Raw genomic sequence first — 57196 nt, forward strand, 5'->3', positions numbered from 1 at the left:
GTTCACCCAGTAGGAGGCGCTCCAGCCGCCGTTGGTGACGTCGGCCTCCCAGCCGCTGCAACTGGTGTGCTGCGGCGAGGTGCGCTCGCCCCAGTGCAGGAAGACTCCGGCGATCGAGTTGCGCAGGAACGCCTGCCGTGGGTGCTGCAGGTCGGCCTGGGCGGGCAGAGCGGTGGGCAGGGTCGTGAGCAGGCCGAGCAGGAGGGCGAGTACGGCGAGCACCGCCGTACGCGACACACGCGGCTTCATACCAGGACCTCCAGGTAGTCGAGGTTGGGGCAGCCGTTCGCGGTGGCGCCGGTGACCCTGACCGTGTTCGCGCCCGCGACCAGGGTGGCGTTGACGCTCTTGCTCGCCCACGTGGTCCAGGCGCCGGTGCCGCCGAAGCTCAGCCCCGAGGCGACGACGACGCCGTTGACCGTGACGTCCATGGGGCGGTCGACAGTGGTGCCGTTGGCGTACCGGATGGTGAGGGTCGCGGGGCCGGCTGCGGAGGCGGTGTGCGTCCACTGGACGTAACACCCGGCGGCGTTGTCGGTGTTGACGAAGCCGGTGCCGGAGAAGCCCGCGTGGTTGGACTCGACCACGCCCTGCGAGATCGTCGCGTTCTCCGCCTCCAGGCGGGTCGCGACGGCCGCCACCTGCTTGTACGCCCGCATGTTGGTGAGCAGCATGTAGCAGTTCTGCAGCGAGCCCGAGGTATCGCCGAGCGAGCGGTAGATGCCCCACTTGGGACGGACCCGGTCGCCGAGGAACGTGTCGCCGGTCTTGGTCGCGTCGACCAGCGTGGTGGCCCCGTCGCGCAGCACCCAGCGGACCGAGCCCGCGCTGCCGTCGCCGATCTTGATCTCGTACTCGGCGTCGATCCACTTGTCCTGCAGCGGCTCCAGGTTGGTCCGCCCGACCAGGATGTCCGACTGGAAGATCTTGTGTTCGATGGTCTGCACCCCGTCCACCCGGCGCAGCGACGTGACGGTGATCGGGTTGGTGCCCGTGCCCGGCATCTTGGTCTGGCTGATGTGGGTGAAGGTCGTGGTGGCCTTCAGCGAGCTCGGGATGAACATCGAGTACGTGACCCGCCACGTCTCGCCCTTCAGCCACTGCAGGTAGCCGCTCGGGTTACGGGTGCCGGTCACCTCCTGTCGCTGCCGGTCGGTCATCGAGTCGCGGTCGACCGTGTGCATGTTGAAGCGGAAGTTGTTGCCTTCGGCGAAGATGTGCGGCTGACCGGCGGGGTGCGAGTCGGCGCGGTCGTCCTCGATGGTCTCGAACGCGCCGAGCCCTACGGACGACGCTTCGGGGGCCCACATGAGCTGCCAGGCGGTCGCCGCCGAAGCCGGGCGGGCAGGCAGGTACGGGGTGAGAAGCGCGGCGCCCACGAGGGTCCCGAGCTGGCGTCGGGTGAGTTCCATGGCTTCCTATCCAATAGTGATCTTGTCGAGGTTGGGGCCCCCGTTGGCCGTCGTGGCGGTCGTCCTGATCGTGTTGGCCCCCGCGGTGAGCTGGACGGTGAGCGAGGCGGTCTGCCAGGTGTCCCAGTTCCCGGTGCCGGTGAAGTCGCGGGTCACGCTGGTGCCGTTGACCGCGATGGTCATCGGCCGGTTGACCGTGGTGCCGTTGGCGTAGCGGAGCGTCAGCGTGGCGCTGCCCGCCTGCGCGGCGGTCACGGCGAACTCCACGTACGAACCGGCGACGTTGTCGAAGTTGACGAAGCCGGTGCCGGTGAAGCCGGTGTGGTTCGACTCCACGACGCCCTGCGAGATCGTGGCGTCCTCGGCCTGGTAGTCGGTGCCGCCCCCCGAGGCGGTCGCCACGTCGATGTAGTCGATGTTCGGGTTGCCGCCCGCGGTCGTGGAGGTGGCCCGGAGCGTGTTGGACCCGGCGTTGACCGGGACCGTGAAGGTGTCCGTGGCCCAGGTGTCCCACGTGCCGGTGCTCGCGTAGTCCCGGGCGGCGAACACCGTCGTGCCGTTCACCGCGATCGCCGACGGCCGGTTGGTCGTGGTGCCGTTGGCGTACCGCAGCTTGATCGTGGCCGTCCCCGCCGTCGTGATCGGGAAAGCCCACTCCACGTACGAACCGGACACGTTGTCGCCGTTGACGTAGCCCGTGCCGCTGTAGCCGGTGTGGGAGTTCTCTAAGATGCCCTGCGAGATCGTCGCGTCCTCCGCCTCGTAGCGGCCCGGCGGCGGCGGTGGCGTGTCCGCGCCCGGCAGGCCCCAGGCGGCGCCCGGCTTGGCGATCGGCACCGGCGCGATGACCAGGTCGGGGACCGCGCCCGCGTAGACGAGCACCTCGCGGTCCTTGGGCAGGGTGATGCCCAGCACGCCGCCGCCCAGGTCCTGGACCGAGGCGGGAGCGCCGTCGTCGAGCACGGCGGTGACCGTGCCGGTCAGCCCGTGGTCGAGCTTGAGCGGCTCACCGGCCAGGCTCCTGACCCGGATGAAGCGGGTCGCGCCCGCCTGCCGTACCGCGGAGACGAGGAACGCGCCCTGCGTACGGAAGTCGTGCAGCGTGACGTCCGGCCACGCCCCCGGGACGGCGGGGAAGACGCGGACGACGCCGCCCCAGCTCTGGCAGAGCAGGTCGTGGATCGACTGCGAGGCCGACAGCGGCGTCTCGATGACCGGCCCGGCCTCGGTGTAGTGGGTGTTGGCCCGGCACGGGTACGAGGTCGAGGGATCGAAGAACTTCAGCAGGTAGGACAGCGCCGTGTCGCCGCGCCGCATCATGGCGTACATGGAGGCGGCGCCGGTGTAGCTGTAACCGCGGTGGGCCCCGGTCAGGGCGTGCCACCGGACGATCGACTTCTCGATCAGCGCGCGGTTCCCCGTCTGATCCCAGTTGACCAGGTAGAGGGGATAAATCATCAAAAGGTGGGAGTAGTGGCGGTGGGACTGCGCGTACGGCGTGCTGCCGCCGATCATGTAGCCGTTCGTGTCCGTCGGATACGCCACCAGCGTGCTGAGCACCTGCTGCCACCTGGTCTTCAGCGGGTCGTCGATACCGAGACGGGTCGCCGAGTCGAGCAGCGTCTGACAGCCCCACCTGATGAGGGCCAGGTCGTAGTTGGTGTCCTGCGGCGGGACCACGGGGTACTCGGGCGACAGCGTGCTCGGCAGGTGCAGCTTGCCGTCACTGCCACTGGCCAGGAAGCGCAGGTAGTAGTTGATCGCCCGGCGCAGCAGCGGGAACAGCGTGTCCCTGAGCAGCGCGTCGTCCATCGTGTGCCGGTAGGACAGCCACACGTTGTGCAGCGCCCACGTCAGGTCGCCGACCTCGGCGCCGCTGCCCGGCGTGCCGACGCTCCGGTTGGCGAACATGTCGGAGCTGCGGCCCACACCCGAGGAGTCGCTCCGGTACGCGCTGGCCACGTTGGCGGTGAGCTGCGCCCGGTTCTGGTCGAGCGTGCTGGTGACCGAGTCGAGCTCCAAATGGTTGGAGCCGTGGATGAGCCAGTACTCCAGTTGCACGTTGAGGTTCCACCACACGCCGGGCCACGGGGTGGGCTCCAGCCACGGCCCGGTCGTCGCCATCACCGGCGCGCCCGCGCGGGTGGCGGAGGCCACCTTGTAGAGCTGGATCCAGTGGAAGCTCTGCAGCCGCTGGTCCGGGATGGACACGAAGCTCTTGCGATAGAAGGCGTGCCACCAGGTCCGGTGCGCCGCCCGCAGCGTGTCGTACGTGCCCGCGTTCTGGATCTTGCCGAGCGAGGTCGTCTCCGCCGCCGTGCTGGACGGGAAGCTGTGGGCGACCGACAGCAGCAGGAGGTTGCCGCTCTGCCGGTAGGCGGTGGCGGTCTGCCCTCCCCCGGTCAGGCCCTGGAGCACCTGCTTGACGTCGCCGGTGGTCTTGGTCGTCGAGGCCGGGTTGTGCGTGTAGCCGGACGGCGGGTCCTCCGACGCCTGCCTGGGGCTGTCGGCCACCTCCGGATGGAACGTCCATCGGACCTGCTCGCTGCCCGTGGCCGAGGCGCTGGCCACGAACAGCTCGTCGTGGATGAACGCGGTGAACGTGATCTTCCCCGAGGAGGTGGTGACGGTGCCGGTCAGCTCGGCGTCCCACAGGCTCAGCCGCCAGTCGACGGCGGTGATCGTACCGACGGGGTCGAGCGTGAGATGGCCGACCGGCAGCCTGCACGTGCCGAACCCGCTGCCGAACTCCGGCCGGTGGTCCTGGACCCGGCCGTGCTGGGTGGTGAAGCGGATCTTGTTGGCGTCCGGCTCCTTGTAGATCATGCTGCCGAGCAGGCCGTCGCCCAGGAACGGGCCCTCGTGCCAGACCGCGGGCAGCTTGGCCCACCGCAGGTCCTGCTCCCGCAGGAACGCGGCCCACTGGGCGTCCGAGGACATCCGGACGTCGAGCGTCCAGGGCGCCTCGGCATGAGCGGGGGCGGCGAGTGGGCCGGTCAGCGCCGCCACGGCCAGGGTGCCGAACGCGCCGCCCAGCACCGCCCGGCGCGTCGGCCCGCTCTCACCGCCGTCAGGTTCCATCACGCGAAATCTCCAGGTGGCTCGGGGGTGACAGGCGGCCGCGCCGAAGCGCGGCCGCCTGGTGAGGGGGCGTGCGTCACTGGATGTTGGAGCGCCTGATCACGTCGGCGCTGCCGTCGCCGTTGTTGTCGGAGTTGGTGGAGCCGAACCAGATGGCGCTGGCGTTCGGCACCTTCTCCACCGCGCGGAGCCGGCCGTACGTCCCGTTGAAGTAGGAGTTGACCGTCGAGACGTTCTCGCCGTTGAGCACGATCCGCCACAGCCGCTGGCCGCGCAGCGCCGCCATGAACACGGTGTTGTTCACGATGGCGATGCCGCTCGGCGACGCCTCCGAGACGCTCCACGTGTACTTGGGATTGGTCATGCCGGAGGTGCTGCAGGTGCCCTCACAGGTGGGCCAGCCGTAGTTCTTGCCCGGCTGGATCAGGTTGAGCTCGTCCCTGGAGGAGTTGCCCAGCTCCGACTCCCACAGCCGCCCGGCCGAGTCCCACGCGATGCCCTGCGGGTTGCGGTGGCCGTAGCTGTAGACGCGGGTGCCGAACGGGTTGCCCGGCGCGGCCGCGCCCGTCTTGGTGATGCGCAGGATCTTGCCGTTGAGCGAGCCGAGGTCCTGCGCGTTGCCGCTCGCCTGCGCGTCTCCCGCGGTGACGTACAGGTAGCCGTCAGGACCGAACCTGATGCGGCCGCCGTTGTGGTAGCGGTTCTTGTCGATCATGCCCTGCAGGATCGCGCTGTAGCCGCTGAGCGTGGTGCCGTTGAAGTTCATCTTCGCGACGCGGTTGCCCTCGGAGGCGGTGTGCATGAAGAACACCTCCTGGTCGGTCGTGCCGTTCCAGGTGGGCGAGAAGTCGAGGCCCATCAGGCCGCCCTCGCCGTCGGTGGTCACGACGTTGGGCACGGTGCCGACCTGCGTCTTGGTGCCCGACGGGGTGATCTTGAACACCTTGAACGTGTCCCGCTCGGTGACCAGCGCGTACGAGCCGTCGGGCGCCCAGGAGATGTCCCAGGGGATGTCCCAGCCGCCGGCGATCGTGGTCGGCGTCTGCGGCACGGTGCCACAGCTACCGGTCGTGAACGACGCGGAGGCCGTGCTCGGGGTGGAGAGCTGGTTGGCCGTGTCACGCGCGACGACGTCGAGCTGGTAGGTGTGCGCGCACTCCAGCGGCACGCTGGTGCTGGTCGCGGGCGGCGTGCCGGTGACCGTCTGCAGCACGGTGCCGGTGGCGTGGTCGCGGACCAGGTAGGCGCGTACGCCGTTGTCGTCGGTGGAGGCGGTCCAGGTCGCGGTCGCCGAGGTGGGCTGCACGCCGGTCACCGTGGGCTGGCCGGGCTGCGACGGCGGGTCGTCCGCGGGCGCGGGCAGCGTGCGGCAGTTCGCCTCAGGGCTGCTCAGCGACACGTTCCCGGACGCGTCCCGGGCGAAGACCGAGATCTGGTACGGGAAGTCGGAGTTCAGCCCCGTCACCGTGTACGGCGGAGCGGGCGCGGTGGCGATCTGCGTGCCCTGATGGAAGATGTCGTACGCCACGACGCCGACGTTGTCGGTCGACGTCGGCCAGTCCAGCCGGATGCTGTTGTAGGTGATGTCACTGCAGACCGGCTGCCCCGGGGCGGTGGGCTTCTCGGTGTCACCGGGGCCGCTGACGCGCAGCCGGTCGAGGTTCGGCCCGCCGTTCGCGGTGGTCCCGGTGGCTCTGATCGTGTTGCCGCCGGCGTTCAGCGTGGCGTTGACGCTGATCTCCTGCCAGGTGGTCCACGCCCCGGTGCCCGGGAAGGACTGGCTGGCCACGACGGCCGTGCCGTTGACCGCGATGCTCATCGGCCGGTCGGTGGTCGTACCGTTGGCGAAGCGGAACGTCAGGGTCTGCGGCCCGGCGCCGGCGGCGCTCACCGCGAACTCGACGTAGGAACCGGCCACGTTGTCGTAGTTCACGAAGCCGGAGCCGGTGAACCCGGCGTGGTTGGACTCCACGACGCCCTGCGAGATCGTCGCGCTCTCCGCCTGGTAGTCGGTGAAGTTCGTGGCGGTGACCTCGGCCTCCAGGTAGTCCCAGTTCGGGTTCCCGCCCGCGCCGGCGGCGGTGGCCTTGATCGTGTTGGTGCCCGCGACGACCGGCGCGGTCAGCGTGACCGTCGCCCAGGTGTCCCAGTTCGTGGTGGCGTTGAACGCCCGGGCCGCGGCGACGACGGTGCCGTTGACCGCGATGTCGCTCGGCCGGTTGGCGCTGGTGCCGTTGGCATAACGGAAGGCCAGCGTGGCGGTGCCCGCGCTGGGCGCGTTGATCGTCCATTCGACCGAGGACCCGGCGACGTTGTCGCCGTTGACGAAACCGGTGCCGGAGTAGCCGGTGTGGTTCGACTCCACGACACCTTGCGAGATCGTGGCGTTCTCCGCCTCGTATCGGGTGGGCGCCGCGGCGGCCGGAGGGGCCACGACCGTCAGCGCCCCGGCGAAGAGCGCGAGGACACCGGCGAGGACGCGGTACCTGCGTAAGTTCATCGATTCACTCCTGCGGGGGGTGGTATCTCGGGGCGAGAGATTGGAGCTTTTCATCGTGTTCCCACAAATAGTCACAACCGTCAACAGATTTTTGATCTTGGAACGATCCAATCTTTAGGAAAGTTTCCTAACGCTGCTCTCTTGTCGATCGGGCAAAGATCGGATGTCATACACCTGGACAGGCGGATATTCCGGATGTTTGGCTATAGATCAGGCGAAAGGTTGGATCTGTCGCTCGAGCCATTCGGCGGTGCTCCCCGCATGAGGAGTGGTCGAGCGATATCACAGGTCAGAAGCCCAACGAGTGAGACATGGGATGTCTTACCCGTGGCGCTCACCAGCGTCAGGAGAGTCGCGTGCCCCTCAGAAACCGACATCGAGTCATCGCCATAGTCGCCCTCGGTGCCTTGCTGGTCCAGCCCGTGCCCGCGGCCGTCGCCGCGGCCACCCTCCACGAAGCCGAGAACGCCACCATCTCGCAGGGCGTCGTGGAGTCCAACCATGCCGGGTTCACCGGCACCGGTTTCGTCAACTATGACAACGTGGCCGGCTCGTCGGTCGAATGGACGACCGACTCCCCCCAGGCCCGCCAGGTGCGGCTGGTCCTGCGGTACGCCAACGGCACCACCGCCGACCGGCCGATGAGCATCACGCTCAACGGCACGACCATCGCGGCGAGCCTGTCCTTCCCCGGCACCGGGGCGTGGACCACCTGGCGGACGGTGACCCTGCAAACCTCGCTGGTCGCCGGCCCGAACACCGTCAAGGCCACCGCCACGACCGCCAACGGCGGCCCGAACGTCGACTCGCTCACCGTCGACGACGGCACCTCGAGCGGGACCGACTGGTCCAAGGCCGTCATCGACTCCACGATGGCCCGCTTCACCCCCAGCTCACTGGGCGGCTGGGGCTACACGCAAGGGTTGTACCTGTGGGGGCAGTATCTGGTCTGGCAGCGCACCGGCGACGCCCGCTACCTCCAGTACATCAAGGACTGGGCCGACCGGTTCGTCGACAGCTCCGGCAACATCTCCAACAGCTTCGGCAACCTCGACAGCATGCAGTCGGGCAACGTCCTGCTCGCCCTGTACAAGGAGACGGGCCAGACCCGTTACCGTACGGCCGCCACCAAGATCAGGACCCGGCTGAACACCTACCCGCGCACCTCCGACGGCGGCTGGTGGCACTCCACCTCCGACTCCCGGCAGGGCCAGCTCTGGGGCGACGGCGTCTACATGGTGGATCCGTTCCTGGCCCGCTACGGCGCCTGGGTCGCGGCTGACACCTTCACCCGCACCGAGCCCGCCAAGCAGATCGAGGTCTACCACAGCCACCTGCGCCGCCCGTCGGGCACGGCCGCCGGGCTGCTGTACCACGCCTACGACGAGCCCGGCGGCCTGACCGCCTCCTGGGTGAAGCCGTCGCTGGGCAACACGAACGGGATCTCGTGGTGCCGGGCGATGGGCTGGTTCGGCATGGCCACCATCGACATCCTGGACCTGCTCCCGGCCGACCACCCGCGCCGGGCCGCGCTGATCGACATCCTGCGCGATCTGGTGCCCGCCTACGCCCGCTGGCAGGACCCGGCGACCGGCCGATGGTTCCAGGTGGTCACCGAAACGTCGAACTCCGCCAACTGGACCGAGACGTCATGCTCGGCCATGTACACGTACACGATCTCGCGCGCCGTCGAACTCGGCTACGTCGACGCCTCGTACCGCGTCAACGCCGACCGGGGCTACCAGGGCGTACTGGACAAGGTGTCCCTCGGCCAGGACGGGCGGACGAACATCGTGGACATCAGCGAGGGCACGAACGCGAGCGACTCGCTGAGCTACTACTTCAACCGGGGGCGGCCGGTGAACGACTTCCACGGCCTGGGCGCCTTCTTGATCATGAACGAGCAGCTGATGCGAGTCGGCCCCGGCAACTGACCCGCACGGCTCCCCTGGGACCGGCGCGCACCCGCGTCGGCCCCAGGGACCGGTCAGGCCGTGCTGGATCTCCTGTGCCTTGCGCTCGCTGAAGGCTCGGCCGAGCTCCTCCAGGCGCCCGCGCGGCACCGCCTTCTTCAGCGCCGGGAGGATCTCGCTCTCCTCCTCCTGTACGTGGCGATCTCCGGGTAGATCAGCTCCTCCTCCCCTCTGGAATGGGCGACGAATTTGGCGGCCAGTTCGGTCAGCAGCGCGGGACGATCCTCGGTGTCCTTCTTGAGCCGGGCGAAAAGCCGCTCCACGTCGCGGTGGTCTGCGGTGATCATGCTGATGACATCCAATGTCATGGTTACCCCTCTCTGGCTGGCCCCGGTACCCGGCGAGGACGGCCGTACGTGAGGTTGAAGGACAACAGAACAGCTGTTTGCGTTTCTTGGATACTCGCGGCGCCTGATAGATCCAGGCTTGTCGGGGTAGCGGGATGACTGCCGGAGCAGTAGACGGGAGTCGCACATGAGCACAATGGTGGGAAACTGGAAGATGGCGATCACCGACGGGTGCACGCCCGGCGACCAGCTCTACCTGTTCAACATCAGTCCTGGCAACGCCCACGTCGAGCTCACGTTCTGCGCGGAGGGCGGGCAGCCACTGGGCCCGTTCCGCGTGGCCATCCCCGCACACCGTACGCAGGCCCTGGCCCTGGAGGACCTGGTCGATCCTGACGCCCTGCCCCCGAACCAGGTGTACTCCGTCGTGGTGGTCTCGGACCGGCCGGTACTCGTTCAGCCTGACCCAGCGCGCCCGACCGTGCCGAAGCCTCGGCGAACAGCGGCCTGACCGATTCGCGGTAGATCTGGCCAGCCGGGTCAGAAGTTCTTGCGGGTGATCCTGGCGATACGGTTGAGCATCATGAGATCGGTCAACGTCATGATCGCCGCATCCCTCGTAGCCGTCCTCACAGGATGCGCCGGTGAGGCGGACGGATCGGCGACACCGGAGCGGCCCGCCCAGACCACCGCCCCGAGTGCCGCCGAGACACCCTCCCCGCAGGCCGGGGCCGTGGGGGTGCCCGCGCCTGATGTCCGCATTCCCACCGACCCCGTCAAGCTGGCCGGTGCTCTGAAGGAGACGTCCACCGCGCTGAACAAGGCGATCGACGGCTGGACCAAGGGCTCACAGGAGCGTCCGCCGCAGGACGTCGTGCTGCTCTCTCTTCATCAGCAGCGCATCTACCGGGCGATGGCCCGGAACACGGCGCTGACCCAGGGCGTCGTGAGGCGGTTGCCCAAGGGACTGGCCGCTGAGGCGCGCGACAACACCACGGCCATCGCGAAGCTGCTGTCGATGGCCCATCCGATCAGCGCGGCGCAGCGCAAGCGGATGCGCCTGGCGGAGCCGTCGCCCGCCAAGGCCTTGCATGGCTACATGACGCGGGCCGAGAAGCGGTTCGGCGTCGAGTGGGAGGTCCTCGCGGCGATCATGCTCGTCGAGACGAAGTTCGGACGGGTCAGATCGGCGAGCTCCACCGGGGCACAAGGGCCCATGCAGTTCATGCCGGGCACGTGGCGGCAGTACGGGCTGGGCGGGGACGTCCACAACGCGCGCGACGCGGTGCTCGCCGCGGCCAACTACCTCAAGGCGTCGGGGGCGCCGCGCGACTACCGGCGTGCGGTGTTCGCCTACAACCACGACGCCCGGTACGTGGACGCCGTCCTCGCGCACGCCCGCCAGATCAAGCGCGACTCGCGCAGCTTCTACGCGTACTACAACTGGCAGGTCTTCGTCCTGTCCACACAGGGCGACGTCCGCCTCACCGGCCCCCGCTGACCTTTTCGGCGTTGACCGCCGTTGGCGATACCTTCGAGCAATGAGCGAAGGGGAATCGAGCCGGAACGCCGTCATCATTCCCGGCGGAATGTACGGACCGCAGGCAGGACTGCTCGCCTACGCCGGCGAAGCGGTTGCCCGCCGTGGCGCCCACCTCGAACTGATCTCGTGGACACCGCCGAAGGGCCAGCCCCTGCTGGAGGGGCAATCCTGGGTCTACCAGCAAGTGACGCCCGTCGTGGAGAAGCTGGGGACACCGCTGCTGATCGGCAAGTCGCTCGGCTCGTACGGCGCCGCCGTGGCCGCAGATCGCGGCCTGCCGGGGATCTGGCTGACGCCGTTGCTCACCATGCCCGCATGCGTGGAGGCGTTGCGTCGGGCCACCCAGCCATTCCTGCTCGTCGGCGGCACCGCGGACGACTTGTGGGATGGTGTGCTGGCACGCGAGCTGACGCCGCACGTCCTCGAGGTCAACGGCGCCGATCATGGCATGAAAGTGCCGGGGCCGCTGCACAGATCCACCGAGGTGCTCGGTCAGGTGACGACAGCCATCGAAGTCTTCCTCGACACCATCGTCTGGCGCTAGCGGAAGCCCCGGCTCAGAGTCCTTGATCAAGCTCGTGCCGCCTGTGTTCGACGACTCGGAGGAGGCGTGAACACCCGGCCACAAGAGCATCGTCCCCGTCCTCGATAGAACGGCGGGCGGTCACAGGATGTGATCCATTACTTGAGCAGCACGCGGTGCGCGGGCCGGGCCGGCGCCCGCCGGGGGTCGCCGTCGAAGAATGGCGGCTCGAACGACTCCCTCCCGCGAGTCGAGTTCTCCAGGGCGCTCGTCGCGCTCTGTGCCTATACGTTTCCGGAATGGAGTTGTTCACCCCGACCCTCGACTGGGGCTCTGAGGTCTGGGCATCGCTGGTGTGGATCGCCCAAGCCTGGGCGATCGCCGCGGTCTGCACGTTGGCGGTCCTCGTGCTGATAGGCCTCTGCACGACGTGGGGCAGGCAATTCTGGCGCATCACCGGCGCGTACTTCACCGGTCCGGGGAGCGTCAAGGTCTGGCTCTGGCTCAGCGCCTTGCTGTTGTCGGTGGTGGCCGGCGTCCGGTTGAACGTGCTGCTCAGCTACCAGGGCAACGACATGCTGTCCAGCCTCCAGGTCGCGGTCCAGGGCATCGCCGTCAACAACACTCCGGTGAAAAGCTCCGGCGAACACGGCTTCTGGATGTCCCTGTGGGTCTTCTGCATCCTGGCGGCGATCCACATCGCCCGGCTGCTGCTGGATCTGTTCCTGCTCCAGCGGTTCGTGTTGGCCTGGCGCGCCTGGCTCACCGACAGGCTGACCGGAGACTGGCTCGATGGTAAGGCCTACTACCGGTCGCGATTCATCGACGACACCATCGACAACCCGGACCAGCGTATTCAGTCCGACATCGACCTGGTCACCGCCGGATTCGGACCTCTGCCCAACCTGCCGAGCAACGGGGGGACGTCCAGCACGCTGTTGTTCGGCGCCATCTCCGCGGTCACCTCGATCGTGTCGTTCACGGCGATCCTGTGGAAACTCTCGGGTACGCTTTCCCTCTTCGGGGGCGAGATCCCCAGGGCGATGTTCTGGATCGGGCTGGTCTACGTTCTCATCGCCTCCGTCATCGCCTTCTGGATCGGCAAGCCGATCATCTGGCTGGCCTTCCGAAACGAGAAGTTCAACGCGGCGTTCCGTTACGCCCTGGTGCGCCTGCGCGATGCGGCGGAGGCAGTCGCGTTCTACCATGGCGAGCTCGTGGAGCGCTCAGGGCTGCGGCGCCTGTTCGCCCCCGTCGTCGGCAACTACAAGCGGTATCTGAACAGGACCATCGGCTTCAACGCCTGGAACTACTCGATCAGCCAGAGCATCGTGCCCCTGCCCTATATCCTGCAGGCGCCACGGCTGTTCGCCGCCGAGATCCGCCTCGGCGATCTCACCCAGTCGGCAGCGGCGTTCAACGAGATCCAGAACGGCCTCTCGTTCTTCCGGAACGCCTACGACGCCTTCGCCGGCTACCGGGCGGCGATCATCCGGCTCCACGGTCTGGTCATCGCCAACGAAGAGGCCAGGGCGCTGCCGGAGGTGACGACGCTGCCCTGCGTCGACGGGACGGTTCAGCTCGAGGCCGTCGAGGTCCGTACCCCCGATGGACGGCAGTTGATCAATCCGCTCGACATGCGGCTCGAAGTGGGTGACACGTTGGTCGTCACCGGGCCATCCGGCAGCGGCAAGACCACGCTGTTGCGCAGCCTCGCCGAGTTGTGGCCGTTCACCACCGGCACGCTGACCCGACCGTGCGGACCCAACGAGACGATGTTCCTGTCGCAACTGCCCTACGTACCACTGGGCGACCTGCGCGCTGTCGTCACGTACCCCGGCAAAGAAGGCACCGTCGATGACGAGACCCTGCGCGGCACACTGCGAAAGGTCGCGCTGCCGCATCTAGAGGACCAGCTCGACGAGGTGCAGGACTGGGCCAAGGTGCTTTCCCCTGGCGAACAGCAGCGGATCGCGTTCGCACGGATTCTGCTGACGAAGCCGAAGGTGGTGTTCATGGACGAGTCGACCTCGGCGTTGGACGAGGACCTGGAGTTCATGCTCTATCAACTGTTGCGGTCAGAGTTGCCCGACACCATCGTCGTCAGCGTCAGCCACCGCTCGACGGTCGCACAGCACCACACCCACGAACTCGAGCTGCTCGGCGAAGGCGAATGGCGCTTCGGCCCGCTGGGAGACGACAATCAGGAACCCGCTCCGGCGTAATAGGGATGGAGTCGTACTCGATCACCGGCGGCCGCTCTCCAACAATCCGGAGGATAAAGAACAAGCTGACTGCGACGTGCGCTCCATCCCCGTAGAAAATTCGGTTCGGGTGAGCATCTAAGGCGACTTGGGGAGCAGATTGATCCACATACTTGAGACCATCGCTTGGGTTGCGTCTGCCTTAATCATGGCTTGGCTCGTGGGCTCCGGTCGGATGATCAGCGAAAGAGGCCACTTAAGACGACCTGATCCGGACCGGATCACTGATGTGGCTGTTCCTATCGAGGTGCAGCATGCAGTTCGCGTCCTGATCATGTCGGGGCAACGTATTGCCGCCATCAAAGAGATCCGCCGAGCGACCGGTCTCTCTCTCGAGCCCGCCATGGACGTGGTCGAGGCGCTTCGTCGCGCAATTGAGTTGCCCCCACCGGCTGACCACAATGATTGACCACATCAGCCCCCGACAACCACCGACGCCACCCGACCGCCGCAACCACGAACCGGCACCGGGCGACAAGATTCTCGTCGTTTGCAAGCGCCCCTCCTGGTTCTCCAGGGTGAGCTGATGAACGGCCCGGACCAGGGCGGGAACGTCCTGTCTGATCATGGCGAGTTCCTTGTTCTTGTTCGCGATCGTCTTCTTCAGCTTCTTGGTCGTGTCGCGCAGCCGCACTTCGACGTCAGACGTCGCCCCGCGGGCTTGGACGCGCTCATAGAACTCGGCCACCGGCTGCGGCGGGCCGTCCGCGTGATCGCGGCCAACCGGGGCGACCGCCTGGAAAGGTTCATACCCTCGGCCGACCCTGTCCGGCACCGAGGCTAGGTCATCCGCTACATGCGCCACGGACACGGCGATGAGTTCAGCGCCCGCGACGCCATGTCCGCCGCACGCGCGGCGATGACGTCGGTGAAGGACACGCACCGCGCCACCACCTTCGAGGCCGGCAACCCTTGCTCGATCGCCCGCAAGGAGTTCGCCACGATGGCCCAAGCCGCCGATGAGTGCATCACCAAGGTTTCCGGCATCGACAAGGTCAGGCCGCAGGCGGTTCCGCACGAGAACACCAGCCTGCTCACCTGGATGATCGCCGACCTGGAAGCCCGGCTCACCGAGGTCGGCCTGCTCGGCTACCACCAGGTCCCGCCCGCGCAACGACTGTGGATCTGGGCCACCGACCTGGAACAGGCACGCAAAGACCTGCCTCTCGTCTGACCGACGTCAACGGCCCTCCGGACTGTGCGGAAGGTCGTTTCGATGTGGTGGTGGACTCTCCCCACTGCAGTGCTGATCGGCGCGGCGGATCGCAGCGCGGACCTCGCGGCGGTCGTCGGCCAAATCTGGTGCCCGTACAGACGCAGAGTGGCGTGGGCATTGATGCGATGCCAGCCGGCCGCTCGGTCACATGCCGGCGATGAGATTGTCCACCCGCTCGTCGACGCTGCGGAACGGGTCCTTGCACAGCACGGTGCGCTGGGCCTGGTCGTTCAGCTTGAGATGCACCCAGTCGACGGTGAAGTCGCGCCGCTTCTCCTGCGCCTTGCGGATGAACTCACCCCGCAGTCGCGCCCTGGTCGTCTGCGGCGGCACCGACTTGGCCTCGAAGATCTTGATGTCGGAGGCCACCCGCTCCACCGCACCGCGGCGCTGTAGCAAGTAGAACAGGCCCCGCTTGCGATGCACGTCATGGTAGGCCAGGTCGAGCTGCGCCACCCTGGGCGACGACAGCGGCAGATCGTACTTCTTCCGGTAGCGCTCGATGAGCTGGTATTTCGTCACCCAGTCGATCTCGCGCGCCACCAGGTCGAGGTTGCCGGTCTCGACCGCGTGCAGCGTCCGCTCCCACAGCTCCAGCACCCGGTGCGCGATCGCATCGCCGCCGCGGCGCTCGACGAAGTCCTTGGCCTTCGACAGGTATTCCTGCTGGATCTCCAGGCTGGAGGCCTCGCGCCCGTTGGCCAGGCGCACCCGGCGCCGGCCGGTCATGTCGTGGGAGACCTCGCGGATGGCCCTGATCGGGTTCTCCAGCGACAGGTCGCGCATCACCGTGCCCGCCTCGATCATGCGCAGCACCAGGTCGGTGGCGCCGACCTTGAGCAGCATCGTGGTCTCGCTCATGTTCGAGTCGCCGACGATGACGTGCAGGCGGCGGAACCGCTCGGCGTCACCGTGCGGCTCGTCACGAGTGTTGATGATCGGCCTGGACCGGGTGGTGGCCGACGACACGCCCTCCCAGATGTGCTCGGCCCGCTGCGACACGCAGTAGACCGCGCCACGCGGCGTCTGCAGCACCTTGCCCGCGCCGCAGATGATCTGCCTGGTGACCAGGAACGGGATCAGCACATCGGCCAGCCGCCCGAACTCGCCTTGCCGGCCCACACAGTAGTTCTCGTGACAGCCGTAGGAGTTGCCGGCCGAGTCGGTGTTGTTCTTGAACAGGTAGATGTCGCCGGCAATGCCCTCCTCGCGCAGCCGCTTCTCGGCGTCGACGAGCAGACCCTCCAGGATGCGCTCCCCCGCCTTGTCATGCGTGACCAGTTCGATCACGCTGTCGCACTCGGGCGTGGCGTACTCGGGATGGCTGCCGACGTCCAGGTACAGACGGGCGCCGTTGCGGAGGAAGACGTTGCTCGATCGGCCCCAGGACACGACCCGCCGGAACAGGTAGCGCGCGACCTCGTCGGGGGACAGCCTGCGCTGCCCCCTGAACGTGCAGGTCACGCCGTACTCGTTCTCCAGCCCGAAGATACGACGATCCATCACCTCACGTTACTCCCCCATCACGGTCTCGCCCAGGTCATCCAGGTGGTCGGTGAGGACCTGGTGGTCGACGTCAAAGGGTACAAACGCCGGCCCTCGGATCCGCGCTGCTCCCCCACCCCCAAGATGGCACGGCCTGGGAAGCTCGCCATGACCTACACCAGGTGTTGCGCGGTCTGCCACACCGCCAACGACAGGTTCTGGCCTGGACGTTCAGCGGGTATACCCCCGCTGAGATCGCCGACCAGCTTGGCATGACCCCCAACGCGGTCAGCGCCAGCCTCAAAAAAGCCCGGCGAGCCGCGATCAAGCACCTCACCGACGCCGGGTACTTCGCCACCGGTGAGGAGGCGTGATGGCCAACCACGACCACAACGAAGCTGACCGACTCGACCTGTGCCATCATGCCCTGATCGACGATCTACGCACCGTCCTGGATATCGAGGCTGGCCTGCGCGAGGCGCTGCTGCACTCCCATCACGCGGCTCAACTGGATGATCTGGACACCATTGTCAACGTCGAAACCGGACTTGCTGCGATCTTGCCTGCCACGAGCGCAGTTGCGCCGCAGGCTCAGGACGAAAGCCGTCCGCTCACCCCTGAGCAACTCCTGGAGGCCGTCAGCCCACAAGATCGTCTGACCCTACGGCGCACCCCCCACGTACTCGACCTCGCCCGCGATCTCGCCCGGACCCTCGACCACACCCTCAACCACGCCCGCGCCCTCGACCGCGCCCACATCCGCGCCCGCGCCTTCGCTCTCGACCCCGACCTCGACCTCGACCCCGATCCCGACCGCAACCTCGCCTCTGCCCGCGCTCTCGCCCGCGACCTCGACCGCCTCCGCGAATACGACTTCGTCGCCCCGCCTTTTCACGCGGTTCGGCGCGCCATTCGCGAGGCGCTGGGCCGGGATGTTCCCCTCGCGGCAGCGTCGGTCCGCACGTTTCTCGACGACTTCACGGCGTCCGACCTGCGCAGCCTCCGCCTGGCGGACATCGACCTGGAGGGAGTTCGGTGGTCGGAGACGGGAACACGGTGGCCTGAGGAGGTGGACATCGACGACCTCAAAGCTCACTCGGAGGAGATCGGCGCAGGAAGTGGGCTGTACGTCGTGCGGCGGGGCTGGACCGTGCGCAGCTTCGTAGACCTTGCATGACCGATGGGGCGGGAGTCGTCTGCCGGTGGTGGCGGCCCTCGCACCGGGCACCCTTCAGTAGTCCAGCGCCCGGTCGACCAGCTCGGCGATTTCCTCCTGCGAGGCTAACGGCACCGTCGGATATCAGAACTGTCCGAATAGGTCTCTGAACAGGCCCTGTTGGGGTTCTGGCATGCTGTCGTGGTGAGCAATGTGGATCTTGCCCGTCGGGTTCGCGGCTGTTGCCGGTTGAGTGGCCGGTTCGTCTTGCGTTCGGGACGAGTGGACGATGAGTACTTCGACAAGTACCAGTTCGAGGCTGACCCGCTTCTTTTGGATGAGTTGGCGCTGGGGATGGCGTCGCTGGTCCCTGTCGGAACTGAGGTGTTGGCCGGTCTGGAGATGGGAGGCATCGCGGTGGTCACGGCGCTGGGACGGCACACTGCTCTGCCGTGCGCGTTTGTGCGTAAGACAGCGAAGTCCTATGGCACTGCCCGGCTGGCCGAGGGTGCTGAGGTCAAGGGACGGCGGGTCTTGGTCATTGAGGACGTGGTGACTTCGGGCGGGCAGATCGCGATCTCCACTGGTCAGTTGCGTGATCTAGGAGCCCAGATCGACCACGCGTTGTGTGTCATCGATCGGCAAGAGGGCGGTGCGGAGGCCTTGGCTGCGAATGGGATCCGACTCCTTGCGCTGCTGAAGCGCGAGGATCTCGATCAAGCCTGAGGGGTTGGACTCGGCCGCTTGGGGAGACGGGGTTCGCGGCGGCTGACGTCGGCGGCGTAGGTCATCCAGTCGCCGGAGGATGCTCGTTGCCAGGCGACGGCGACGTCAATGTGGAAGCCCAGCATGCGGGCGAGCAGGGTGGCGGGCAGTTCGGTGGCGAGTTGGAACAGGGCGGTGGAGCGGGCTTGGCCGGGTTGGATGCCGAGGTCTTTGAGGCGTTTCCCGAGGTGGGTGGCGCTGATCGGGCGGCCGGGTTGGCCTCCAGGAAATAGCCAGGGTGAGGGGTTGGCGGCGCCGGTGGTGGCGTGTCCACGTTTGCCGTCCAGCACGTGGCGGGTGAGGTCGGCGACGGGCTCGGGCAGGGTGATGGGTGTCGTCCCGAGTTGGATCTTCACGGTGGTGTCGTCGAGGGTGACGTGGTCGGTGGTGAGTCGGCTGACCCGGGCGGTGGCGGAGGGCAGTTACTGAGGTACGACCGGTTCTATCGGTCGCGGTGCGCTGTTCTCGGCCGGGCCATCGGTAAATGTCGGCGTTCGGCAGCAGGTAGCCGCTACCGTGCCTCCATGTTGGATGCGCATGAGCGATTTGTGGCCTCCGGGCCGCTGCGGATTTGGACTGAGCGGGTCGGGAATCCTGGGCTTCCCGCTGTTTTGATGGTCATGGGGTCGGCTGCTCAGGGTGTCAGTTGCCCTGATGCACTGGTTGGTCGGCTTGTTGAGCGTGGGGTTCAGGTGATCCGGTTCGATCATCGGGACACCGGTCGGTCCAGCGTTATCGACTTCGATGCTCACCCGTACACCATCGGGGACATGGCTCGCGACTGCCTGGCTGTGCTGGACGGTTACGGACTGGGCTCCGCTCATGTGGCTGGGACTTCCATGGGCGGCATGATCGCGCAGTGGTTGGGGGTGCACGCGCCGGACCGGGTCCGGTCTTTGACCGTGATGTCCAGCTCGCCGATGGGCCATGATCCGAGTCCGGCGTGGGCACGGGCGATGGCCGGGGAGCCGGCCGACCCGGATGATCTACCACCGCCGTCGCCGGCGTTTCTCGCGCATATGGCCACCGGGCTGCCGCCGGGAGTGGAGTCCGACGTGGCCTTGTTCCGGGTCTTCAACGGGCCGGTTCGGCCGTTCGACGAGCCGGCCGCCCGGGCGATGCTGGAGTTGGCGCTGTCGCGGGCTACCGACCCGGCGGCCGCGGCCAACCATCACCGGGCCGCGTGGACAGACGCCCCTGATCTGCTCGCCCCGCTGTCGTCGATCACCGCGCCGACCTCGATCGTGCACGGCGACCAGGATCCGGTCTATCCGCTCGGTCACGGCGAGGCCCTGGCTGCCGCGATTCCGGGCGCGGTACTGCACGTCGTGCCCGGGATGGGCCATGTCATGACTTCACCCGGCCTGCCCGAGGAGGTCGCCGACCTGATCCGGCTGTAACCCGCCTTGCGGGGGCGGGGCCGCGCCGATGAACAGCCGCGTGGCGAACCACCTCTACTTCTACACGACCTCACGTCCCGGCCCGGCATCACCGCGATGATCGAAGCAATCGACGGACTCGTCCGCGAGGGAGAGATCCGCAACGCCTGCCAGGTCATTCCCGACCCGGAAGGAAGCCGAGATGCCTCAGATTGATTGGCGGAAAGCATCCCTGCGTCTGCCAGTTCTTCTGAGGCACCGCAGGTCACGGGCAAATTAGTGCCTCAACTCAACTGGCAGACGACATCGGAGGCCAATCTGCGCGCAGACGGGTTGTTGATGGGGTATTCATGAGGTCATGGGTGGTCGTGCGAGCCGCCGCCGAAACCGGCGACCAGGGCGAGTACGGCTATTGGTGTTCTCCCTATTGACCACGTTGGCGTCAGCGCTGAGTGCGGTGTCCGGGTGGGATGAGGCACCCACTCCCTTTCAGGTCGCCAGCTTGGCCGGTTCCATGACGCTGACCGCCTGGCTGGCTTGGCAAGCGCTTCAGGATCACCGAAAGTCCGGACCTCAGCCAGGCGTTATCCGCAAGAGGCGTCGCAGAACGCTGAAGGGCTCACTGGTCATGTGGCTGACGTGGTGGGGCTTTCCAGAGCAACGGGGCATCCCCCCGCCGCAGCGTGGTGATGCCCTTAAAAGGGAAGCCGACCACGAGGGGCGTGAGCCTGCCCTTCTTCTGGCTGCATGATTTCTTCGCTCTAGCGCCAAGGGTGTGTGGGGATCAGCGCGCTTGTGGCCATGCCTTTGACCTCGCCTAAGAGCTCCTGGATTCCTTCGGCGACACCCTGGCGGCCGACACGCCGCGCCTTGATCTTGTAGGAAAGGTCCGGGCCTCTGCCGGTGCAAAGAGCCGCCGTCCACCACGCCCCGAACTCGCCGACCGACCATGATCGAATGCTTGCTTCTTGCAGGTCCAGCGCTATCTCGACGTTCGCTTCACACCGCACAGCCCTTCTTGCCAGGGCTTCGCGCGCCTGGCCCGTTGCGGAAAAGTTATAGATTTGGGTTCCCCAAACTGTCAGGAGGGCGTGTGACGGACGACGAGGAACCGCCATCGACACGCCGTCGACGACCCCGCGAACGCGGCCAGGGGCAGCGCAGAAACCGCGTCAACCTCCGCCTGTCCGACGCCGAACACGACGCCTTGGAAACGGCCGCCGCCCAGTCAGGGACGACCTTGGCGAACTACGTGAGCGCGGCCGCGCTGTCGGCCGCGCGCGACGAGCTGCCTCCTGATGCGCGCGAGGCGATGATCCGGCTGTTCGCCATGCAGCGCGCCGTGGTCAATCTCTGCACCGAGCAGGATTCGTCCTATGACTGGCGGATCTCCCGGCTCTACGCCATGTGCGAGGAGACCATCGAGGAGTTCATCAACATCTCCCGCAGGGCCCGCGGGACGCGCGCGCGGTGGACTCCCAGCCGTATCCAGCGGGCCAATGCCGCCCCGCGGCTACCGTCGACGGCAGGTGAGTGGACCGATCAGCTCGCCAAGTTCGTCCGCCAGTTGGAGGACGGCGGCCCGCTGGCACAGGAGCACTGGAACCACGGCTACCTGTATAGCGCGCTGACCGACGCCGTCATCGCCTTGGGCAAAGCTAACCCTGGAGGCCTCAACCGGCTACGCGTCATTGATCGCCTCGCGGGCCGCACGCAGGATCCAGGTCGATGGCCTCCGCGGCCGCCGCCTCGCGCCCAGCGCTTCGGCGCAGGCGCGGCGGCTGCTCGAAGGAGGGCCCAGAGCGGCGATGATGATCCGGGGGCGGCCGGGGCTCACGTGTAGCTCCAGGGGTGACCGGTCCCGCGGTACTCCGCAACCGGGATCGGCGTGATACCGGGCCGCATGCGGTCCGGATACAGGCGCCCGTACAGGTGGTCGATCTCATGGCCGGCCAGGCGGGCCAGCGCCGCTTCCACCACTGTGATGACCGCCTGCCCGTCCAGGTGGGTGTGTTTGATCTCCATCCGCAGCGGGCGGGGGACCAGGCCGCGCACATCGAAGAGCTCAGGCAACCCTCGTACTGCTCGTCGGTGTCGGCAGACTCGCTGACGATGCAGGGGTTGAGCACGATCAGTGGGTCAGCGTCCGGGTCGGGCAGGACGATGATGGCGGCGGCCCGGTCGATGCCGATCTGCGGTGCGGCCAGTCCCATGCCCTTGCCGAACGCGTGGTGCTCGCGGACCCGCTGCATGGCGGCGAACAGGCGGTCGATGACGTCGCCGGCGTGGTCGGCTTCGGCGGGCAGGGTAAACGGACGCGCAGGGACGGTCAGGATCGCAGCGCCGTGCTGCACGATGCCAGCCGCGCGCATCCGGTCGCTGGCGGTGCGCAACGCGACCGAGGGCTGGGCCTCGTCGTCGCGGGCGCGGAAACGCCATTCCAGCCGGTAGCGGAGGATCATCGGTGGCCCAGGAGAAGACCACCTCGTCCCCGCGGCCGGTGCGGGTGATCGGGGTGCGCAGGGCGACGGCCTCGGCGGTGGTGGAGGTCTCGGTGCCCCACACCACCGGGTCCAACGCGGCGGGGAAGACTAGCTCGACCGACAGGTGCCGGGTGGGCAGGCGCACCGTGCGCCCGGACGCCGGAGCGTGCGGCAATCACTGCCGGACGCTGGGGCGCCGATGCTCACCACACCTCGGTCGAGGACATGCTCGCGGCCGGCGGTCTCGACGGGGTAGTGGTCGCCGTCCCGCCGGCCGCCTACCGGCCGATCCTCGCCTCATGCATCGAGGCTCGGATCCCGGTCTTCTGCGAGAAACCGGGCGGGCAGTCCGCGTCCGAGATCCGGGAGTGCGCCGCCCTCGCCGCCGAGGCACAGACCGAGGTCGTCGTCGGGTACATGAAGCGGTTCGCGCCGGCGTACCAGCGTGCTCGGGAGGTGATCGGCTCCGCGGGCTTCGGCTCTCCCTCCCTGGCGCATTTCACGTTCGCGATGGGTCGCGTCGACGAGTACCTCGCCGATCTTCGCCACTACCTGATCGACAACCCGGTGCACATGATCGACCTGGCACGGTACCTCGTGGGGGAGATCGACGAGATCTCCGCGGTCCTGAATGTCGTGCCCACCGTCGGCCTCAGCGTGAGTCTCGTCGCCCGGACGGACGGAGGTGCAACATGCTCGTTCGACTTCTGCACGACTGCCTCCTTCGCGCATCGGGGTGAGTTCGTCGAGGTCTACGGGCGAGGAGACTCCGTGCAGGTCGACAATGTCGACACCTGCACGTATCGTCCCGCCGACGGTCCAGCGGAGGTCTGGCGTCCCAACTACACCCTGCCGACGCCGTCGAACTCCGGCTGGACCGTGATGGGTTTCGTCCCCGCCCTACAACATTTCCGAGACGTTGTGGCAGGCCTCACCGACAACCGGTCCGATCTGGAGAGCGCCGCGCGGACTCTCGAGACCACCGAACTCCTCTGGCATCGGCTCGAGTCGTCGTGGTCGGCGCTGCGTGATGAGTGATCGCGGTGGTCGGCGGCATCGACCTCTTCTACCTCATCGCCTGGAGCAGGCGAGCGTCTCGTTCGTCGTCACCCGGATCGCTTCGTCAGCGTGCGGGATCGTCGGCCCCGCAGCAAGAGATCACACCGTAGCCCCAGGTGCGGAGCTGTCGCGTCGTGCCGGCGGCTCATGCGGGCTCCGTCCCGGCGTCCTGCTCGAACAGGGCTTGCCGCCGGCCGCGCCGGCGGTGATGGTGCGAGATGATCTTTGCGAAAAGCCAGGTCAGACGGCATCTGACCTGGCTGGCGAGGAGTGCCCCCTGTAGGTTTCGAACCTACGCACCCGGCTCCGGAGGCCGGTTTTATCGTACGGCTGCGAACGCCACAGCAGTGGTGGAGGCGATGACCGTCGTCAGGACCACCATCAGGAGCACCGTGCCCAGCGGATTCTTCCGCGGGCGCGGCGGCTCGACGCGCTTGGCGCGTACGTAGGCCACCGCGGGCTTGGGGGTTGGCTTGATCGTCGGTTCGGGTTTCGGTTTCGGGGTCGGCTTGGCGTGGACGGGCGGGGGTACGACGGCGGGTACCCGCACGTGGTTAGGGGTCGGCCGAGAGGTCGGTCGATGGGTCGGCTGGGGTTTCGCGGGGCGGGGGGTGATCACGACCCGGACCCTGGGTGTCGTCTTCGGGGTGGCGGCGGGTTGTGGGTTCGCGGTGACGGCGGGTTGTGGGTTCGGGATGGTTTTGGGTGGCGGGTTCGCGACCCGCGATCCGCATCGTCCGATGTGCACACTCACCAGCGGCACGTCCACGCAGACGGTCACGTCGGCGCTGACGCTCACGGTCGAGTCGCCGGGCTCCGGATCGGCCGCGGCGGGAGCGCCCGCGGACAGCGCCAACAGCGTGCCCGCAAGGAGCAGCGGCATGCGCCAGGCGCCCACGGTCAGACGCCTCCGGATATCCGCGCGAACTCCTGCAGCGCGCTCTTGTACGCCTCAGGCTCCACGGCCAGCGGTCCGTTGAAGGCGTGGGAGATGTCCCAGGTGAGGTAGATGCCGAAGCCGAGCATCGCGGCCATCGCCACCACCGGCAGGAGCGCCAGGCCGCGCGGCCTGGCCCCGGCCAGGAACGGGAACAGGACGACCAGCAGGCCGGTGATGATCGTCAGGGCCAGCAGTCCGTCGGGGGGCGTCGCGCCGGCGTCGGCGGCGCGCTGGGCGCGGGCGGCGGCGATCGCCGCGATGTGGTCGAGCACCGCGGTCCTGGCCTCCTTCTGGTCCGTGGTCACCTGCAGCGCGTCGACGCGGGCCCGGAGCGCGTCGAGCCGCTCCGTGCCGACAGGGTCCATCGCACCGCGCTGCATGACGGGCCACTCGTCCTTGACGATGAACGTGATGTAGTCGCGCAGCCCGGCGCGCACCAGGGCGGGGGCGGTGCCGGGCAGTCCGGAGGCCGACCAGTAGGCCTCTACCGCGGCCTGGCTCTCGGTCTGTGTGTTCTGGGCGGCGGTGTCGGCGGTGGTCCACGGCACGATGATCGCGATGGCGAAGACCAGCAGGAACATGGCGGACAGCATCGCGCCCGCGTGCCCCGCCGACGGTCCGCCGGCGTCGTTGTCGTCGCTGCCCTTCTTCGCGAGCCTGAACAGCGTGGCGGCGACCGCTACCACGCCTACCGCGGCCGCGGCCGCGATGATGTATTGCAGCATAAGGATCTCCCCAATCCCCACCAGACACTGAGCGTGACATTACTATCACAGATAGCACGGCTACTCAGGGGATACATTGCGGTACAGGACGTCACCGATGGGTGGTGGCCGGGCGCGAAGGTGAGGTCACCGGTCAGTCCGGCACTGGAGAGCCGGATTCCTGACAAGTCCTGATTTGTGGGCCCTGCGGCTGGACGGATCGCCGATGAGATCATGGTGTGGGGAGAGAAATGTCCAGGCTGACTCTCCGTGTCATGAAATATCGGGACCATGGGCGGCGTGAACCTTCTCAACGGCCGCAGATTCGTGATGGTGAGCTCGACGGCGAGCGTGGTGGACCTGGAGCGGCCCACCGAGTTCGACTACTGGGAGGCCGACGGGGTGGTGTGGGGCAGCTACACCGGCGGCACCGTCACGCACGGCCGTTTCGTCGGCACCAGGGACGGCGACGTCGTCTCCATCGCCTACGCGCACGCGCTCGCGGCCGGCGGCAAGGCGGGCGGCCAGAGCAACAGCCGCATCGAGACCGACGCCGACGGCAGGCTGCGCCTCATAGAGGAGTTCCAGTTCGAGGGCGACGAGACCCGGCACGTCAGCGTGTGCACGGAGGTCGTCACCGCCTGACCAGCACAAGAGACTGCCCGGCCGGGCCGCCGGTGAAGCCGGCCGAGGCCGGTCAGCCGTCCTTTCGCAGGGCGGCCCTGCCCTCCGCGGCGCCGACGAAGCGCATCTTGCCGAGCGGCACGTCGCCGGAGGTCTCCTGGGCCGCCCGCCGTACCGGACGGGCCTTGTCACGATCGCTGGGCAGCACGTACGGCCGCCTGAGCACCTCGTCCAGGATGAAGACCGTCTCGGTCGCCTTCACGGCCGGGATGTTGGCCAGCCGGTCGGTCACCATGGCGTGCACCTCGGCCACGTCCGACATCCGCACCTGGATCATCGCGTCGTGCTGGCCGGTGGTGATCGCGCAGTACTCGACCTCGGGCATCCTGGCCAGCTCAGCCCTGAACTGCTTCCACATCTGCTGCCGCACGGTCACGAAGATCAGTGCGGTGATGCCGAGCCCCGTCCTGACGTGGTCGATCTCGGCGGTGAACCGCTTGATCGCGCCGTCGGCGCGCAGCGCCTCGAAGCGGGTGTACGCGTTGGCCCGGGAGATGCCCACCCGCTCGGCCAGTGCCGACACCGAGATCCTGCCGTTCTCCCGCAGGACCTCGAGGATCTTCATATGGACGGCGTCGAGCTCGAGGCCGATGCCGATCCGTCCAGGTTGACCGCTAGCACTGGCACCATTTCTGGAAATTTCACTCATAGTTACCCCCAGCCCATTTATATACGTCTTAGCGACCGCACAGCGCCTGGACGTTCTGCCGGACAATCCTCGGCATCTTTCGGCCAATCGTCCAACTGGAGGACTCAATGGCGACCCGCTCGCAGACGGCGGCTGTGCTGCTCGCCGGTGCACTCGCCCTCGCCGCCTGCGGAAGCGGCGGTTCCCAGACCCCCGCCGCCCAGGGTGGCGGCGGCAAGACCCTGGTGATCGACACGTCCTTCGACCTCAAGACGGCCGACCCCGGGCGCACGTACGAGCCGACGGGCCTCTTCGTGGAGAAGGCGATCTACGAGACGCTGCTCACCTTCGAAGGCGCCGACGTGACCAAGCCGGTCCCGGCGCTGGCCGAGTCGTACGAGCTGTCCAAGGACGGCAAGGTGCTCACGCTCAAGCTCAAGCAGGGCGCGACGTTCGCCGACGGCTCCCCCGTCACCGCGGACGACGTGGTGTTCTCGCTGACCCGGGTGCGTGACATGAAGGGCACCCCGTCGTTCCTGCTCGACGGCGTCGAGGTGGCCAAGGAGGGTGACTCGACGGTCACGCTGACCTCCAAGGCGGCCAACCCCGCGCTGCCGTTCATCCTGCCCAACCCGGCGCTCGGCATCATCAACAGCAAGCTCGCCAAGCAGCACGGCGCGACGGCGGACGCGCAGGACAAGGCCGAGCAGTACCTGAACTCGGCCGCCGCCGGGTCGGGCCCGTACACGATCGAGTCGTTCAACGTGAGCAGCCAGGTCGTGCTGAAGGCGAACGCCAAGTACTACGGCACCAAGCCCGCCTACGACAAGGTCGTCATCCGCAACGTCGAGGCCGCCACCCAGAAGCTGAACGTCCAGCGCGGCGACAGCCAGGTGGCGCTCAACCTGTCGGGCGACCAGGTGACCGGCATGCCGGCGAACCTCCAGGTCAAGAAGACCGCCTCGGCCAACGTGATCTTCCTGCTGGCCAACCAGGACGACAAGGTCAGCAAGACCACGCCGAACGCCAAGTTCGTCGAGGCCGTACGCAAGGGCGTCGACTACACGGGCCTGCTCGAGCTGGCCGGTGAGGGCTCCACGCAGGCGCCCGGCGTGATCCCCTCGCAGCTGCTGGGCGCGCTGCCCGCCGACCAGGCGGCCAAGCGCGACGTCGAGGGCGCCAAGGCGGCCCTGGCCGCGAGCGGCGTGGCCAACCCCACGGTGAAGCTGGAGTACCCGAGCGAGCTGACCGTGAACGGCCTGTCGTTCCAGCCGCTGGCCGAGCGGATCCAGGCCAACCTCAAGGAGGTCGGCATCACGGTGGACCTGCAGCCCGCGCCGGTCACCACCGCGCTCGACAACTACCGCAACGGCAAGGAGGAGCTGGGCCTGTGGTACTGGGGTCCCGACTATCCGGACCCCAGCGACTACCTGGCCTTCCTGCCGGGCAAGACGGTGGGCCTGCGCGCCGGTTGGAAGACCGGCGCGGCCAAGGAGATCGAGGCCGCGGGTGAGAAGGCCGCGACCGCGATCGGCGACGACGCGCGCAAGCAGGCGTACGCCGACGTGCAGACGAAGCTGAACGCCTCGGGCCCGTTCATCCCGCTGATCCAGCCGAGCCAGAACATCGTGACGGCCGCCTCGGTGACCGGCCTCGAGTATCACCCGGTCTGGACCGTCGACGTCGCCCACCTGGGCGCGAAGTAAGCATGCCCGCCACGGACGACACGCCCCGCGCGCCCCGGCGGCGCGGGGCGCACCCCCTCGCCAGGTTTCTGATCCGGCGCATCCTCCTGGCGCTCCTGCTGGCCTGGGGCATCACGCTGGTGACGTTCGTGCTGACGAACCTGGTGCCCGGTGACCCGGTGGCCGCGAACCTGGGCCAGCGGGCCCTGGGCGACCCGGCCATCGTCGCGCAGTGGCGCTCCCAGCACGGCCTGGACAAGCCGCTGTGGGAGCAGTACCTGCTGCACCTGCAGGGCGTCGTCCACGGCGACCTCGGCACCAGCCAGCAGAGCCACCGGCCGGTGAGCCAGGACCTGGCCGAGTTCGTGCCGGCGACGCTGGAGCTGGCCGGGGCGGCGATCCTGGTCTCGCTCGTGCTCGGCGTGGCGTTCGGCGTGATCGCCGCGCTGCGCCGGGACCGGCTGGCGGACCACGCGCTGCGGGTGCTGAGCCTGATCGGCATCTCGGTGCCGACGTTCTGGCTGGCGCTGGTGGCGTTCTACGTGTTCTTCTACCGGTTGCAGATCACCCCGGGCAGCGGCAGGGTCGACGCGGCGCTGGGCTCGGCCCCGGCCGTCACCGGCCTGCAGACCGTGGACGCGCTGCTCGCGGGCCGCGGGGACATCTTCGGCTCGGCCGTCGGCCACCTGATCACGCCCGCCCTCGTGCTGGCCCTGTACACGATCGGGCTGCTCACCCGCTTCACCCGCTCCGCCGTGCTGGAGGTCCTCGGCCAGGACTACGTGCGGGCCGCCAGGGCCAAGGGGCTGCCCGGCCGGACGATCCTGTTCCGGTACGTGCTGCGCTCGGCGCTGGTGCCGATCATCACGGTCGCGGGCCTGGCGTTCGGCAGCCTGCTGTCCGGCACGGTCCTGGTCGAGGCGATCTTCGCCTGGCCGGGCGTCGGCCAGTACGCCTACAAGAGCGCCACCACCCTCGACCTGCCCGCCGTCATGGGCGTCGGGCTCGTGGTCGGCGTCGTGTACCTCGTCATCAACCTGATCGTGGACGTGCTGTACGGCGTCATCGATCCCCGAGTGAGGCTTCAGTGAAATGGGATCCCCTGGCCCGCAAGGGCCTGACCGGGCGGCTCCCCGAGGCTTGGCGGCAGCCGCTGGCCGTCGTCGGTGGCGTGATCGCGATCGTCTGGCTGGTGGTCGCGCTGGCCGCGCCGGTGCTCGCGCCGCACGACCCGCTGGCCCAGGACCTGCCGCGGCTGGCGGCCCCCGGGCCCGGGCACTGGTTCGGCACCGACCAGCTCGGCCGCGACATCCTCAGCCGGGTCATGCACGGCGCGCGGGTGTCGATCCCGCTGACGCTGATGCTGGTGGCGCTGTCGGTGCTGGTCGGCGGCCTGCTCGGCGCCTGCGCCGGATATTTCGGTCGATGGGTGGATGAGACGATCATGCGGGTGGCGGACCTGGTGTTCGCCTTTCCGACGGTCATCCTGGCCATGGTGGTGGCCGCGGCGCTCGGGGCCAGCCTGACCAACGCGGTGCTGGCCGTACTCGTCGTGGCCTGGCCCGCCTACGCCCGCGTGACCCGCGGGCTGGTGCTGGGCGTGCGGGAGCGGGAGTTCGTGCTGAGTGGGCGGCTGCTGGGCTTCTCGGCCTGGCGCTCGCTGCGCGTGGACGTGCTGCCGAACGTGACCGGCCCGGTGCTCGTCCTCGCCACGCTCGACATCGGCACCGCGCTGCTGCTGCTGTCGGGGCTGTCGTTCCTCGGCCTCGGGGCCAAGCCGCCGTCTCCGGAGTGGGGCGCGATGGTGGCCTCCGGCGTGGAGGTCTTCGACAGCTGGTGGGTGGCGACCTTCCCCGGCCTGGCGATCCTGACCGTGGTGCTGGCCTTCAACTTCCTCGGCGACACGCTGCGGGACGCCCTCGATCCCCGTACGGCCCGCGCCATCAAGGAGCGTGCGCTGTGACCCTGGACATCACCGATCTGAAGGTGACCATCGGCGGCAAGGAGATCCTGCGCGGCGTGGACCTGTCGCTCCAGGAGGGCCGGGTGCACGGGCTGGCGGGTGAGAGCGGGTCCGGCAAGACCATGACCGGGCTGGCCGTACTGGGCCTGCTGCCGCACGGCTCGCGGACCACGGGCAGCATCGCGCTCGGCGAGCGTGAGCTGCTCACGCTGCCGCCGAAGGAGCTGAACCGGGTGCGTGGCGGCGAGGTGGCCATGGTCTTCCAGGACCCGGCCACGAGCCTGCACCCGATGCTGACCATCGGCAAGCAGCTCACCGAGCACATGCGCCACCACCTCGGCCTCGACAAGCGGGAGGCCCGGCGGCGGGCCGTCGAACTGCTCGGCAAGGTCCGCATCCCCGGGGCCGAGGAGGCGTACGGGCGCTTCCCGCACCAGTTCTCCGGCGGCATGCGGCAGCGCATCGCGATCGCCATCGCGCTGGCCTGCTCGCCCAAGGTGCTGATCGCCGACGAGCCGACGACCGCGCTGGACGTGACCGTGCAGGCCGGTGTGCTGCGGCTGCTGCGCGGACTCTGCGACGAGCTGGGGCTGGCCGTCCTGCTCGTCACCCACGACCTGGGCGTCATGTCGGCGGTGGCGGACGAGGTGAGCGTGATGAAGGACGGCCTGGTCGTGGAGACGGGGCCACGCGGCCAGGTGCTGCGCGAACCCGCCCACCCCTACACCCGCTCCCTGCTCGACTCGCTGCCCGACGCAGAGCCCTCGCCCGAACCCGCTCCCGGCCCCCGTTCGGAGGACTCATGACCCTGCTGGCGATCGACGATCTGGTCGTCGAGCACCGCTCCCCCGGGCGCCCGATCGTCCGGGCGGTCGCGGGGGCGAGCCTGGCCGTCGGCCCCGGCGAGGTCGTCGGCCTGGTCGGCGAGTCCGGCTGCGGCAAATCGACGCTGGCCCGCGCGGTCTGCGGGCTCAACCCGGTCACCGAGGGCTCGATCACGTTCGACGGGCAACCGGTCACGCCGCTCGGGCTGCGTAAGCGGAAGCTGACGGGCATCCAGATGGTGTTCCAGGACCCGTACGCGTCGCTGAACCCGCGTCGCCGCGTGGGCGACCAGATCGCCGACGGGCTCCGTACCTCCGGCGACACCGCCACCGCGCCCGCCGACCTGCTGGAACGCGTCGGGCTGCCGCGTGACTTCGCGGGCAGGCACCCGCACGAGTTCTCGGGCGGCCAGCGGCAGCGCATCGCGATCGCCAGGGCGCTGGCGGCCAGGCCCCGGCTGCTGATCGGCGACGAGCCCATCTCGGCGCTGGACGCGTCGGCCCAGTCGCAGGTCGCCACCCTGATGCGCGATCTGGCCGTGGACTCCGGGGCGGGGCTGCTGTTCATCAGCCACGACCTGTCGGTGGTGCGGCTGATCGCCGACCGGATCGCGGTGATGTACCTCGGCAAGATCGTCGAGGTCGGGAACACGGCCGAGGTGTGGGCGAACCCCCGGCATCCGTACACCCAGGCGCTGCTGCGCGCCATCCCCAAGCCGGACGGGCTGGGCGTGCTGCCCGCCGAACTGCCCGGGGACGTGCCGGATCCGGCGCACCCGCCGCGGGGCTGCCGGTTCAACCCGCGCTGCCCGCTGGTCATGGACATCTGCCGGGACAAGGAGCCCGACTTCGGACCGGTCGCCTGCTGGCTGCACGAGCCTGCGACGTGACCGAACCCATCCTGGACGCCGTGCGGGCGGCCATGGTCGAGGCCGAGGTCGACGCCCTGGTGCTGCGGCCCTCACCCGACTTCAGGTTCCTGGGCGGGCAGGGCGAGGGGTTCCTCGTCGTCACCCTGGACACGGCCGCCGAGACCGCCGATCCCGGCCCGCTCGTGCCCCGCGCGGCGCGGCGGGTCGGCGTGGACCCCGAGATGCGGGTCCGCGAGCTGTTCGGGCTCACGATCGAGGCAGAGCTGGTGCCGGCCACGGCCGTGCTTGCCCCGCTGCGGCTGCGTAAGCGGCCGCACGAGATCGAGGCGGTCCAGCGCGCCGTCGTGGCCGCGGAATCGGTGCTCGGCCAGGCCCGCGAGCTGGCCTGGTTCGGCGCCACCGAGCGCGCGATGGCCTCTCGGCTGCGGCGGCTGCTGCTGGAGACCGGCTGCGAGGAGGTCCTGTCGCTGCGGGTCGCGGCGGGCGAGCACACCGCCCGTCCCGCGCACCAGCCGGGCGGCCGGGTGATCAACCCCGGTGACGCGCTGCTGGTGTCGCTCTGCGGCCGGTGGAACGGCTACTGCGCGGAGGTGGCGCGGGTGTTCGCCGTCGCCGAGCCGCCGGAGGACTTCGAGGCCATGTACTCGGTGGTACTCGCCGCGCGGGCCGCCGCCCTCCGCTCGGCGCGGCCGGCGGCCGCCGCCGAGAGCGTGGCCGGGGCGGTCAGGGACGTGATCGACGGCAGTGGGTACGGCCGTTTCGCCGCCGCCCACTTCGGCCGGGGCGTGGGGCTCGGCCACGACGAGGGCCCGCGCGTCGTGCCCGGTGACGACACGCCGCTGGAACCGGGGATGACCCTGTGCCTGGAGCCCGCGATCTACGTGCCGGACCTGTTCGGCGCCCGGGTGGCCGACGTGGTCGCCATGACGGCGGAGGGCCCGGTCGCCCTCGGCTCCGGCCACCACACCCTGCACGTCCTCGACCGCTGACACATCACCCGAGCCATCGCACCCTGCACGTCCTCGACCGCTGACACATCACCCGAGCCACCGCACCTCGCACGTCCTCGACCGCGAACGCGCAGGTACGGGCCCCTCCGTGAGCTCCGCCGGCCGCCCGTCTAGGCTGATTCCGGGGATCATCGGAGGGCGTCTTGGACCAGTTCGTGCTGCTCATGCTCATCCTGCTGGGCGCACTGATCACGGTGCCGCTCGGCGACCGGCTCGGGTTGCCGCCGCCGGTTCTGATGACGCTGCTCGGCATCGTCCTGGCCCTGCTGCCGTTCGTGCCGGACGTGGACGTACCGCCCGACATCGTACTGCCGCTGCTGCTCCCTCCCCTGTTGTACGCGGCGGCGCGGCGGACGTCGTGGCGGCAGTTCGCGGCGAACTGGCAGCCGATCGTCCTGCTCGCCGTGGCGCTGGTGTTCGTGACGACGGCGGTCGTGGCGGTGACGGCGCACGCGCTCATCCCGGGCCTGCCGATCGCGGCCGCGGCGGCGCTCGGTGCGCTGGTGGCGCCGCCCGACCCGGTGGCGGCCACGGCGGTGGCGGGCCGGCTGGGGCTGCCCAGACGGCTGGTGTCGCTGCTGGAGGGCGAGGGCCTGTTCAACGACGTTACGGCGATCGTGCTCTACAAGGTGGCGATCACGGCAGCGGTCACCGGCGTCTTCTGGTGGCCGGGCGCGCTGGGCGAGTTCGTGCTGTCGGCGGTGGTGGCGGTCGCGGTGGGTCTGGGGCTCGGCTGGCTGGCGGGCCGGCTGATGGCCGTGCTCGGCGACGCCACGCTGCAGGTGGGGCTGTCGCTGCTGGTGCCGTTCGTCAGCTACGCGCTGGCCAACAGGTGGCACGGCTCGGGGGTGCTGGCCGTGCTGACCAGCTCGTTCTACCTGGGCGACCGCATGTCGGACGCCGACGACGTGCACGGCAGATTCGCCTCCGCGACGTTCTGGCAGATCGTCGACACACTCGTGACCGGGGTGGCGTTCGGGCTGATCGGGCTGGAGCTGCACACCGTGTTCGGCACGCTCGGCGGGCGGCTGGGCGAAGCGCTCGGCTGGAGCGCCGCCGTGGTGGGCGTCGTGGTGGTGGTACGGCTGGCCTGGCTGCTGCCGGCCGCCTGGCTGGCCAGGAAGACCCGCCGGGCCGGGGACGAGGAGTCGGAGGTGCCGCTGACCTGGCGGGAGACGGTCGTCATGTGGTGGGCGGGCATGCGTGGCGTCGCCACTGTGGCGCTCGCCTTGGCGCTTCCGCTGCGGACGGATGACGGGTCGCCGTTCCCGCAGCGGGCCGTGCTGGTGTTCATCGCGTTCGCGGTCATCCTGGCCACGCTGGTCGTACAGGGGCTGACGCTGCCCTGGCTGGTGTCCAAGCTGGGCGTCAAGACCGACACCGCGGCCGAGCGGGACCTGGAGCGGCGGCTGGCCATCAGCGCGGCGACCGCGGCCAGGCGGCGGCTCAAGGAGATCGACGAGGCCGAGGACCTGCCCGAGGAGGTGGTGGAGCTGCTCGCCAAGCGGATGACGGACCTCGGCATGCGGATCAGCGCCGAGGCCGCCGACGCCGAGCGGCGCGCGGCCTACGAGAAACGCGCCGAGCGGGTACGGACGGTCAGGCGGGTCGAGTCGGAGATGATGTCGGCCGCCCGCCAGGCGGTGATCGACGCGCGACGTGACCCGAGCGCCGACCCGGAGGTGGTCACCCGGGTGCTGCGCCAACTCGACGCGCGGAGTCTGCACTGACCATCGCGTCGGCGCGCGACGCGGGAGGCTGTGTCGCGTCGCTGTCGTCATGCCCATGGCTCCTGGCCTGGCCATCTTCGGCCGCAAGGATCCCGGCGGACCGACGGGGCGAGGGGGCTGAAAGAGAAATGTGAGTGGTATGTGAGAACTGATCGTTACGGTCGGAAACCAGCACGCCGCCACGCTCGTGACGTCAGGATCATTGTGGATACAGAACCAGAACCGCTCTTCCATTTCGGAGTGCTGGGCGCACTGGAGATCTCGCGTGCCGGCCGACCGGTTTCCCTTCCAGCCGCCAAACAACGGGGCGTTCTGGCCACCCTCCTCCTGCAGGCCAACCAGAAGGTGTCGCACGACCAGCTGATCGAGCGGATCTGGGATGGCACACCGCCCAACGACGCCCGCGGCGCGCTGCACACGCATGTCGCGCGGCTACGACGCGCGCTGGGTGACGGCCACCATGACGCCCGCCGCCTGATCCATACCTTCAACGACAGTTACGTCATCAACCTCACGCCGGGCAGCCTCGATCTGTCGACGTTCCGGGATCTGACCGTGCGGGCCGCCGCCGCCCAAGACGCCACCGACAAAGCCGATCTTCTCCGGCAGGCGCTGGCGCTGTGGCGGGGACCCGTGCTGGCCGATGTCCCGTCGGAGTCGTTGCACCGCGAAGAGGTGCCCTGGGTCATGGAGGAACGGCTCCGGGCCATAGAACGGTGGTTTCAGCTCGGCCTTCAGCTCGCCCGCCACGACGAGACGATCATGACCCTGAAGGAGGCGACGGCGGACCATCCCTACCATGAGCGGCTGTGGGCCCAGTTGATGATCGCGCTGCACAAGGCCGGCCGCCGGGCGGAAGCGCTGGAAGCGTACCGGACCATCGACAGTCTGCTGCGGAAAGAGCTCGGCATCGACCCGACTCAGGAGCTGGTCCGGGTCCACTCCGCCATTCTGAACGACGACCCCGAACCCGCCCGAATACTTGACGAGACCCAATCGGGGCCACCTTCTCGGCAGGTGCTCCCGCCCGATGCCGGCGAGGAGCCGGATACAGAAGTGTCCATCAGCGACGGCATCCCTCAGCAGCTTCCGTCCGGCATCGCCTATTTCACCGGGCGGGACAAGGAGCTGAAAGCTCTCGACGGTCTCCTAAGAGGCCATGACCACGAAGCGTCGCCGCCCATCGTGATCGCCACGATCAGCGGCATGGGCGGCGTGGGCAAGACGACGCTGGCGGTGCACTGGGCCCATCGGGTGATGGACCGGTTTCCGGATGGGCTCCTCTACCTCAACCTGCGCGGCTTCGGGCCGGGCGGGCACGTCGACCCCGGCACCGCACTGGAACTGCTCCTGCACGCGCTTGACGTGCCGGCCGAGCGGATCCCCGCGCGAACGGACGCACGCTCGGCGATGCTGCGCAGCATGCTGGCCAGACGCCGGGTGCTGATGCTGCTCGACAACGCCCGCGACTCGGCGCAGGTGCGGCCGTTGCTGCCGGGTTCGCATGCCGTCGTGCTGGTCACCAGCCGCAGTCAGCTGCGCGGACTGGCCGTCCGCGAAGGGGCGCACCGCGTCCTGCTCGAACAGTTCTCCCCCGCCGAATCGACTGCCCTGCTGACCAGGATCCTCGGCCCCGAACGGATCAGCGCCCAGGCGCGGGCCGCCGAGGAGCTGGCCCGGTCGTGTGTTCACCTGCCCCTGGCTCTGACGATCGCCGCCGAGCACGCCACCTGCCGGCCTGGCAGCTCGCTGAAGGACCTGGCCGACGAGGTACGGGACCAGCGGACCGCCTTGGACACGCTCAACACCGCCGACGACCATGAGGCCAGCCTGCGGGCGGTGTTCTCCTGGTCGTACCGGGCGCTGGAACCATCGGCCGCGCGTATGTTCCGCCTGCTGAGCCTGCACCCGGGCGCCGACGTCAGCCCGCCCGAAGCGGCGGCCCTGGCCGGCGTCACCACCCCCGAGGCCCGGCGGCTGCTCGAACTCCTCACCGATCGGTCCCTGCTGGAGCGGACCACCCGTGATCGGCACCGATTCCACGACCTGCTGCACGCCTACGCCATCGAGCGGTCCCACGACGAGGACAGCGAAACCGAACGGACGACCGCGGTCCGCCGCGCGCTGGACTGGTACCTCCATACCGCCGATCGCGCCGCCGACTTCCTCGAACCCACCAGGAGACACTTCCTCCTGTCGATCACCCATGTGCCCGCCGACCCGCCCGTCCTGGCCGGCCCCGCGGACGCGATGGCGTGGCTGGATGAGCAGCGCGCCAACCTCATCGCGGCCACCACGCTGTCAGCCGAGTACGGATGGCATGCCCTCACCTGGCGGCTTCCCCATGTCCTGTGGCGGTTCTTCTTCGTCCGCGGCCATGTCAGCGACTGGATCGACACGCATCTTCTGGCCCTCGACGCCGCGAGGAACGCCGGCGATCCTCGCGCGCTGGCCGAGACGATGAAGAACCTCGGCTTCGCGTACTGGCGGTCCGGGCACCTCTCCGAAGCGCTCAAGCATCACACCCGGGCGCTCGTCCTGGACCAGGAGAGCGGCGACTGCTGGGGCGAGGCCAAGACGCGGAACCATCTGGGCTTCATCTATGACCGCTCGGGCCGATTCGCCGAGGCGCTGGACCAGCAGCAGCGGTCTCTCGCCCTCTATCAGGAGGCGGACGACCGGTGCGGCCAAGGGCGCGCCCTCATCGGCATCGGCAACGCCTACCGCCAGCTCGACCAGCACGCCGCGAGTGTGGTCCCCCTGAAGAGGGCGCTCGCCATCACCCGCGAGATCGGCGATCGCTGGGGCGAAAGCCTCGCGCTCATCTCCATCGGTTTCACCTACCTCGCCACCGGCCGGCACCCGGAAACCACCGACCACCTCCACCAAGCCCTCGCCATCACCCGCGAGACCGGCGATCGCTGGGGCGAAAGCCTCGCCCTCATCGTCATCGGCTTCACCCACCTCGCCACCGGCCGGCATCCCGAAACCACCGACCACCTCCACCAAGCCCTCGCCATCACCCGCGAGACCGGCGATCGCTGGGGCGAAAGCCTCGCCCTCATCGCTATCGGCTTCACCCACCTCGCCACCGGCCGGCACCCGGAAACCACCGACCACCTCCACCAAGCCCTCGCCATCACCCGCGAGATCAACGGCATGGGCGGCGACGGCCTGCTCGAAGAGCCGCACTTCGCCCCCGTCCATGGCCGCGAAGCCGTCATCTCCGCCTTGCGCCTGCACACCCGGCTGCAGCTCGCACTGGCTCGGAAAGACGCACTTCCCGATCCGTCGCCCGCCTCCTCGTAGGGCTCGGCGACGAAGAACCCTCGCCTCTTGGTGAGCCGGCACGAATCCGGCCGCCCTCACTCTGGCGTACGGTCGCGGGTGACATCGACGACTCGGAGGGCCGGCAGGTTGATCGCGGTCAGGGAACTACAGGAGATCGCGGAGTTCGAGGGACTGTTCGCGCTGTTCGACGGCATCTGGCGGTTCGACCAAGGCGGGCAGCCGATCACGGTCGAGCTGATGCGGGCGCTGTCGCACGCGGGTGGCTACGTCGCGGGCGCCTTCGACGGCGACCGGCTGGCCGGCGGGTCCGTCGGGTTCCTGGCGGCGGGCAACGCCCTGCACTCCCACATCACCGGCGCGTTCGCCGGACGCGGGATCGGGTTCGAGCTCAAGCTGCACCAGCGCCGGTGGGCGCTGGAGCGCGGGCTGGAACGGGTCACCTGGACATACGATCCACTGGTCCGCCGCAACGCCCATTTCAACCTGGCCAAGCTGGGCGCCCGGCCGCACGAGTACCTGCCCAGCTTCTACGGGACCATGGGGGACGAGATCAACCAGGGCGACGAGTCCGACCGGATGCTGGCCGTCTGGGATCTGTCCGCGCCGCATGTCGAGGTCCTGGCCAGGCGGCAGCCGCATCCCGTCCACGTGCCGCGGGACGCGGTGGTCGGCCTGGCCGACGACGGGGGCCGGCCGGTGCCGGGCCGTACGGACGCCGCGGTGGTGCTGGTGGCCGTGCCCGAGGACATCGAGGGGTTGCGCCGGGCCGACCCGGGAACGGCCAAGGCATGGCGTCATGCCGTACGTGATGTGCTGGGCGGTCTGATGGCCGAAGGCCGGGTCGTCACCGGGTTTCACCAGAAGTCCTCTTATGTAGTGGAGACAGCGTGAAGATCACAGGAGTTGAGCTGCGGCGGATCGCGATGCCGCTGGTGGCGCCGTTCCGCACCTCGTTCGGCACCGAGACGGCCCGTGACGTGCTGCTGGTCCGGGTGGTGACGCCCGACGCCGAGGGCTGGGGTGAGTGCGTGGCCATGTCGGAGCCGCACTACTCCAGCGAGTACGTCGACGGCGCGGCCGAGGTGATCCGGCGCTTCCTGCTGCCCGCCCTGCCCCGCACCCTCGACGCGAACGCCGTCGGCCGGGCCCTGGAGCCGATCAAGGGGCACCGGATGGCCAAGGCCGCCCTGGAGACGGCCGTGCTCGACGCCCAGCTCAGGGCGGCGGGCGAGTCGTTCGGCCGGTTCCTCGGCGCGGCCCGCGACCGGGTGCCGTGCGGCGTGTCCGTCGGCATCATGGACTCGATCCCGGAGCTGCTCGACGCCGTCGAGGGCTACCTCGACGAGGGGTACGTGCGGATCAAGCTGAAGATCGAGCCCGGCTGGGACGTGGCGCCGGTCAGGGCGGTGCGCGAGCGGTTCGGCGATGACGTGCTGCTCCAGGTGGACGCGAACGCCGCCTACACGCTCGTGGACGCCCGCCAGCTCGCCAAGCTCGACGACTTCGGCCTGCTGCTCATCGAGCAGCCTCTGGCCAACGACGACTTCGTCCAGCACGCCAAGCTGGCCAAGCAGCTGACGACGCCGATCTGCCTGGACGAGTCGATCGAGTCGGCCGAGCACGCCGCGGCCGCGATCGCGCTGGGCTCGTGCTCGATCGTCAACATCAAGCCCGGCCGCATCGGCGGCTACCTCGAGGCCCGTCGCATCCACGACCTGTGCCGGGCGAACGGGATCGCGGTGTGGTGCGGCGGCATGCTGGAGACCGGGATCGGCCGGGCCGCGAACGTGGCGCTGGCCGCGCTGCCCGGATTCACGCTGCCGGGCGACACCTCGGGGTCGCGCCGCTACTTCGCCACCGACATCACCGAGCCGTTCGAGCTGAGCGACGGCCACCTGGCGGTGCCGACCGGGCCGGGGCTGGGCGTCGCGCCCATCCCGGCCGTGCTGGACGAGGTCACCACCGCCACCGAGTGGATCACTCTCTGAGCCCTCCGGTCAGCCGGGGCACCGCCTCCAGCAGGGCGCGCGTGTAGTCGTGCGCGGGCTCGCCGACGACCTGTCCGGTGGGCCCGGCCTCGACGACGCGGCCCTGGTGCATGACGGCGACGACGTCGGAGACGTACCGTACGACGGCCAGGTTGTGCGAGATGAACAGCATCGACAGGCCCAGCTCGTCGCGGAGCGAGCGCACCAGGTTGAGCACCGCGCCCTGGACGGACACGTCGAGCGCGCTGGTGATCTCGTCGGCGACGAGCAGATCGGGCGCGGCGCCGAGCGCCCTGGCTACGGCGACCCGCTGCCGCTGGCCGCCGGACAGCTCGCGCGGGTAGCGCCCGGCCAGGTCCGCGGGGAGCGAGACGAGCCCCAGCAGCCGATCCACCTCGGCTCGCCGCCCCGCGCGGTCGCGCCTGCCCCGCACCCCCTCCGCCACCGAGTCGCCGACGGTCATGCGCGGGTCCAGCGAGGCGTACGGGTCCTGGAACACCATCTGGACGTTGTGCGCCCCGTCGATCCGGCCCGTGTACGGCACCAGGCCGCTCACCGCCCTGGCCAGGGACGACTTGCCCGACCCCGACTCGCCGACCAGCCCGACGATCCGGCCAGGGGGGATCTCCAGCGTGACCCGGTCGACCGCGGTGAAGGCGCCGAAGCGCACGGTCAGGTCTTCGATGATCACTTGACCTCCCAGCAGGCCACGCGGCCCGCCTCGCCGTACGAGATGAGCGGGGGACGTTCGGCGGCGCAGCGGGCGGTCGCCAGGGCGCACCTGTCCGCGAAGGCGCAGCCGGGGCCCACGTCCGAGGGGGCGGGCTGGCGGCCGGGGATGCTCGCGAGCGGCCGGTCCCGGTCGGTGTCCATGTCGGGCAGGGAGGCGATGAGCGCCCGCGTGTACGGGTGCGCGGCCTCGGCGGCGAGCCGGGCGACGGGCAGTTCCTCCACGACCCGGCCCGCGTACATGACCATGACCCGGTCGCACAGCCCGCCCACCACGGCGATGTCGTGCGAGATGAACAGCGCGGCCGCGCCGGTCTCCTCGGTGACCTCGCGCAGCAGCCGCAGGATCTGCCGCTGTACGGTCACGTCGAGCGCCGTGGTCGGCTCGTCGGCGATGATCAGCCGTGGCGTGGCCATGAGGCCCATCGCGATCACCGCGCGCTGCCGCATGCCCCCGGACAGCTCGTGCGGGTGCTGCCGGGCAGTCGCGGCCGGGTCGGGCAGGTGGACGTGCCCGAGCCGGTCCACGGCCCGCCGGTTCGCCTCGGCACGGCCGGCGCCCTGGTGCACGATGGCCACCTCGGCGAGCTGCCCGCCCACCCGGAGCGCCGGGTTGAGTGAGGCCATGGGGTCCTGGAACACCATGGCCAGCGCGGTGCCGAGCTCCTTGCCCGACAGCGTGGCGACGTCCCGGCCGCCGAGCAGCAGCCGTCCGTAACCGACCGTGCCCGGATAGGGGACGAGCCCGCCGATGGCCGCGGCGGTCAGGCTCTTGCCGCTGCCCGACTCCCCCACCAGGCCGACGATCTCGCCGGGCGCGATGGTCAGCGACAGCTCGCGTACGGGTGTCGCGCCGCCGGGGAACGCGACGCTCAGGCCCCTGACCTCCAGCACCGCGCCGGGGTCCGGCTCGCCGGGGTCGGGCGGCACCGCCGCGGTCCGCTTCTTCCCGGCCGGGGCGGTACGGGCGGCGGCCTTGGCCATGGCGTCGCCCAGCAGGTTGAACCCGATGCCCGCGAGCGCGATGGCCGCCGCCGGGCCGAGCGCGACCTCGGGTGTCACGTAGATGCGGGCGAACCCGTCGAACAGCAGCCTGCCCCAGTCGAAGGACGGCGGCTGCACGCCCAGGCCGAGGAACGACATCCCGGCCAGGCCGAGCAGGGCGCCGCCGAGCGACTGGGTGAGCTGCAGGATGAGCGGCTCGGCGATGTTGGGCAGCACGTGCCCGGTCAGGACCCGGCGGCGGGACACGCCGAGCATGCGGGCGGCCGACACGTAGTCCGATCCGGCGACGGTGGCGGCCAGCGTCTGGGTGAGCCGGGCGAAGCCGGGCGCGATGGCGACCCCGATGCCCAGGACCGCACCGCGGGCGCCCAGCCCGCTGACGACCGCGGTGAACATGGCCAGCAGCAGCCCGGGGAAGGCGACCAGGGCGTTGACCGCTCCGGTGATCAGCCGTGCTGCCCGGCCGGGCAGCACGGACGGCAGGGCGCCGAGCACGATCCCGGCCAGGCCGCCGATGAGCGTGGCGGCCAGCGCCAGGGCCAGCGAGAACCGCCCGGCCACCAGCACCCGGGCGAGCAGGTCGCGGCCCAGGCTGTCGGTGCCGAGCGGGTGGGCGGTGGACGTGCCCTGGAGGATGGCCGCCGCGTCGATGCGCTCGGCAGTGGCGCCCCAGATGGGTGGCCCGATGACGGCCAGCACGACCATGGCCGCGACCAGCGCGGCTCCGGCGACCGCGGCGGGCGTGCGGGGCAGGCGAGGCTTCACTTACGCCTCTCTGATCTTGGAGGTGGGGTCGAGCGCGGCCAGGGCCAGGTCGACGGCGAGGTTCACGACGAGCACGATCGCGCCGTAGACGAGGATGACGCCCTGGGCGACCGGATAGTCCTTCTGGGTGATCGACTCGACGATCTTCAGGCCGAGCCCCGGCCAGGCGAAGACGTACTCGACCAGCACGCTGCCCGCGATCAGCGCCGAGAGCAGCAGGCCGCCCAGGGTGAGGGTGGCGGTGAGCGTGTTGGGCAGCACGTGCCGGAGGTAGAGGCGGGCGGCGGGCAGGCGTTTGGCGCGCGCCAGCCGTACGTAGTCGGAGCCCAGCTCGCGCAGCGTCTCCGCGCGGGAGATGCGGGCGATCATCGCGATCGGGCCGATCGCCAGGGCGAGGACGGGCAGCACGTACGAGGCGGCGCCCGCCTTGCCCGCGGGCGGGAACGCGCCGAGACCGATGGCGAAGACGGTCACCAGCGCGATCGAGTACAGGAACTCGGGCACGGCGACGGCGGTGCCGGTCACGGTGGTGAAGGCGTACTCGGTGCCCCGGTTCCTGCCGTTCTCGGTGCGGACCGCCGCCCCCATGCCGAGCGGCACCGCCACCAGCAGCGCCACCACGGTCGCCAGCAGGGCTAGGGCCAGCGTGTTGGGGAGCCGTCCGGCGACGATCTCACCGACCGGCTCACCCGACAGGAACGAGGTCCCGAAATTTCCGGACAGCACGTTGCCCACGTAGGTGAGGAACTGCTCCGGGATCGGACGGTCGAGCCCCAGCGCCGCCGTACGCGCCTGGACGAGCTCGATCGGCGCGGCCGGCCCGAGCGACGCCCGTACCGGGTCGCCCGGAATGAGGTGGATCATCGCGAAGGACGCGACGAGCAGCGCGGCGAGCGAGACGGCGAACCGCACGGCCTGCCGCATCGCCCAGCGCGGCCCGGACCCGCGTGACCGCACCCGGCGCGCGGGCCCGGCCTTCTGGAGGTCGCGCACTCAGCCCCCCTGCGTGAGGCGGATCGAGGTCGGCACGACGCTCCCGGCCGTCATGGTGAACGTGGCGCCCTTGCCGGCGGCCAGGATGGTGTTCTCCACGACCGGCACCAGATCGCCGTTCTCGAACAGCGCCGACTCGGCCTCCAGCCACAGCTTGCAGCCTTCGGCCGACGACATTTCCGAGGCCTGCGCGATGAGCGACTCGTAACGGGTGTTGGCCAGGTGGGCGAAGTTGGCGCCCTTGGGCGCGGCCGGTCCCGACAGGAAGCCGACGAGCTGGGTCGGCAGGGTGACGGCGATCGGCAGCCAGATGGCCTCCCAGTCCTGGGTGACGTTGAGCGACTCCGCCAGCTTGGCGTCGATGATGCCGTTCAGCTTCACCTCGACGCCGGCCTTCTTCCAGGCCGCGGCCAGGTACTCGGCCGCCGCCTGGACCCCGGATCCCCTGGTGGTGGGGTAGACGTAGCGCAGCGTCAGCCGCTTGCCGTCCTTGACCCGGACACCGTCGGCGCCCGCTCTCCACCCTGCCGCGTCCAGCGCCGCGCCGGCCGCGGCCTGGTCGTAGGCGGGCAGGTGTCCCGCGACCGTGTCGCCCTGGCAGGGCCGCGGGTCGAGGATGAGCCCGCTGGCCGGCCGGCCGGTGCCGCTGGCGGCGATCCCGGCCAGTTCCTTGAGGTTGACGGCCTGGGTGAGCGCCTTGCGTACGGCCGGGTCGTGGGTGGGCCGGTCGTCGCCCTGATGGTAGAAGAACTGGCCGTTCCCATAGGACAGGACGTTCTTGATCACTCCCGGGGTGGCCTCCACGCGGGCGCGGTCGGGGCCGTAGAAGGTGGCGCCGTTGAGCGTGCCGGAAAGCAGCAGGTTGGCGGCGGTCTGCTCGTTGGGCACGACCTTCAGCGTGACCGTCTCGGGCAGGTCCTTGGCCGTGGCGCCGCCGGGACCCCAGACGTACTCCCTGCGGGCCTTGAAGGTGTAGTAGTCGCCCGAGACCACCTCGGTGAGCCGGTAGGGGCCGGAGCCGGAGGTGCCGTGGGCGAGCACCGAGCGGTCCTTGACGCCTTTGCCGCACACGATGAACATCGTCTGGGTGCTCTCCAGGATGAAGCTGAAGGGCTTGGGCGTGGACAGGGTCACGGTGCCGGCCGCGTCGTCCGCCTTGGCCTTCATCCCGATGGGCACGAGAACGCCGTAGATGGGCGACTTGGTGGCGGGGTCGGCGATGTGGTTGACGTTGTCGGCCACGTCGGAGGGGGTGAGCTTGGCGCCGTCGGAGCAGGTGGCGTCCCGGCGCAGGGTGAAGGTCACCGAATCGGGCTTGACCTGCCACTTCTCGGCGAGTCCCGGGACGACCTTACCGTCGGCGCCGGTGCCGACGAGCGTGTCGTACGCGAACGCGAGCACCTGGTTGGTGACCGACAGCAGGCCCGTGGCGGGGTCGAGCACGCCGGGATCGGCGCTGATGGCGAAGGTGAACGTGCCGCCGGTGACGGGCGCGCCCGTCTGTGTGCCCGTCTTCGTGGCCGCCGTGCCGCCGCAGGCCGCGGCCAGCAGGGCCAGCGCGACGAGCGCCGCTGGTGTTCTCATGTGAGGCGCTCCAGGGGAGTGTGGTCCGGGTCACCACCCTCGCCGCTGGCCGTAGATCGTTCTTCGTACCCTGCCACGAAAAGCGCGGCGGGCATGGTGCTAACGCCCGAAGATGCGCATCTGGAGCATGACGGTGAGCCGGGCGTCGGCGTCGGACAGGTCCAGTCCGCTGATCTCGGTGAGCCGCTTGAGCCGGTACCTGAACGTGTTGGCGTGCACGTGGACCCGCGCCGAGGCGGCGTTGACGTCGCCGAACGCGTCGAGGTAGGCCCGCAGCGTGGCGACCAGCTCGCTGCCGTGCTCGGCGTCGTGCTCGAGCAGCCGCTGGTAGGGGCCGGTCGGCGCCTGGTCCTCCGCGGCCGCCACGTCGGCGACCTGGAGCAGCAGCGACTCGAAGTGCACGGCCGTGTAGCCGGCGACCTGACCCAGCGCGCCACGGGCGAGCAGCACGCGCAGCGCCCTGTCGGCGTCCGCGCGGGACCTGGCGACCTGGGCGAGGCTGGCGGCCAGGCGGCCGACGCCGATGCTGGCGGAGTGCCGCGGCCCGACCCTGGCCAGGAAGCTCTCGGCGACGCGTACGGCCCGCGTCTCCTCCTCGCCGCCCGCCTGCAGCGGCAGCACGGCGTAGGCCACCGAGCCGACGAGCGCGGCGGCCGCCTTGGGGTGGATGGCGCCGACGTGCAGCGCGAGCGCGTCGGCGAAGCGCTGCCGGTCGCTCTCGCCGCGCGCCGGGTCGTCGTCGGCGCCGTGCGCGAGCTGGGCGGCCAGCACGCACAGCCGGGCGGTGGCGATGCCGAGCCGCGCGGCGGCCTCGGGCGCGTCGGCGCCGCCCGCGAGCACGGTGGACAGCAGGTCGGTACGGAGCCGCCGCTGGGTGTCGGCCCCGGCCCGTTCACGCAGGAGCTGCAGGGCGACGATCTTGGCCGCGTCGGCGAGGGCGCGGTGCCGCTGGGCGGTGAGCGGCTCGCGGACGGCGACCCAGATGGAGCCGAGGATCTCGTCGCCCGTCCGTACGGCGATGGCCACCCGGTTGATGCTGCCGTCGTGGAGTTCGAGGTAGACGGGCTCGCGGCTCTGGTAGAGCTGCTTGAAGAAGCCGAGCTCGTCGAGCATCCGCTGGTAGCGCTCGGGCACCTGGCGGCCGAGCACGGTCTCGATCCGGCCCGGGTCGGCCTCGTGCTGCCGTTCGGAGTAGGCCAGCACCCGCGAGGACCTGTCCTCGATCGTGACGGGCGCGTCGAGCAGCGCGCAGACCGCGTTGGCCAGCGAGAACAGATCGCCCTGCGGCCCCTCCCCCGGCCCGGCCAGGTCGCCCTCGGCCAGCAGGGAGCGCACCAGGGCGGCAACCTGGGCCCAGGAGGCCGCCCTGGTGAGGCCGAGCACGGCCACGCCGGTCTCCAGCACGGTCGCGCGTACCTGCTCGTCCACGTCCACGGGCAGCTTGACCACCACCCCGGCCGCCCCTGGGGCTCGCGTGAGCAGCTCGCGGATCTCCGCCGTGCCGTGCACGCCGACCGCCAGCAGGATGCCGCCCGGCGGGACGATCAGCTCGTCGAGCGGGTCGAAGATGTGCACCCCGGTCACCTCGACGTCAAGGTCGCCCGGCGAGGCGGCCACGTCGATCACCGTGCTGCCCAGGTCGTGCAGGATCCGTCCGAGGCTGGCGCGTGGGCGGTCGTTCATCCACTCACCGTAGTCGGATCCGAGATCGGCGGGCGGGCGGCCGTTCGCCCGCACGATCAGCTGATCTTCGGAGTGGCGCGCGCTCCCACGTGGATGTACGGCGAGCCGTCCGCGAGCCGGTAGAACACGGCGGACATCCACTCCGGGTCCTCCTCCCGGCGGCCGACGAAGGTCACCTCGTCCACGGGGATGAACTTCATCTCCATGGGCGCCTGCAGCGCCGCGAGAGCGCCGGTGGCCTCGCCGTACATCCACAGGTCACCGTCTCGGACGGTCAGCGTGGTGCGGAACCCGGCCCGCTCGTACACGCCCGCGTACTTGTCCACCTCGACCTGGACGGGCGTCTCCGGCGGCCCGAGCCTGGGCGGCACGGTCAGTGCGTCGAGCTCGGCGAACAGCTCGGTGGCGACGGCGTGCGTGAACGCGCCGCTGTGCCCGCCGTTGGCGGTGACGCACACGATCGTGCCGGTGTCCGGCACGGCCCAGAGCATGGCGTGCTGGCCGATGGTGTTGCCGCCGTGGGAGATGACCTGGTGACCGTCCCACTCGTCGAGGATCCAGCCGATGCCCCACTGCTTGCCCAGCGCGTACGGGTTGGGGATGTCGATCTGCGGCTCCCACATGGCGCGCGGGTCGTCCAGGAGGCCGCCTTCGAGGTGGGCGCGGGCGAAGGCGACCACGTCGGCGGGCCGCGAGCAGATGAGCCCGGCGGGCCCGGCCGAGCGCATGAGACCCCAGACGGGGGCGGTCTTGCCGTCCATGTGGCCCATGGCGGCGCGGAAGCGCAGCACGTCCTCCGGCAGGGTCCAGGTGTGGGTGAGGCCGAGCGGTTCGACGATCTGCTCGCGCAGCACGTCGTCCCAGCGCTTGCCCTCGAGCTTCTCCAGGATCCGGCCGGCGATGCTGAAGCCGGAGTTGCAGTAGGACTGGGTGGCGCCGAGCGGGTGGTTCTGGGCCAGGTCGGCGCAGGCCTCGACGTACTTCTCCACGCAGTCGTCGCCGCGGCCGGTGTCGAGGAACAGGTCGCCGTCGATGCCGCTGGTGTGGGAGAGCAAATGCCTGACCGTGACGGCCTTGGTGACCTCCGGGTCCGCCACCCTGAACTCGGGCAGCACCTCGGCCACCGGCGTGTCGAGCGTCAGCCTGCCGCGCTCGATCTGCCGCATGAGCAGGGTCGCGGTCCACACCTTGGTGACGGAGCCGATCTGGAACAGCGAGTCGGGAGTCGCCTCGACGCCGGTGTCCTTGTTGAGCGTCCCCGCGGCGAACTCGTGCACCTCGCCCCGGTGCAGGTAGGCCAGCGCGGCCCCCGGCACCTCGTGCTCGGCGATCAGCTCGGCGAGGCGGCGACCCATTGCTCCAGCCACGTGATGATCCTTTCGTTGAAGTCGTACCGGTGTGAGGGGCGTCCGTTGAGGAGGAACAGGTGTGAGGCGTCCGGATAACGCACCAGCCGCACGGGTACGCCCTGCTCGCGCAGCGCGGCGAACCACTGCTCGGCCTGGCCCACGGGACAGCGGTCGTCGGCGTCGCCGTGCAGGAGCAGGGTGGGGGTGGTGACGCGGGCCACCTGGGAGATCGGCGACTGGGCCTGGAGGTCGCCCCGGCACTCGTACGCCTTGATCAGCGACCCGAGGTCGGACGTGCCCGCCATGCTGGCGAGGTCGCTCACACAGCCGCCGGGGATCGCCGCCTTGAACCTGTCCGTCCTGGTCGACAGCCAGCACGCCATGTAGCCACCGTAGCTGTAACCGGCGACGGCCAGCCGATCAGGGTCGGCGACGTTGTCGGTTATCAGGTCGTCGACGGCCGCGAGGAAGTCCTGCTCGTCGGCCAGCCCCCACGCGCCGACCGTGGCGGTGTAGAAGTCCTCGCCGTACCCGTCGCTGGCGCGCGGGTTGACCAGCAGGACGGTCCAGCCGCCGGCGGCGAGGCGCTGGTGGTAGAGGTGGGCGCCGTCGAAGGCGGGCGACCACGCGTTGTGCGGGCCGCCGTGCACGTCGAGCAGCAGCGGGCCGGGGCCGGTACGCGTCTCGTCGCGCAACACGAAGCCTTCGATGGTGGTGCCGTCGGGGGCGGTGAAGGTGCGGGGGCGCGGGGTGAACAGGTCCACGTCCGGGAGGGTGTGCTGGGTGAGGGGCTCGCCGTCGAGGTAGACGTCGCCCGCGCTCACCGGGGAGGAGGCGATCCAGGCGACCCGGCCTGCGGCTGCGGACATGCCGGACACCGTGAAGTCGCCGTCGACGATCTTCTCGACGGGCCCGCCTGTCGGCCCGGCCGTCAGCTTGTCGGTAGGCCCGCCTGTGGGCCAGTCGGCCGGCAGGCGGTACAGGTGCGTGCGGCCTTGGTCGCGGGCGCAGAACAGCAGGTCGTCGCCCAGCATCGCGGGGACGGCGCCGGGGTAGCCGGGGGCGCCGATCATGACGTTGCGGTCGAGCCCGGTCACCACCTCGGCGAGCCCGCCGGGGCCGAGCGTGTACAGACGGGTGTGGCCGATAGCCTCGCGCAACCCAGCCACCATCAGCCGGTCACGGCCACCGTCGCCATCGCCATCGCCATCGCCGAGCCACCATGCGCCAGTGCAGATGACGTCTGGCCCGGTCAGCCGTTCCGGCTGGCCCGGTGTGGGACCGGTGGCGTCGACCGCGTACACCGCGCTCTCCACCACCAGGTCGCGGTCGGGCGCCATACTCGCCACGAACGCCAGCCGCCGCCCATCCGGCGACCACGACGGCTCCCCGGCGTGGAACCCGCCCTCGGTCACCTGGACGGTCTCGCCCGTAGCCACGTCCGCCACGAACAAATGCGCGGTCAGGCCGCGCAACAACCCGGTGCCGTCGGCCTTGTACTCCAGGGTGTCGGCAACGACCGGCGCGTTCAGGTCGAGCTCGCCGTGCGGGCCTCCGTACGCGATGCGAGTGCCGTCGGGCGACCACACGGGCACACCGGCACCGAGCGGCGCCGAGGTGAGCCGACGCGGCTCGCCGCCCTCCATCGGCAGCAGATGGATCTGAGCGCACCCATCGACGGGGCGCAGGAACGCGAGCAGCCGACCGTCGGGCGACCAGCGCGGCATGCTGCCGACGGCGAGGCGGCGAGGCTCGGCACCGGGGACGGCGAGCCAGATCTCGGCCCGGTTCTCGTCGGAGTCGCGGTCGGCGGTGGTGAGCGTGTAGGCGACGGCGCCGCCATCGGGGCGCAGCCTCGGGTCCGATGGGACCGCGATGCGGTAGAGGTCGTCGAGGACGAGGCGTGGCATGACCGAACCGTAGGCCGGACCAGGCCACGGCATCTTCGGCACATCCGACGAACGCCACCACTCCCGTTGTGCGGAAGACCAAAGCTCACGTCGCACGCCCATGCGGGCCCGAGGCAAGAATCATTGACACCATGTCTGCTCTGTTTTACATTGATCCGTGTTAGCTTTTCTTTACATCCGATCCTCCCGGTTCGCGCACCATGCGATGACGCAGGCGCCCCGCGGACCGCGCTCGAACACTGAGAAGCATCACCATGCGCGCGAGGAATCCGCCTCGCGGGCTCTGTTCGCCACGCCCGAAAGCAGGGAGAAGTCATGCGCTCACCCCAGCGCCTCGCCAGGACCGCCGGACTGTTCTATCTGATCGTCGCCATCTTCGGCGGCTTCGCTCACCTCTATGTGCGCGCCAAGGTCTACGTGCCCGGCGACGCCACCACCACCGCGCACAACACCGTGGCGAACGCCGGCCTGGTCCGCGTCGGCTTCGTGGCCGATCTCGTGCAGGCCCCGTTCTTCCTGTTCGTGGCCATGTCCCTGTACCTGCTCCTCAAGCACGTGAACAAGGACGTGGCCCGCGCGATGGTGACCTTCGTGGCCATCGCCGTGGCCATCACCTGCCTGAACATGGTTCATCAACTCGCGGCGCTCATCGTCGCCACCGAGGCCCCGTACGCGACCGCCCTCAGCCCTCAGGGGTCCGACGCGCTGGTGCTGCTCATGTTCGACCTCCATCACTACGGCTACCTCATCGCGCAGATCTTCTTCGGCCTGTGGCTGCTGCCGCTGGGCTACCTCGCTTACCGGTCACGCATGTTCCCGCGCACGCTGGGAGTCCTCCTCGTCGCCGGGTGCGGCGGCTATCTCGTGGACACGTTCGCGCTCTTCCTGGCCCCGGATCTGGGAGCGGCCCTGAACCCGTTCGTCGTCGCCCCGGCCGGCATCGCGGAGATCGTGATGCTTCTCTGGCTGCTGGTGAAGGGCGTGAAGACCCCGCGACAGGATGGCCCTGTCCCTGTCGCGGCCTGACCCTCAAAGGCCGGACGAGCGCCCCGGATTTCCGGATGTACTTCATCTACGACATCGGCCGCCTAAATGGGGTGAAGGCCCCCGCGAAGCGGAGACGGGGGTGATGGCCGGCGCGTCGTGCAGCCGGACTCACCCGCCCTTCACAACAGCGTTCCTGACGTCTGCCGGGTGTTTGAGGAACTTGTAGGCGCGGGCCAGATCGGCGACCCGCTGGAGTTCTGTCAGGTCCAGCTGGGCGGGATAGGAGCCCAAGGCAATGCCTGCCGCCGCTGCCCTGGAGATCCTCGTGTAGGTGGGCAGCAAGTCGCGCACCTGCTGGGGGTCGCTCGCGATCAGGCGCTGTGCCTTGGCCAGCGCGCGCTGGAAGGCCGCCAGCGTGCGAGGGTGTCCGCTGATCCACTTGTCGGTAGCTGATATGCCCGCGGTGTACAGGTTCGCGAACTCCTGGGTCATCACGTCCGCCACAATCCGCGTGTGCCTGGTCTCGCGGCCCATAGTGATGAACGGTTCGGCCAGCAGAGCAGCGTCAACCTGCCCCTTGCCCATCGCGTAGAGCATGTCGGGATAGGACTTCTCGACCAGCACGACATCCCTCAACGTCAGTCCGGCCCGCTTCAGCACTGCTGTCAGTGCCAACAAGTCAAGCCCCATGAGGTTCGGGACCGCCACCGTCTTGCGTTTAAGGTCGGTCGCCGTCCTGATCTTCGACTTGGCGTTCACGACGATCGCGAAGCTTCCTGGCGCGGCCTGGTACAGGCTAGAGACGATCTTGAACTTCTCGCCCGCCTCGTTCACCCTGAAGACTGTGAAGTAGTCGGTCTGCGCCAGATCCACTATGCCGCTCAGTACCTGGGGCACCACGGCCGCCGGACCGCTGATGATCAACGGCTGCACCGTCAGCCCTTCCTCCTTGAAATAGCCCTTGTTCAGTGCCACGAACACGGGCGCCGACTCCACGGTCGGCATCACGCCGACCGTGATGGTGGACTGCTCGGGCGGGCTGGGCGGGCGGGCGGCGGCGCGCGGCTCCGCGGGCAGCGCCCGTACACCGACGGTGGCGGCGAGCACGGTGATCACGACCACCACGGCGGCGGTGAGCGCCAGGAAGTTGCGCCGCCTACGCTGATGGACCTCGATCGCCCTGGCGCCCAGGTCGCGCTCCGGCATGTCGTCCGCGATGCGGCCGAGTTGCTCTCCTAGCCAGGTCATCGGCGTGCCTCCTCACTATGGGCGTCCAGAACGGGCAGTTTCGGCGCCAGCTCGGGCGCCAGCGCGCGCAGGCGGGCCAGGGCGTGGTGCGCCTGGCTCTTCACGGTGCCGACGGAGCAGCCCATCAGGTCGGCGACGTCACGTTCTGTCCGATCCTCGAAGAAGCGCAGAACGAGTACCGTGCGCTGCTTGGGCGTCAGCCGCATGAGTGCCTGACGCAGGACGATCCGCAGGATTGCGGAGTCTTCGGACGAATAGCCGCGGTCGGGCGGCTCGGCGCTCGGCACCTCGTCGGAACCGCGGCGCCGCCGCCACGAGATGTACTGGTTCACCATGGTCTTGCGGGCATACGCGTCCAGGTTGTCGATGTGGCCTAACTTCGCCCACCGCCCGATCATGCGGACCAGCACACTCTGTACGAGGTCCTCTGCGAGGTGGACCTCTCCGGTGAGTAGGTAGGCCAGGCGCATCAACGGGCGTTGGTGAGCATCCACGAACGCCTGGAAACTGGCATCGCGATCCAACGTCTCTCCTCATGTCGATACCCCCCAGACGCTGTGGACGCGGCGAAAGGTTGGTACTCCTGAGGTCGGATGGCCGAGCCATCTGGATCAACGAACCCGCCAAGCTCCGATGCCGAACAAGTCACCCAAAAACGGCCAGGAACCTCCCGTCCACGGCTCCCCTCGACCGTCTCGTGCGGAGGGTCATGTCGGCGAGGAACTGGGCGAAGCGCTGTGGCCGTGCCCGCGTGGGCCCACATCGCGTGTTGCCGGTCGGCGCTTTTACCGCGACGGGCGAGGCAGTAGAGCAGGTCGTGAGCGAGCACGCTCTCGCCAGACATAGCAACTCCCTGGTCAGGGTTAGGTGATCACGGTCCAACGGTGCGGCTCCGGCCTCGCGCTGCCCCTCAACAGCGGGGGCCGGGGCCGCACCTGGTGCTCGACGCGTGTACGGGGAAGCCGCGCGGACCGACGCACTTCCGGGCGGCCAGGCCGCCACAACCGACCGTATGTCCAGGGTGCGCGTCTAACGGGCACAGGTTCGAGCAACCGAAGCAGATCTTCGTCACGAACCGGAATGTCCGGCGAGTGTCCGGGCGACGCCCTGGAACGCCCTCAAGGGGTGATTGACACTGAATTAGGTCGAACCCTCTTCGATTCACCCGCGAGACAGGACAAAGACGGCCAAGGAGTTCCAAGATGCGCACACAGAAGCTCGCAGCAATTGCTACATCGGTGCTGGCCAGCGGCATTCTGCTCAGCGCGGTCCCGCCAGCCGCGCAGGCGGTGCCGCCCTGCAAACAGCCAGTGCTCCAGACGGTGCACAATTCGCGGTACATCCGCCTCTGGTGGTGTGACGGGACGAGCGGGACCAGAAGGGGCTACCACGGGCAGGTTGAAAACGCGCAAGGCGGGGAGCAGCTCTACCTCAGGAGCGGCACCGACCGGATCACTGTGCCCGTGGACGTTTGCGGTGGCTGTGTTCGTACAAACACCGCTACTGTCGGCGACACGGGCGCGCCCTGGGCAGCGTGCCTGACGGTTCCCCACCTTGGGGAGAAGTGCACCGCCCATGGGAAGGTCTAGAAGACCGGGACGGGTTCGAGCAGTCTCAACCAGGCCGCCTGAGTGGTGTGGAGGGCATACCTCAGCGCGTCAACGGAGTGGTCATCCACCTTCACGGGCGAGTCGTCGCCTTTCTCGGCCTTGCGCTCGTCCCAGGCGTAGCCGGCCATCTCGTCGAGCAGGCCGCAGCAGCTTGCGTGTACCCGCAGGTGGTCGGCAGAGATGAGGGTCGACACCGTGCGGATGCCGTCCAAAGACCGCGTCATCAGCAGTCAGCGTCTCCAGCACGGCCGGTACGGGCAGCTCGACGAGCTGGACGCTCTCCTCGGTCACCCAACTCACCCGCCGTGGCGGGCACCGCGAACCGGCGCTCGAAGATCGACCTCGGCACCGTCATGACACGACGTCCTCGACCTGACCGCCGACAACCTGCACAGCCTCAACGAGCTCCGGCGCGTGCTCGTGCTCCTTGATGCCCATGATCGGCCTCTCCTCTTTCAGCGCAGCGCTTATTTTGAGTAGGTAAGATAAGGGCATGGCAGGTCTACAACGCATCACCCAGCCGACCCTGGACGTGCTGGAAGTGCTGCTACGCGCCCACAAGGAGGGCGAGAAGATCCACGGCTGGGCAATCATGAAAGAGACGAAGCGATCAGGCCCGACCGTCTACAACGCCCTCGACCGCCTCGAAGACGCCGGATGGATCACCGGCGAATGGGAGGAACTCACACCAGAAACCAACCGGCCGCGGCGCCGCTTTTACCGACTCACCGGAGACGGAGTCCCCGCAGCCCGCGCGCTCCTGACGGAACGCCGCCCTGCCGCAGCGAAGACGCGGCCCGCATTCGGCTTTGCTCCGCTCGCTCAGTTCCGTGCGCTGCTGGCCGGTGATCAATGACCACCGAGATCCTGATGCTCGTCATCGGCGTACTCATCGCCGAAGGAACCGAAGTGGCCCCCTGGCTCGCCAAGCGGCTCGTTTGCTGGTCGGCCCGCTGGCGCTACCTCAATTCCGAGCGCGCTCGCACGTCATGTTCATCCCGCAGGCGAAGCCGTACTCCCCCGCTTCGGCCGGCAGCAGCTCCACTGCGGTCTTGGCGAAGGCCGGCAACGCCCGGCTGACGCCGAAGTCGGCGAACACCACCCGGGAGGTGCAGTCCCCGCTCTCCCTGCGGTCGAAGACGATCCGCAGGGGATGCCCTGCCGTACCCGGACAATGTCCGGCGAGTAGCCGCCCCGTACAACGATCTCGATCTCCTGTACGCCGTCACGCAGCCCGGCCAGAGTGTTCTTGCGCGGCCCGAAGAAGTACCAGCCGAGAAAACCCAGCACGATCACCGCGACGCCGAGCACGATCCCATCAGCGGCGGTCACGACTGCCCCGCTCCCTCGCGCTCCTCACCGCGCCGGACACGCTGCGGGTGGCCGCCGCCGACCCAGACGGCCACGATCGCGGCCGCGGTGGCGACCGTCGCCAGGGCCAGGTGCCGCTTCACCATGATGACCTCCCAGGGGTGTCGTGTGCGTTGCCACGCGCCTGGTCGCGTGGAAACCCCCTGTTCACAGGCGGACGACGAGCAGGGCGATGTCGTCGCGGGCGCCGCTGCTGACGTCCAGGTCTGCCAGTAGGGTGTCGGCGAGGCGTTCGGGGTCGAGCCGGCCGGATCGGGCGAGTGCGTCGGTCAGGAGTGCCAAGCCGACGTCGATGTCCCGGTCGCGGCGTTCGATGAGACCGTCGGTGTACAGGACGAGGGTGTCGCCGGGTTTGTAGGGCAGTTCGGCCTGAGGGCGGGTGACATGTTCGGGGCGAGCACCCAGCGGAGGGTCGGTGGCCTGGTCCAGCAGCGCACAGGAGCTGTCCAGGTGGTGGAGCAGGACGGGTGGCGGGTGGCCGGCGCTGCTGTAGGTGATGCGGCGCCTTCTGGTGTCGATCACGGCCTTGATCGCCGTGGTGGCCAGCGCCCCTTCGAGCGAACGGGCGTACAAGCCGAGCACTTCCAGCGCCGGGGCCGGCTCCTTCATGGCGCGGATCGCGGCACTCAGCGCGCTGCGCAGCATCCCCATGGAGGTGGCGGCTTCCAGGCCGTGACCCACGACGTCGCCGACCGCGACGGCGAAGCAGTCGTCCGGCAGGTCGACGACGTCGTACCAGTCGCCGCAGACGTTCAGGGTTCCCACCGCTGGCAGGTAGCGCACCGCGATGTTGGGGTGAAGGTCGAGATCGGGACAGCGGAGCATGGCCTCCTGCAGGGCGAGCGCGACCTGGCGCTCACTGGCGTGGGCCTGGCGGAGTTCCTCGTTCAGCTTTTGTAGTTCCTGTGCCCTGGAATAGAGTTCGGCCTTCATCTCCGCCTCCCGCCTCGTTGAGCGGCGGGCGGTGGTCCGCTGCGGACCGGAGGTATGGACGAACTCCGTCATGTCCTCGGCCCGGTGGATGATCCACAACAGCGTCCCGTCCGGCGCCAGGACGGGGGTGTTGATCGGGGACCACCAGCGCTCCTCGAACGCTCCAGGACAACCGGCGAGGGGGATGTCGTACTTTTGCAGCGCCATCGTGTCCGGTTCCCGGTAGGCCAGCACCCGCTGCAGCGAGGCGTTCAAGTTCGTCACGCCGCTGGCGTTGGCATCCTCGGGGTTGTCGGGGAAGGCGTCGAAGATGTACTGCCCGATCAGGCCTTCGGCGGTGCGGCCGGTCGCGCGCAGGTAGGCCGCGTTCACATCGACGATCATCAGATCTGGGTCCAGCACCAGACATGGTGACGGCGTGGCAGCGAACAGCGCCGCATGGTCGACGTGCGGCGTGGTCGGTTTCCGCGTGCCCAGCCGACGAAAGCTGGTGAGCTTGCTCACGCCTTCCACTCTATGAGGTGTTTTGCCTGGTCACCATGGGCAAGGTTCCTCGACGGCTAGTGGTCCGGTGGGATGCGATAGACGGACACGTGGGAACGCGACTCGGCGGTGAAGTCGGCTCCGGTCCAATCGGCATGCCTGGTCTCCAGCTCGAACCCGGCCAACTGCGCCATCAGGTCGAGCTCGGCCGGCCAGATGTAGCGGTGCGGGCTACGGAACAGCTCAGCCCGTCTGCTCTCATCGAACCTGAAGTGGTGCGAGACGACGTGCTGGAGAAGAACATCGTAGGTGTCCAGGCCGATGTAGCCGGGCTCGCAGTGGTAGACCGTGGCCTGCTGACCCGGTGGAAGCTTACGCAGTTCAGGCACCCAGAGCTCGATCACGAACCGGCCGCCCGGTGTGAGGTGGCGGGCGGCATTGCGGAAGCACGCGACCTGCTCGGCCTGAGTGAGCAGGTTCGAGATCGTGTTGAAGACGAGGTAGACGAGCGTGTACTTCCCCGGAGCGACGGCGGTCGCCATGTCGCCGACGATCACCGGGATCGTCGCTTCGTCCACCTTCGTCCGCAGTTGGTCCACCATCGGAGGTGACAGCTCGATGCCGGTTACGGGCACCCCTCGCTCAACGAGCGGCACGGCCACGCGGCCGGTCCCGATCGCGAACTCGAGTGCCCGTCCGTCTCCCGCAAGCTCGGCGAGGCGGTCGACGGTCGGCTCCAAGACCTCGGACGCGAACATCCCGGTGCCCGGCGTGTCATAGCGCTGGGCGGTCTCGGCATCCCAGATCTCCTCCTGCTGCATGCCGCCAACGATGCTCACGGGTGTACGCATTGTCCAACGATTTAGCGGTCGCGGCAGGCGGGCGTCGTGGAGGAATGTCAAAGAGCGAGCGCGCGGACCACCTGCTCGTCCACGCCGATCCCCAGGCCGGGGCCCGTGGGCACGTGGGCGACGCCGTCGGCGATGGTGATGACCGGATCCGTGGAGTAGGGGCTGGTGATGAACTGCCGGCCGTTGAGGTCCACGGGCGTGTCCACGCCGAACGCGGCGAACAGGTGGAGCGAGGCGGCCAGCCCGATGT

General features: G+C 69.2%; 52 protein-coding genes and 1 pseudogene (2 of these 53 only partly in view). 26 read left to right on the forward strand and 27 right to left on the reverse strand.

Annotated elements, in window-relative coordinates; translation table 11 throughout:
* The 4 genes from KLK06_RS07250 to KLK06_RS07265 form a co-directional block, all read right to left on the reverse strand.
* A protein-coding gene (locus tag KLK06_RS07250; protein WP_214634512.1) for a carbohydrate-binding protein crosses the window boundary here: on the reverse strand, positions 1-249 show its 5' end (the start). The gene continues 2307 nt to the left of window position 1, outside the view; 249 of the gene's 2556 nt are visible here — the first part of the coding sequence; it begins with the start codon at positions 247-249; its stop codon lies beyond the left edge, outside the window.
* Entirely contained in the window at positions 246-1412 is a 1167-nt protein-coding gene (locus KLK06_RS59635; protein ID WP_250904966.1) for a carbohydrate-binding domain-containing protein, read from the reverse strand. The genes KLK06_RS07250 and KLK06_RS59635 overlap by 4 nt, the downstream gene beginning before the upstream one ends.
* Positions 1413-1418: 6 nt before the next feature.
* Positions 1419-4493, reverse strand: a complete 3075-nt coding sequence (locus KLK06_RS59640) for a carbohydrate-binding protein (protein ID WP_250905107.1) — start codon at positions 4491-4493, stop codon at positions 1419-1421.
* A 76-nt stretch (positions 4494-4569) separates the two neighbouring features.
* Complete coding sequence (locus KLK06_RS07265; RefSeq protein WP_214634513.1) at positions 4570-6993, reverse strand: PQQ-dependent sugar dehydrogenase; 2424 nt, start codon at positions 6991-6993, stop codon at positions 4570-4572.
* A 356-nt stretch (positions 6994-7349) separates the two neighbouring features.
* Between KLK06_RS07265 and KLK06_RS07270 the strand changes: the two genes are divergently transcribed.
* Entirely contained in the window at positions 7350-8927 is a 1578-nt protein-coding gene (locus KLK06_RS07270) for a glycoside hydrolase family 88 protein (RefSeq protein WP_214634514.1), read from the forward strand.
* A gap of 137 nt (positions 8928-9064) precedes the next feature.
* On the opposite strand, the gene KLK06_RS07275 is transcribed toward KLK06_RS07270, so the two are convergent.
* Positions 9065-9274, reverse strand: coding sequence for a hemerythrin domain-containing protein (locus KLK06_RS07275; RefSeq protein ID WP_214634515.1), 210 nt, complete (start codon positions 9272-9274; stop codon positions 9065-9067).
* 166 nt (positions 9275-9440) lie between these two features.
* On the opposite strand from KLK06_RS07275, the gene KLK06_RS07280 reads away from it, so the two are divergent.
* The 4 genes from KLK06_RS07280 (at position 9441) to KLK06_RS07295 (ending at position 13544) form a co-directional block, all read left to right on the forward strand.
* Complete coding sequence (locus KLK06_RS07280) at positions 9441-9764, forward strand: sensory rhodopsin transducer (protein WP_214634516.1); 324 nt, start codon at positions 9441-9443, stop codon at positions 9762-9764.
* Between the two features lie 72 nt (positions 9765-9836).
* Positions 9837-10754, forward strand: a complete 918-nt coding sequence (locus KLK06_RS07285) for a lytic transglycosylase domain-containing protein (protein ID WP_214634517.1) — start codon at positions 9837-9839, stop codon at positions 10752-10754.
* A gap of 40 nt (positions 10755-10794) precedes the next feature.
* Positions 10795-11340, forward strand: coding sequence for a hypothetical protein (locus tag KLK06_RS07290; RefSeq protein ID WP_214634518.1), 546 nt, complete (start codon positions 10795-10797; stop codon positions 11338-11340).
* A 278-nt stretch (positions 11341-11618) separates the two neighbouring features.
* Positions 11619-13544, forward strand: coding sequence for an ABC transporter ATP-binding protein/permease (locus KLK06_RS07295; protein ID WP_214634519.1), 1926 nt, complete (start codon positions 11619-11621; stop codon positions 13542-13544).
* A gap of 235 nt (positions 13545-13779) precedes the next feature.
* Here KLK06_RS07295 and KLK06_RS07300 read toward each other — a convergent pair whose 3' ends face one another.
* Positions 13780-14358 (reverse strand): hypothetical protein, encoded by a 579-nt coding sequence (locus tag KLK06_RS07300; RefSeq protein WP_214634520.1) that lies wholly within the window; start codon positions 14356-14358, stop codon positions 13780-13782.
* Between the two features lie 21 nt (positions 14359-14379).
* Between KLK06_RS07300 and KLK06_RS07305 the strand changes: the two genes are divergently transcribed.
* A complete protein-coding gene (locus KLK06_RS07305) occupies positions 14380-14757 on the forward strand; it encodes a hypothetical protein (RefSeq protein WP_214634521.1) in 378 nt (125 codons plus the stop codon).
* A gap of 186 nt (positions 14758-14943) precedes the next feature.
* On the opposite strand, the gene pafA is transcribed toward KLK06_RS07305, so the two are convergent.
* On the reverse strand, positions 14944-16302 hold the full coding sequence (gene pafA / locus KLK06_RS07310; RefSeq protein ID WP_214634522.1) for a Pup--protein ligase: 1359 nt from the start codon (positions 16300-16302) through the stop codon (positions 14944-14946).
* A gap of 107 nt (positions 16303-16409) precedes the next feature.
* Here pafA and KLK06_RS61330 point away from each other — a divergent pair, with 107 nt between their 5' ends.
* The 3 genes from KLK06_RS61330 (at position 16410) to KLK06_RS07325 (ending at position 18166) form a co-directional block, all read left to right on the forward strand.
* On the forward strand, positions 16410-16658 hold the full coding sequence (locus KLK06_RS61330; RefSeq protein WP_284734930.1) for a sigma-70 family RNA polymerase sigma factor: 249 nt from the start codon (positions 16410-16412) through the stop codon (positions 16656-16658).
* Positions 16658-17461 (forward strand): hypothetical protein, encoded by an 804-nt coding sequence (locus KLK06_RS07320; RefSeq protein WP_214634524.1) that lies wholly within the window; start codon positions 16658-16660, stop codon positions 17459-17461. The genes KLK06_RS61330 and KLK06_RS07320 overlap by 1 nt, the downstream gene beginning before the upstream one ends.
* A gap of 183 nt (positions 17462-17644) precedes the next feature.
* Positions 17645-18166, forward strand: coding sequence for an orotate phosphoribosyltransferase (locus KLK06_RS07325; RefSeq protein WP_214634525.1), 522 nt, complete (start codon positions 17645-17647; stop codon positions 18164-18166).
* Here the strand turns inward: KLK06_RS07325 and KLK06_RS07330 are convergent.
* Positions 18157-18561, reverse strand: coding sequence for a hypothetical protein (locus KLK06_RS07330; protein ID WP_214634526.1), 405 nt, complete (start codon positions 18559-18561; stop codon positions 18157-18159). The genes KLK06_RS07325 and KLK06_RS07330 overlap by 10 nt on opposite strands.
* 168 nt (positions 18562-18729) lie before the next feature.
* On the opposite strand from KLK06_RS07330, the gene KLK06_RS07335 reads away from it, so the two are divergent.
* Positions 18730-19605 carry an alpha/beta fold hydrolase gene (locus KLK06_RS07335; protein ID WP_214634527.1) on the forward strand — a complete coding sequence of 292 codons (876 nt, stop codon included), beginning with the start codon at positions 18730-18732 and terminating at the stop codon, positions 19603-19605.
* 1072 nt (positions 19606-20677) lie between these two features.
* Positions 20678-21427 carry a DUF1778 domain-containing protein gene (locus KLK06_RS07340; protein WP_214634528.1) on the forward strand — a complete coding sequence of 250 codons (750 nt, stop codon included), beginning with the start codon at positions 20678-20680 and terminating at the stop codon, positions 21425-21427.
* On the opposite strand, the pseudogene KLK06_RS07345 reads toward KLK06_RS07340, so the two are convergent.
* Positions 21418-21920 (reverse strand): annotated as a pseudogene (locus KLK06_RS07345) (peptide deformylase). The gene KLK06_RS07340 and the pseudogene KLK06_RS07345 sit on opposite strands and share 10 nt — an antisense overlap.
* Between KLK06_RS07345 and KLK06_RS62235 the strand changes: the two are divergent.
* Both KLK06_RS62235 and KLK06_RS07350 read left to right on the forward strand, forming a co-directional pair.
* Positions 21813-22094 carry a hypothetical protein gene (locus KLK06_RS62235; RefSeq protein ID WP_308168153.1) on the forward strand — a complete coding sequence of 94 codons (282 nt, stop codon included), beginning with the start codon at positions 21813-21815 and terminating at the stop codon, positions 22092-22094. The pseudogene KLK06_RS07345 and the gene KLK06_RS62235 sit on opposite strands and share 108 nt — an antisense overlap.
* A 147-nt stretch (positions 22095-22241) precedes the next feature.
* Entirely contained in the window at positions 22242-23105 is an 864-nt protein-coding gene (locus tag KLK06_RS07350) for a Gfo/Idh/MocA family protein (protein ID WP_214634735.1), read from the forward strand.
* A gap of 340 nt (positions 23106-23445) precedes the next feature.
* On the opposite strand, the gene KLK06_RS07355 is transcribed toward KLK06_RS07350, so the two are convergent.
* Positions 23446-24009 carry a hypothetical protein gene (locus KLK06_RS07355; protein WP_214634529.1) on the reverse strand — a complete coding sequence of 188 codons (564 nt, stop codon included), beginning with the start codon at positions 24007-24009 and terminating at the stop codon, positions 23446-23448.
* A 17-nt stretch (positions 24010-24026) separates the two neighbouring features.
* Positions 24027-24791, reverse strand: a complete 765-nt coding sequence (locus KLK06_RS07360) for a DUF4239 domain-containing protein (protein WP_214634530.1) — start codon at positions 24789-24791, stop codon at positions 24027-24029.
* 279 nt (positions 24792-25070) lie between these two features.
* Here KLK06_RS07360 and KLK06_RS07365 point away from each other — a divergent pair, with 279 nt between their 5' ends.
* Positions 25071-25415 carry a hypothetical protein gene (locus KLK06_RS07365; protein ID WP_308168132.1) on the forward strand — a complete coding sequence of 115 codons (345 nt, stop codon included), beginning with the start codon at positions 25071-25073 and terminating at the stop codon, positions 25413-25415.
* A 52-nt stretch (positions 25416-25467) separates the two neighbouring features.
* On the opposite strand, the gene KLK06_RS07370 is transcribed toward KLK06_RS07365, so the two are convergent.
* The gene (locus KLK06_RS07370) at positions 25468-26103 is read right to left on the reverse strand and encodes an Lrp/AsnC family transcriptional regulator (protein ID WP_214634531.1); all 636 of its coding nucleotides are present in this window, start codon (positions 26101-26103) and stop codon (positions 25468-25470) included.
* Positions 26104-26210: 107 nt separating this feature from the next.
* On the opposite strand from KLK06_RS07370, the gene KLK06_RS07375 reads away from it, so the two are divergent.
* From KLK06_RS07375 to menC, 10 genes are all read left to right on the forward strand, one after another.
* Positions 26211-27788 (forward strand): ABC transporter substrate-binding protein, encoded by a 1578-nt coding sequence (locus KLK06_RS07375; protein ID WP_214634532.1) that lies wholly within the window; start codon positions 26211-26213, stop codon positions 27786-27788.
* A 2-nt stretch (positions 27789-27790) separates the two neighbouring features.
* Positions 27791-28858: an ABC transporter permease gene (locus KLK06_RS07380; RefSeq protein ID WP_214634533.1), complete on the forward strand. Its 1068-nt coding sequence runs from the start codon at positions 27791-27793 to the stop codon at positions 28856-28858.
* Positions 28855-29730, forward strand: coding sequence for an ABC transporter permease (locus KLK06_RS07385; protein ID WP_308168133.1), 876 nt, complete (start codon positions 28855-28857; stop codon positions 29728-29730). Before KLK06_RS07380 ends, KLK06_RS07385 begins: the two co-directional genes overlap by 4 nt.
* Entirely contained in the window at positions 29727-30536 is an 810-nt protein-coding gene (locus KLK06_RS07390; protein ID WP_214634534.1) for an ABC transporter ATP-binding protein, read from the forward strand. Before KLK06_RS07385 ends, KLK06_RS07390 begins: the two co-directional genes overlap by 4 nt.
* A complete protein-coding gene (locus tag KLK06_RS07395) occupies positions 30533-31444 on the forward strand; it encodes an ABC transporter ATP-binding protein (protein WP_214634535.1) in 912 nt (303 codons plus the stop codon). Before KLK06_RS07390 ends, KLK06_RS07395 begins: the two co-directional genes overlap by 4 nt.
* A complete protein-coding gene (locus tag KLK06_RS07400) occupies positions 31441-32415 on the forward strand; it encodes a M24 family metallopeptidase (protein WP_308168134.1) in 975 nt (324 codons plus the stop codon). Before KLK06_RS07395 ends, KLK06_RS07400 begins: the two co-directional genes overlap by 4 nt.
* 164 nt (positions 32416-32579) lie before the next feature.
* Positions 32580-34166, forward strand: a complete 1587-nt coding sequence (locus tag KLK06_RS07405; protein ID WP_250904970.1) for a Na+/H+ antiporter — start codon at positions 32580-32582, stop codon at positions 34164-34166.
* A gap of 240 nt (positions 34167-34406) precedes the next feature.
* A complete protein-coding gene (locus KLK06_RS07410; RefSeq protein ID WP_214634536.1) occupies positions 34407-37475 on the forward strand; it encodes a BTAD domain-containing putative transcriptional regulator in 3069 nt (1022 codons plus the stop codon).
* Positions 37476-37553: 78 nt separating this feature from the next.
* On the forward strand, positions 37554-38348 hold the full coding sequence (locus KLK06_RS07415; protein WP_308168135.1) for a GNAT family N-acetyltransferase: 795 nt from the start codon (positions 37554-37556) through the stop codon (positions 38346-38348).
* On the forward strand, positions 38345-39445 hold the full coding sequence (menC, locus tag KLK06_RS07420) for an o-succinylbenzoate synthase (RefSeq protein WP_214634537.1): 1101 nt from the start codon (positions 38345-38347) through the stop codon (positions 39443-39445). Before KLK06_RS07415 ends, menC begins: the two co-directional genes overlap by 4 nt.
* On the opposite strand, the gene KLK06_RS07425 is transcribed toward menC, so the two are convergent.
* The 7 genes from KLK06_RS07425 to KLK06_RS07455 form a co-directional block, all read right to left on the reverse strand.
* Positions 39435-40136, reverse strand: coding sequence for an ABC transporter ATP-binding protein (locus KLK06_RS07425; RefSeq protein WP_214634538.1), 702 nt, complete (start codon positions 40134-40136; stop codon positions 39435-39437). The two genes, menC and KLK06_RS07425, sit on opposite strands and share 11 nt — an antisense overlap.
* Positions 40133-41944 (reverse strand): dipeptide/oligopeptide/nickel ABC transporter permease/ATP-binding protein, encoded by a 1812-nt coding sequence (locus KLK06_RS07430; protein WP_308168136.1) that lies wholly within the window; start codon positions 41942-41944, stop codon positions 40133-40135. Before KLK06_RS07430 ends, KLK06_RS07425 begins: the two co-directional genes overlap by 4 nt.
* On the reverse strand, positions 41945-42937 hold the full coding sequence (locus KLK06_RS07435; RefSeq protein ID WP_308168137.1) for an ABC transporter permease: 993 nt from the start codon (positions 42935-42937) through the stop codon (positions 41945-41947).
* A complete protein-coding gene (locus tag KLK06_RS07440; protein WP_214634539.1) occupies positions 42938-44521 on the reverse strand; it encodes an ABC transporter substrate-binding protein in 1584 nt (527 codons plus the stop codon).
* 99 nt (positions 44522-44620) lie between these two features.
* A complete protein-coding gene (locus KLK06_RS07445; protein ID WP_214634540.1) occupies positions 44621-46204 on the reverse strand; it encodes a CdaR family transcriptional regulator in 1584 nt (527 codons plus the stop codon).
* A 56-nt stretch (positions 46205-46260) separates the two neighbouring features.
* A complete protein-coding gene (locus KLK06_RS07450) occupies positions 46261-47571 on the reverse strand; it encodes a serine hydrolase domain-containing protein (RefSeq protein ID WP_308168138.1) in 1311 nt (436 codons plus the stop codon).
* The gene (locus tag KLK06_RS07455; RefSeq protein ID WP_214634541.1) at positions 47535-49463 is read right to left on the reverse strand and encodes a S9 family peptidase; all 1929 of its coding nucleotides are present in this window, start codon (positions 49461-49463) and stop codon (positions 47535-47537) included. Before KLK06_RS07455 ends, KLK06_RS07450 begins: the two co-directional genes overlap by 37 nt.
* Before the next feature lie 315 nt (positions 49464-49778).
* On the opposite strand from KLK06_RS07455, the gene KLK06_RS07460 reads away from it, so the two are divergent.
* The gene (locus KLK06_RS07460; RefSeq protein WP_214634542.1) at positions 49779-50489 is read left to right on the forward strand and encodes a DUF4386 domain-containing protein; all 711 of its coding nucleotides are present in this window, start codon (positions 49779-49781) and stop codon (positions 50487-50489) included.
* A 129-nt stretch (positions 50490-50618) separates the two neighbouring features.
* Here the strand turns inward: KLK06_RS07460 and KLK06_RS07465 are convergent, their stop codons facing one another.
* From KLK06_RS07465 to KLK06_RS07475, 3 genes are all read right to left on the reverse strand, one after another.
* Positions 50619-51698: an ABC transporter substrate-binding protein gene (locus KLK06_RS07465; RefSeq protein WP_214634543.1), complete on the reverse strand. Its 1080-nt coding sequence runs from the start codon at positions 51696-51698 to the stop codon at positions 50619-50621.
* Positions 51695-52222 carry a SigE family RNA polymerase sigma factor gene (locus KLK06_RS07470; RefSeq protein WP_214634544.1) on the reverse strand — a complete coding sequence of 176 codons (528 nt, stop codon included), beginning with the start codon at positions 52220-52222 and terminating at the stop codon, positions 51695-51697. The genes KLK06_RS07465 and KLK06_RS07470 overlap by 4 nt, the downstream gene beginning before the upstream one ends.
* Before the next feature lie 1061 nt (positions 52223-53283).
* Positions 53284-53532 carry a hypothetical protein gene (locus tag KLK06_RS07475; protein WP_214634545.1) on the reverse strand — a complete coding sequence of 83 codons (249 nt, stop codon included), beginning with the start codon at positions 53530-53532 and terminating at the stop codon, positions 53284-53286.
* A 269-nt stretch (positions 53533-53801) separates the two neighbouring features.
* On the opposite strand from KLK06_RS07475, the gene KLK06_RS07480 reads away from it, so the two are divergent.
* Positions 53802-54164: a PadR family transcriptional regulator gene (locus KLK06_RS07480; RefSeq protein WP_214634546.1), complete on the forward strand. Its 363-nt coding sequence runs from the start codon at positions 53802-53804 to the stop codon at positions 54162-54164.
* Positions 54165-54272: 108 nt separating this feature from the next.
* Here KLK06_RS07480 and KLK06_RS07485 read toward each other — a convergent pair whose 3' ends face one another.
* The 5 genes from KLK06_RS07485 to KLK06_RS07500 form a co-directional block, all read right to left on the reverse strand.
* Positions 54273-54410 carry a hypothetical protein gene (locus tag KLK06_RS07485; protein WP_308168139.1) on the reverse strand — a complete coding sequence of 46 codons (138 nt, stop codon included), beginning with the start codon at positions 54408-54410 and terminating at the stop codon, positions 54273-54275.
* Positions 54411-54636: 226 nt separating this feature from the next.
* Positions 54637-54765 (reverse strand): hypothetical protein, encoded by a 129-nt coding sequence (locus KLK06_RS61335; protein WP_284734898.1) that lies wholly within the window; start codon positions 54763-54765, stop codon positions 54637-54639.
* A 61-nt stretch (positions 54766-54826) separates the two neighbouring features.
* Entirely contained in the window at positions 54827-56116 is a 1290-nt protein-coding gene (locus KLK06_RS07490) for a SpoIIE family protein phosphatase (RefSeq protein ID WP_214634547.1), read from the reverse strand.
* Positions 56117-56172: 56 nt separating this feature from the next.
* On the reverse strand, positions 56173-56916 hold the full coding sequence (locus KLK06_RS07495; RefSeq protein WP_214634745.1) for a class I SAM-dependent methyltransferase: 744 nt from the start codon (positions 56914-56916) through the stop codon (positions 56173-56175).
* Positions 56917-56993: 77 nt separating this feature from the next.
* Positions 56994-57196, reverse strand: the 3' end of a protein-coding gene (locus tag KLK06_RS07500; RefSeq protein WP_214634548.1) for a mandelate racemase/muconate lactonizing enzyme family protein. Its footprint extends 925 nt past the window's final position; the window shows 203 of its 1128 coding nt (coding positions 926-1128); its start codon lies beyond the right edge, outside the window; the stop codon is at positions 56994-56996.

Source organism: Nonomuraea sp. NEAU-A123 (assembly GCF_018603905.1).
In the GTDB taxonomy this organism is placed as follows: domain Bacteria; phylum Actinomycetota; class Actinomycetes; order Streptosporangiales; family Streptosporangiaceae; genus Nonomuraea.

Bases quoted from the DNA above. Each gene is read 5' to 3' on its own strand.
- KLK06_RS59635 (WP_250904966.1), bottom strand. From the start codon at position 1,412: ATGGAACTCACCCGACGCCAGCTCGGGACCCTCGTGGGCGCCGCGCTT.
- KLK06_RS59640 (WP_250905107.1), bottom strand. From the start codon at position 4,493: ATGGAACCTGACGGCGGTGAGAGCGGGCCGACGCGCCGGGCGGTGCTG.
- KLK06_RS07265 (WP_214634513.1), bottom strand. From the start codon at position 6,993: ATGAACTTACGCAGGTACCGCGTCCTCGCCGGTGTCCTCGCGCTCTTC.
- KLK06_RS07275 (WP_214634515.1), bottom strand. From the start codon at position 9,274: ATGACATTGGATGTCATCAGCATGATCACCGCAGACCACCGCGACGTG.
- KLK06_RS07280 (WP_214634516.1), top strand. From the start codon at position 9,441: ATGAGCACAATGGTGGGAAACTGGAAGATGGCGATCACCGACGGGTGC.
- KLK06_RS07285 (WP_214634517.1), top strand. From the start codon at position 9,837: ATGAGATCGGTCAACGTCATGATCGCCGCATCCCTCGTAGCCGTCCTC.
- KLK06_RS07290 (WP_214634518.1), top strand. From the start codon at position 10,795: ATGAGCGAAGGGGAATCGAGCCGGAACGCCGTCATCATTCCCGGCGGA.
- KLK06_RS07295 (WP_214634519.1), top strand. From the start codon at position 11,619: ATGGAGTTGTTCACCCCGACCCTCGACTGGGGCTCTGAGGTCTGGGCA.
- KLK06_RS07305 (WP_214634521.1), top strand. From the start codon at position 14,380: ATGCGCCACGGACACGGCGATGAGTTCAGCGCCCGCGACGCCATGTCC.
- pafA (WP_214634522.1), bottom strand. From the start codon at position 16,302: ATGGATCGTCGTATCTTCGGGCTGGAGAACGAGTACGGCGTGACCTGC.
- KLK06_RS07320 (WP_214634524.1), top strand. From the start codon at position 16,658: ATGGCCAACCACGACCACAACGAAGCTGACCGACTCGACCTGTGCCAT.
- KLK06_RS07335 (WP_214634527.1), top strand. From the start codon at position 18,730: ATGTTGGATGCGCATGAGCGATTTGTGGCCTCCGGGCCGCTGCGGATT.
- KLK06_RS07355 (WP_214634529.1), bottom strand. From the start codon at position 24,009: ATGCCGCTGCTCCTTGCGGGCACGCTGTTGGCGCTGTCCGCGGGCGCT.
- KLK06_RS07360 (WP_214634530.1), bottom strand. From the start codon at position 24,791: ATGCTGCAATACATCATCGCGGCCGCGGCCGCGGTAGGCGTGGTAGCG.
- KLK06_RS07370 (WP_214634531.1), bottom strand. From the start codon at position 26,103: ATGAGTGAAATTTCCAGAAATGGTGCCAGTGCTAGCGGTCAACCTGGA.
- KLK06_RS07375 (WP_214634532.1), top strand. From the start codon at position 26,211: ATGGCGACCCGCTCGCAGACGGCGGCTGTGCTGCTCGCCGGTGCACTC.
- KLK06_RS07380 (WP_214634533.1), top strand. From the start codon at position 27,791: ATGCCCGCCACGGACGACACGCCCCGCGCGCCCCGGCGGCGCGGGGCG.
- KLK06_RS07395 (WP_214634535.1), top strand. From the start codon at position 30,533: ATGACCCTGCTGGCGATCGACGATCTGGTCGTCGAGCACCGCTCCCCC.
- KLK06_RS07440 (WP_214634539.1), bottom strand. From the start codon at position 44,521: ATGAGAACACCAGCGGCGCTCGTCGCGCTGGCCCTGCTGGCCGCGGCC.
- KLK06_RS07445 (WP_214634540.1), bottom strand. From the start codon at position 46,204: ATGAACGACCGCCCACGCGCCAGCCTCGGACGGATCCTGCACGACCTG.
- KLK06_RS07455 (WP_214634541.1), bottom strand. From the start codon at position 49,463: ATGCCACGCCTCGTCCTCGACGACCTCTACCGCATCGCGGTCCCATCG.
- KLK06_RS07460 (WP_214634542.1), top strand. From the start codon at position 49,779: ATGCGCTCACCCCAGCGCCTCGCCAGGACCGCCGGACTGTTCTATCTG.
- KLK06_RS07465 (WP_214634543.1), bottom strand. From the start codon at position 51,698: ATGACCTGGCTAGGAGAGCAACTCGGCCGCATCGCGGACGACATGCCG.
- KLK06_RS07475 (WP_214634545.1), bottom strand. From the start codon at position 53,532: ATGACGCGGTCTTTGGACGGCATCCGCACGGTGTCGACCCTCATCTCT.
- KLK06_RS07480 (WP_214634546.1), top strand. From the start codon at position 53,802: ATGGCAGGTCTACAACGCATCACCCAGCCGACCCTGGACGTGCTGGAA.
- KLK06_RS61335 (WP_284734898.1), bottom strand. From the start codon at position 54,765: ATGGTGAAGCGGCACCTGGCCCTGGCGACGGTCGCCACCGCGGCCGCG.
- KLK06_RS07495 (WP_214634745.1), bottom strand. From the start codon at position 56,916: ATGCAGCAGGAGGAGATCTGGGATGCCGAGACCGCCCAGCGCTATGAC.